Raw genomic sequence first — 57,247 nt, forward strand, 5'->3', positions numbered from 1 at the left:
ATAGTAACCAGGATTCGCGCCAGCACCGTGTCACATTCCCATCAGTTCGTTCGCGCCTCTGCTTTGCGGGTAGGACCCATTCTGCCGGCGTCAGGCAAAAATCTTGCCTGGATTGAAGATGTCGTCCGGATCGAGAGAACGCTTGATCTGTCGCATCAGATCCAGCGCATCGCCGAGCTCGGCCGCGAGAAACGGCATCTTGCCCTGCCCGATCCCGTGTTCCCCCGTGCAGGTGCCGTCCATCGACAGCGCCCGCGCATTCAGCCGCTCGACGAAGGCCTCCGCCCGCGCCACATCGGCCGCATCCTTGTCGTCGAAAAGCAGCCCGACATGAAAATTGCCGTCGCCGGCGTGGCCGACGATCGGTGCGATCAATCCGTGCTGCGCGATGTCCTCGTGCGTTGCCGAGACACAATCGGCAAGCCGCGAGATCGGCACGCAGACATCGGTGGCGAGGATGGCCCGCCCGGGCATCAGGCTCTTCTGTGCCCAATAGGCGTTGTGCCGCGCCTTCCAGAGTTGCGCCCGCTCTTCCGGATTGGTCGTCCAGATGAAACCTGTAGACCCGAATTCCGACGCTATTTCGGCGAACTGGCGCGATTGCAGCTCGACGCTTTCCGCGCTGCCGTGAAACTCGACGAATAGCGTTGGCGTTTCCTCGTAGCTCAAGCCGGAATAGGCGTTACAAGCCTTCATCTGCAGTGCATCGAGCAACTCGATGCGTGCGACCGGAATGCCGGACTGGATCGTCAGGATCACGGCGTTGCACGCATCGGCAATCGTCGGAAACGGGCAGACGCCGCCGGAAATCACCTCCGGGATGCCCTGGAGGCGCAACGTGATCGAAGTGATGATGCCGAGCGTGCCTTCGGCACCGACGAAGAGCCGCGTCAGGTCGTAGCCGGCCGACGACTTGCGTGCCCGATGGGCGGTCTTGATCTCGCGCCCTCCGGCGACGACCGCCGTCACGGCGAGCACGTTTTCCTTCATCGTACCGTAGCGCACCGCATTGGTGCCGGACGCCCGCGTCGAGGTCATGCCGCCAATCGAGGCGTTCGCGCCAGGGTCGATCGGAAAGAAGAGCCCGGTGTCGCGCAGATAGGTGTTGAGCTCCTCCCGTGTCACGCCGGGCTCGACCGTGCAGTCCAGATCCTCCGCATTGACGGCGAGCACGCGGTTCATCCGCATCATGTCGACCGAAATGCCGCCATGAGGCGCGTTGACGTGGCCTTCGAGCGACGATCCCGCCCCGAAGGCGATGAGCGGCACCCGGTGTGTGCTGGCGAGTTCGACGATTTCGCGCACCTCGGCAGCATTTTCCGGGAAGACGACCGCGTCCGGCAGTTGCGCGGGAATGTAGGTTGTCGTGTTGGCGTGCTGGGCGCGGATCGCCGCGCCCGTCTGGAATCGATCTGCGAAGCGCGCCGCCAGAAGCGTCTTGACCGCGGCGATGCCGCTCTCGTTCCTGACGCCCGCCTTGATTGCATTCAACGCCACGAAAAACGCCCCTTCTCAATCTCGCCGCGAGCGTCTTCGTCAACACCCGGAAATCGTCGTAACGTTCTGAACGTCCGCATAATTTATCCCCAATTCGAACCCGAATTAAGGCTGTATCGCAAGCCGGAACGAGCGGCCGAAATCGGACATGGTGGCCGAGCCGGATCGATCCGTCGCCATCGGCAAGCCGCCTCCCCCCGCACGCGTCCAGCAGATGCAAGACAGGAGCACATCTCCCGACCGAGTGGGAAGCGCTTACAATTCAAGGCGCTACTGTGCAAATCGGAATCACTTTGTCCAGAAGTTCAAGTCGTCTGCGATCGCCGCGCCGCGTGAAATCACCGTCGGTGATACCGGCTTGTCACAAGTCGACGGAATCGCCCGGGCGTCACGAACGCCGGAATGCGCAGGAGAATGCAGCTTTTGTTTGCGGGCTTATGGAGTATGATGTCGAGAAACGGGAGAACGTCGCATGTTCGGGCTGCTTGCTTTGATCACGGCGTCAATTTTCTTCGGCGCTGCCATTTACATCAACGTGGCTGAACAGCCGGCGCGGCTTAGCTTGGACGGCGGCGCAGCGCTCCGCGAATGGGGGCCTGCCTACCGGCGCGGCTTTGAAATGCAGGCGCCTCTTGCCATCATTTCCTGCCTCCTCGGTGCGGCGGCCTGGTGGCAGACGGGCAATCCGCTCTGGGGCTTGGGGGCAGCGGTCATCATCTTGAACTGGCCCTATACGCTCTACATCATCATGCCCATCAACGAGCGGCTGGAGACGACACAGCCGGACCAGGCGAACGCGGAGACCCGCGAGTTGATTGCGCGCTGGGGCAAACTCCACGCCGGCCGCAGTGCTCTCGGCGCTGCCGCCACCGCGATCTACCTCATCGCTGCCGCCGATGGGGTTTGAGCACCGGCGCCGTCCCTGCACCCGATCAGACCTAGAGCGCGGCGGCCGCGTCCATTTCCTCGTGTAGCTTACGCTCCTCGTCAGCATGCGGCTTGGTGAAGCGCGCGATGACGAGATAGGCGACCGGCGTCAGGTAGAGTGTGACGATCACCGCAAGGCCGAGCCCGCCGACGAGCACCCAACCGAGCGCGATGCGCGCCTCTGCACCGGCGCCGCTCGCCAGCACCAGAGGCACGGCGCCGACGACGGTCGCGATCATCGTCATCATCACCGGCCGCAGACGGATATTGGCGGCATTCTCGATGGCGCTTCGCACATCCTGGCCGCGGTCGCGCAGCTGATTGGCGAATTCGACGATCAGGATGCCGTTCTTCGCCATGATGCCGACCAGCATGACGAGGCCGATCTGGCTATAGATGTTGAGCGTGTTGCCGGTCATGATCATCGCAAAGACGGCGCAGGCAAGGCCGAGCGGCACCGTCGACATGATGATGAGGCCGCTGATGAAGCTCTCGAACTGCGCCGCAAGCACCAGAAAGATGATGACGATGGCGAAGCCGAAGGTAACGAAGAGGCCGCTGGCATTCTCGTCAAGGGTCGCAGCTTCGGCAAGCGGCATCACCCGCGAACCGGGAGGCAGCAGCGGCTCGGCCATTTCCTCGACCATCGACAGCGCCTCGCCGAGCGCGAGATCGGACTTCAGGCCCGCCGAAAGCGAAACGGCGCGAAGCTGGGATTCGCGCGCGAGCTGCGGCGCGACGGCCTTCTCCTCGATCGAAGCGATCGTCGACATCGGAACGATGCGCCCATCGCCGGCCTTGACGAAGATGTTCTGCAGGTCCGTCGGGTCGTTGAGCGGCATAGTGGAGGAGAGCAGTTTGACCGGGTAGGCCTCGCCTTCCACGAAAATGTCGACAACGCTGCTGCCGTCGAGCATCGCCTGCATCGCCCATGAAAGGGCGCCGATGTCCACGCCGAGATCGGAGGCCCGCTCGCGATCGATCGTCACCGACAACTGCGCCTGGTTGGCCTCGTAGTTGAGCCGGACATTTTCGAAACGACCGGTGTCTTCTATCGCCCGCACGAGCTTCGCCGCCGCATCGCCGAGCTTCGTGTAATCATTGCCGACGAGCGCGACCTGAAGGCCGCTGCCGGCACCACGAATGCCGAGACTGTTCGACTGTATCGTGAAGGCGCGGACGGAGGGGATGGCATTCGTCACCTTGTTGATGTCGGCGACGATCTGCTGTTGCGTCCGGTCGCGCTGTTCCCAGGGCGCAAGCGTCAGCACCATGAAGCCGCTATTGGCCGAGCCGCCCTGGCCGGAGATCGAAAACAGGTTGCTGATCTCGCCGGATTTCACCAGCGGCTGCAGACCCTCCTCGATCCGACGCATCTGGGCCTGGGTATATTCGAGCGAGACGCCCTGCGGCGCGTTGATCCGGAGCATCACCTGCGACCGGTCCTCGCTCGGCGTCAGCTCGGACTTGAGCGTCAGAAAGCCTGCGGCCCCCGCCAGCGTGAAGAAGGCGGCAACGACGAAGACCACGAGCGGCGCGTTGAGGCAAGCGCGAAGCGTAACCCTGTAGAAAGCGGCGGCGCGTTGGCCGAAGCGCTGCATCACGCCCTGATGCGAATGCGCCTCGCTCGTCAGCATGCGCGAGGCGAGCATCGGGCAGAGCGTCAGCGATACGAAGGACGACAACAGGATCGAGAAGGCGAGCACAAAGCCGAACTCACGGAAAAGCCCTCCCGTCTGCCCCGGCAGGAAGGAAAGCGGCACGAAGACCGCCGCGAGCGTCGCCGTCGTGGCGAGCACGGCGAAGAAGACCTCGAGCGTGCCGTGGACGGCGGCGGCCCGGGGCCTGAGCCCCTCCGCCCGGCGGCGCACGATGTTTTCCAGGACCACGATCGCGTCATCGACGACGAGGCCGGTCGCGAGCACGATCGCAAGCAGCGTCAGAATGTTGATCGAGAAGCCGGCGAGATAGATCGCCGCCAAGGTTCCGATGAGCGCGATCGGCATGGAGATTGCCGGAATGAGCGTCGCGCGCCAGTCGAGCAGGAAGAGATAGATGACGAGCGTGACGATGAAGACGGCGACTGCGAGCGCGATCTCCACTTCGTGGATCGCTCCGTTGATGAAGACCGCATCGTCACTGGTGATCTTGAGCTCGGTTCCGGGCGGCAGGATATCCGAGGAGATCGTGTCGACGACCTTGCGCACGCCCTCGGAAATATCGACCGTGTTCGACTGGGCTTGGCGGATGATGCCGAGGCCTATGCCCTGGCGGCCGTTGGAGCGGAGCGCCGAGGTGCCGGTGTCCGGGCCGAGCGTCACGGTTGCGACGTCGCGAAGCCTGACATTGTTGCCGAGGATCAGATTTTCGAACTGCTCGGGTGTTTGCAGGTCCGCCGTCGCCCGCACGGAGATGTCCTGACTGGCACTCGTCAGCGAGCCCGCCGGCACGTCGTAGGCGGCATTGGAGAGCGCTTCGCGCAAATCGGCGACGGTGACGCCGCGCCCCGCGAGTTTCGCCTGGTTGACATCGATGCGGAAGATCTTCTCCTGATCGCCGTAGACGGTGACGTCGGCGACGCCCTCGACGGCCGCCAGCCGGTCGCTGATCTCGTCCTCGACGAGCAGCGTCATGTCTTCCATGCTCATCGTGTCGGAGGTAAGCGCGAGCCGCATGATCGGCTGGCTGTCGGAATCCGCCTTCACGATCCGCGGCTCGTCGGCATCGTCCGGCAACTGACCGGCAACGCGGCCAAGCGCGTCGCGGATGTCGTTCGCGGCCTGGCCGATATCGGTCGTGTCGGAGAATTCCAGTGTCACTCGACTGCGGCCGAAGGAGGAAGACGACGAAATTCCCTTGATGCCCTGGACGCGCGAGACGGCCCCCTCGATTACCGAGGTCACCTCACGGTCGATCGTTTCCGGCGAGGCGCCTTCGAATACAGTGGTCACCGAAACGACGGGCTGGTCGATCTGCGGCAGTTCGCGGATTTCGATGCCGTTCCAGGCGGCAAGCCCGGCAACGACGATCAGCGCGTTGACCACCAGGGCGAAGATCGGCCGGCGGATGAAGAGCGCCGTGAACCCGGTCTTTCCCCCCTGATTGCCGCTCGGGTGGTAGCCCCCCATGCCGATATTCATTGCGCTTCCCCCGCGACCTTCTGCTCGGGCTCGGAGCGCGTCTCGCCGGCAATGCGCACTGCGCCGCCATCGCGAAGGCGCTGCACGCCTTCGGTCACGACACGGTCACCCTCCGTGATTTCCGCGTCGACGAGAACCTTGTCGGGATTGCGCTGAATGATCTTGACCGGCACGCGTTCGCTCTTGTCGCCATTGACCCGCCAGATGTAGGACCCTTCGGCGCTCCACTGGATCGCGAGCGGATCGACGGTCGGATAGCGGTCGCCGTCGAAGGCCATGGTGACCGAAAAAGACATGCCGGCGCGGAGCATGTCGTCGGGATTCTGGAGCCGCGCCCGCACCCGGAGCGTACGGCTCGCCTGGTCGAGGCGGTTGTCTATCGCGTGGATGACGCCTTCGAGCCCCCGGCCCGGAAGCGCCATCGCGCTCGCCGTCACCGGTTGGCCGACGAAGATCTTGCCGGCGAAGCGTTCCGGCACCCAGAAGTCGACGAGGATTTCGGAACGGTCGTCAACGACGGCGATCGGCGTGGAGGTCGTGACGTAGTCGCCGACATTAACGGTGATGATGCCGACGACGCCCTTCGAGGGAGCGACGATATTGCGGCGCTTGAGGTCGAGCTCCGCCGTTCTCAGCGCCAATTCTGCCGCCTGCAGCGCGATTTCGGCGTCTCGCACTTCGACCGCCGTTACAGCGCGCGCGGTGCTGAGATTGCGGTAGCGGTCGACCTTTTCCTGGGCACTGTCGCGCGTGAGGCGAGCCTGCTCAGCCGCAATCACCTGGTCGTCGCTGTCGAGCCTGGCGATCACCTGTCCCTCCGCGATCCTGTCGCCGGACTTTACGAGGATTTCCGTGAGGTTGCCGGTTGCGGTCGGCGTCACCGTGACGGAATGGATCGCCTCGCCGTTGCCGATGGCGTTGAGCCTGTTGTTGACGACCGCAGTCGCTGCAGGCCTGACGACCACGAGCGGCGCATCCGCGAAGCCGCGCCCGCCCTGCCCGCCTCCGCCGTTGCGCGACCCGCCGCCCTTTCCCTCGCCGCCCTGCGGCTGCGACAGGGCATCGATCAGGGGATGAGAAACACCGATCGCTGCCAGTGTCTCGCCCGCCCCCGGCGCAAAACGCAACCATGCGACGCCCCCCACCGCGAGAACGACGACGCTGACCGCGAGTTGCTTCCATATGCGCATTCATGTCTCCAAAAGAAAACGCGCCCGAACGCGGCGCGCACCGACGGAACGTTCCGATTTGCTCCTGAGTATCTTTATTTGCGGGCCTTCGGGCAATGTCGGAGTGCCATCATTACGCAATTGTAATAAAAGCGAATTTGTTGGCGGCACGATGGCCGGCGCGGCCGCCACGAAACCAAGGGACTTTGGTGGATAGTAGCATATTTACAGCCTTCGCGGCTCGGCTATTCTGCTTCTCGCCAGTGGCAGTCTCGATCGGCTTCCGACTTTCGCCATGGGGAGAAAAGCAATGTGCGATGCATGCGTCATCGAGCAGGTAAAGCAGCGGATGTTGTCACGGCGCGGCTTTTTCCGTGCGGCCGCGGCCGGTACGGCGGGCATTGCCGCAGCCGGCATGGGACTCGCTCCGCCGGCACTGGCCGCCGGTCATAGCAGCGTCACCGATCTCACCCATGAACTCCACGAAGAGTTTCCGACCTATTTCGGTCAGCAGCAATTCTTCCGCGAGCAGAAGTTCAAGTATTCGGAACACAAGCTCAACCTTTTCGAGCTCCGCGTGAACGAGCATACCGGCACCCATGTAGACGCGCCGCTGCATTTCTCCGCCGACGGCCTTTCTGTCGCGGAAATCCCGGTCGAAAAGCTCGTGGTGCCGCTCTGCGTCATAGACATCCGCGAGAAGGCCTCATCCAATGCGGATGCGCAGGTGACACCGGACGACATCAAGGCGTGGATCGCGGCCAACGACGATATCCCGGAAAACGCCTGCGTCGCCATGCTCTCCGGCTGGGCCGCCCATCTCGGCACCGACAAGTTCCGCAACGCCGATGCGGCGGGCAAGCTGCACTTCCCCGGCTTCCACGTGGAGGCCGCGAAGTTCCTGCTCGAGGAGACCAAGGCGGCCGGCATCGCCGTCGATACGCTCTCGCTCGACCACGGCATTTCATCCGACTTCGCCACCCATAACGCCTGGCTGCCGGAGGGTCGCTGGGGGCTTGAGGCCACCGCCAATCTCGACAACCTGCCGCCCAAGGGTGCAACACTCGTTCTCGGCGCGCCGAAGCATCGCGGCGGCACCGGTGGTCCCGCCCGCGTCTTCGCGCTGGTTTGAGTAACATCCGAGGAGAAGCATGAGCACAGTCGCACCGCCGCCCGATCCCGAGGCCGATCCGCGCATCAAGGCGGTCTTCGACGATATCCGCGCCACGCGGAAATCGGACTTCATCAACAATATGTGGCTCTGGCTCGCGTTCGATCCGGACCTGTTGGAGCGCACCTGGGCGGAGGTCAAGGCGGTGATGGCGACGCCGTCGGCGCTCGAGCCGGTGGTCAAGGAAATGCTCTATATTGCCGTGTCCGTGACCAACGGCTGCGGCTATTGCATCCATTCGCACACGGCATCCGCCAAAGCCAAGGGCATGACGGAGGCGGAGCATGCGGATCTCTTGCGCGTCATCTCGCTTGCCGCCAAGACGAACCAGCTGGCGACCGCGTTGCAGGTGCCGGTCGATGCGGCGTTCGACGCCACGGGCGATAACGGCTCAAAATACCGGAGCTGAAAACGCCAGTCTTTCCACAGGCTTGTCCGGCCAGGTAAAGACTCCGGAATAAAAGAAGAACATCCTTTCTGGCCTTTCGGTCCCGAATCACTACATTGGGCCGCATGAGCAACGGTTTCGACGACATTCCCTTCTTCGACGAGGAGCCGGCGCCGCGCAAACCTGCGCCCGCCGCCGGCGGCATCGCGGCGCGCGCAATGGCCGCCCGAGACAAGGCCAAGCATCCCGACTATATCGCCGGTCTCAATCCGGAGCAGCGCGAAGCCGTCGAAACGCTCGAAGGCCCCGTGCTGGTGCTGGCCGGCGCCGGCACTGGCAAGACGCGCGTGCTGACGACGCGCATCGCCCATATCCTTTCGACCCGCCGCGCCTATCCCTCGCAGATCCTCGCGGTGACTTTCACCAACAAGGCCGCGCGCGAAATGAAGGAGCGCATCGGCGTGCTCGTCGGCCATGCGGTCGAAGGCATGCCCTGGCTCGGCACCTTCCATTCGATCGGCGTCAAGCTCCTGCGCCGCCACGCCGAGCTCGTGGGCTTGAGGTCCGACTTCACCATTCTCGACACCGACGACGTCGTGCGCCTCATCAAGCAGCTCATCCAGGCCGAAGGGCTCGACGACAAGCGCTGGCCGGCCAAGCAGTTCGCCGGCATGATCGACACCTGGAAGAATAAGGGGCTCGATCCGTCACAGATCCCGGAGGGCGACGCCCGCGCCTTCGCCAACGGCAAGGGCCGCGAGCTCTATGCCGCCTACCAGAACCGGCTCATCACACTGAATGCCTGCGACTTTGGCGATCTGCTGCTACATCCGATCCGCATGTTCCGCGCCAATCCGGACGTGCTGAAGGACTATCACGACAAGTTCCGCTACATCCTCGTCGACGAGTACCAGGACACCAACACGGCGCAATACATGTGGCTGCGGTTGCTTGCGCAGCGGCCTCGCTCGTCCGAGCGATCTGGCGCAGGAAATCCGGGCGAAGCCCGAGCCGCCGAAGGCCGGCCGGACGCCGTTTCGTCTGCCCCCGCGGAGCGTAGCCGCGCAAGCGGCGACAGCGTGAGCGCGAAGAAACCCACACAACAAATCAATATTTGTTGTGTGGGCGACGACGACCAGTCGATCTACGGCTGGCGCGGCGCCGAGGTCGACAACATCCTTCGCTTCGAGAAGGATTTCCCCGGCGCCAAGGTCATCAAGCTCGAGCGCAACTACCGCTCGACCGAGCATATCCTAGGCGCCGCCGCGCACCTGATCGCCCACAACGAAGGCCGGCTCGGCAAGACGCTCTTCACCGAGCGCACCCATCCGGACGACGAGAAGGTCCATGTGCATGCGGCCTGGGATTCGGAAGAGGAAGCCCGCGCCGTCGGCGAGGAGATCGAGCAGCTCCAGCGTCGCAAGCACAATCTGAACGACATTGCCATTCTGGTGCGCGCCTCGTTCCAGATGCGCGAGTTCGAAGACCGCTTCGTGACCCTCGGTCTCAATTACCGCGTCATCGGCGGCCCGCGCTTCTACGAGCGGCTCGAGATCCGCGACGCCATGGCCTATTTCCGCCTCGTCTGCCAGCCTGCCGACGACCTCGCCTTCGAACGCATCGTCAACACGCCGAAACGAGGCCTGGGCGACACCACCGTGCGCACCCTCCATGACTATGCCCGCGCCCGCGACATTCCGATGCTCGCCGCCGCAACCGAAATCATCGAAACCGACGAGTTGAAACCGAAGGCGCGCAAGGCGCTGTTCGACGTCGTCACCGATTTCCGCCGCTGGCAGACATTGCTCGAGACGACGCCGCACACGGAGCTTGCCGAGCAGATCCTCGACGAGAGCGGTTACACGGCCATGTGGCAGGCCGACAAGTCGGCCGAGGCCCCGGGCCGTCTCGAAAACCTGAAGGAGCTGATCCGCTCGATGGAAGCCTTCGAGTCGATGCGCGGCTTCCTCGAGCATGTCGCGCTCGTCATGGATGCCGAGCAGAACGAGGACATGGACGCCGTCTCCATCATGACGCTGCACTCGGCCAAGGGCCTCGAATTCGACACCGTGTTCCTGCCGGGCTGGGAGGAAGGGCTTTTCCCGCACCAGCGCGCCCTCGACGAAGGCGGCCGCGCCGGACTCGAGGAGGAGCGCCGCCTCGCCTATGTCGGCATCACCCGTGCAAAACGCCGCTGCCACATCTGGTTCGTTTCGAACCGCCGCATCCACGGCCTCTGGCAATCGACCATGCCATCGCGCTTCCTCGACGAACTGCCGATCGATCATGTCGAAGTCGCGGAACAGGACGTTTCCTACGGCGGCTACAACCGCGGCGGCTACGGCCAGTCGCGCTTCGACAAGGCCGACCCGTTCGAAAATACCTACCAGACGCCCGGCTGGAAGCGCGCCCAGCAGCATCGCTCCGACGCCACCCGCGACAACTGGGGCACCCGCTCCGGCCATGCCGTCGAGCGCATCGGCTACGGCGAATCAGGCCCGCGCACGCGCACGATAGAAGGCGAACTCGTCGCCAAGTCGACGACCACCGAGCCCTCCCGCTTCAATGTCGGCGACCGCGTCTTCCACCTGAAATTCGGCAACGGCAACATCGCCGCGATCGAAGGCAACAAGCTGACGATCGACTTCGACCGCGCCGGACAGAAGCGCGTGCTGGATGGGTTCGTGGAGAGGGTGTGATCGGGGCGTGGAGTTCCGGCCCGCAGGCGCTGTCGCTCCCAGGCCTCAAATTACCATGCGGTACATTACGAAACCCGACTTCTCGGCCACCTTGTCATAGAGCCGCATCGCCTTGAGGTTCGACTCGTGGGTGAGCCAGTAGACGCGTGAGGTGCCGGCGCGTCTTGCCGCCTCGAAGACACCGTTGATCAGCGCCTCGCCAACGCCTCGTCCTCGCGCTGCCTCGTTGATGAAGAGATCCTGGAGGTAGCAGTTCGGTTGGATGGAAGTGGTGGTGCGGTGGAAAATATAATGCGTGAGCCCGATCAGCCGCCCCTTGCTGTCGGCGACCAGCGCATGCATCGGCTCATAGGCATCGAAGAAGCGCGACCAGGTCATGCGTGTGATATCCGGAGCGAGCGCGCTTTCGCCCGAGCGTCCGTAAAATGCATTGTAGCCCTCCCAAAGGAGAAGCCACTGGTCGTAATCGCTCCGTACGGCCGGGCGGATGGAGAGGTTGTGTTCGCTCATCTGCAGCCTCACCGAAAGCGCGTTTGCGGGGCGACAGCATAGCCTCTCGGTTTGGCGCGGTCTACGCGCTACAGCGCCGCGCGTCTTATCAGACGCGCAAAGGTCGCTGTAGCACTTTGAATTGCTGCATGTCTTTGTCCTTAAATCGAGGTCGACTTAGGAGACATGCAGTAGCGCGCATCGGCATCGCATCGCCTCACGCCGCTCTGGCGCGCTTCAGAAGCGCGATCACTTCGGCATCCGTCGTCTGCTCGAAATCGTCGTAATAGATGCTGACGGCGTGGAACGGCTCGGGCGTTGCGAGGCAGACGATCCGGTCCACCTTGGAGCGCAGGCTTGCGATCGCGCTCGGCGGCGCAACCGGTACCGCGAGCATCAGCGCGGCGACGCCCGCCTGCCGCAACGCCTGCACCGCCGCTTTGGCCGTGCCGCCGGTGGCAATGCCGTCATCGACGATGATGATATTGCGCCCCTTCGGCGAAATGCGCGGACGGTCGCCAAGATAGAGGGCGCGGCGGCGCCGAAGCTCGGCCCGTTGGCGTTCCGTCTCCTCCGCCACATAAGCCTCGGAGGGCCGCACCATACGCATCGCCTCGGCGTTGAGTACGAGTTCGGGCTCGTCGCCATCGACGAGCGCGCCGAGCCCGAACTCGGCATGGCCGGGTGCGCCGATCTTGCGGACGATCAGGAGTTCGAGCGGCGCGCCAAGGATCGCCGCCACTTCGAAAGCGACCGGCACGCCGCCGCGCGGCAGCGCCATCACCACGGGATCGGCAAACTCCTCCTTCTGAATGGCGTTCGCGAGCTTTCGGCCAGCATCGGCTCTGTCGGCGAAAATTAAGCTCTCATAGAACATGGCATTCGCTCCGGACCACAGCCGTCGGATTCGGCCGATCAAGGTCATAAGGGTGATCACCTCCTGATCGGGACGAAGGCCGCGGCACGCTTCGGTTCGCGCTCGACCCGCGCGTAAACTGCAACCCAGTGGACAACTGGTTTGATGCGAGACAATCGCTAAAATTGCAGCGAAGTTTGCCGGCTTTCGTTAAGGCGCCATGGGTACCAATTGGCCTCGCATATTGGCTTAAACACAAGCCGCATTTTATTTTATCACGACAGGCCGCATCGAAATGAGCTTTCTTCCCGCCATCTCGGTTACAGCACTCTTGGCGATACAGCCGCTCCTGTTGTCTCTGCGCCGCTCGGCCGTTGCCGGCGTGCGGGACTTCTCGAAAGCCTGCGCGCTTTGCGCAGTCGCGGTCGGTGTCATGGCCGTCGCGACGACTTTGCACATGCCGCTCGCCGCCCTGCTCGGCTATGCGATACTGACGCTCGCCTTCTTCTTCATCCTTCGAGGCTTTCGCCGGTTTCTCGCCTTGCGCATTCCGGCCTGGGTTTGTCCCCTGCTGGCGGCCTTTGCCGGCACAACCGGATTCATCATCACGCTTGGTGGTGACGAGAGTCTCGCCGCCCGTGTGATCGTCCTGACCGGTCTAATCGCCGCTCCACTACTCTCTGCAGGCCTGATGGTGGTCGATCGCTCGCAGGAACGAAACCCGGTGATCCAGGCCGCCATCATAGGCTCCGTCCTCGTTGGCTGCGCCGCTCTCGCTCATGTTCTCGGCGCCGCACCGGGGCGTTCGCCAGAGCTCTGGGGTGCGCCCGCAGACACCGTCTTCGAGTTCGCGGTCGCCGCCATGAAAGCGCTCTTCCTGCCGTTTCTCTTTCTCGCCGTCATCCTCGCGGTGCAAAACCGGATGATGGCCGGGCTCAGGGCGGCGATCGCCCGCGACGGGCTGACGGGCGCGCTTTCGCGCGGCGCGCTGATCGAAGCCGGGGAACAGATGATCGCCGACTGCCACGCCCGTCGTCGGGCGCTCGCGTTCCTTCTGCTCGATCTCGACTATTTCAAGCAGATCAACGACCGCCACGGTCATGCCTGCGGCGACATGGCGCTTGCCCATTTCGCGGATGTCGTCTTGAGTTTCCTCGGCGGACGTGGCGTGTTCGGGCGGATCGGCGGCGAGGAGTTCGGCATCGTCCTGCCGCACCACACGGAGGAGCAGGCGACGGCGCTCGCCGAGGAAATCTGCCGCATCGTGCGTGAAACGCCAGCCGGACGCGGCCACCGGCGCATTGGGCTGACGGTCAGCATCGGTATCGCGGCCGCGGCGCCGGGCGACACGATCACGGAGGTGATGATCCGAGCCGATCTGGCCCTCTACGAATCCAAAGCCGACGGCCGCGACCGGTGCTCGGTCGCGAAACGCCGGGAGATCGACGCCAGTACCCGCGCCCTGGCGGCCGCCGCCGCACAGTTGCGGGAAGCCGATGCCTTTCGCCAGGAATACGCCCGCCAGATAGCGTGAATTCCGGAGCTGGATGGGAAGAACGAACCTCTTCGCCCCTGTTCGACCGGTGAGCGGGATGCCTCCGCTTTCGCGCGAGCGCCTTGCATTGCCGTAGCGGCCGCCTATCTGAACGGAGCAGTTCTTTGGAGGACATTCATGTTGCGCCGCTTCCGCACCTTGCTTTTCGCCGGCCTCGCCATCTCGGCCGCCGCTACCCTCGCCGCTCGCGCCGAAACGGTCGGCCAGGTCGGTGTCGACTGGCTCGGCAACGACATCAAGATCGATGCCGTACGCGATCCCAAGGTCAGCGGTGTGACCTGTCACGTCACCTATTTCGACCGGAGCGTCATCGATCGCCTCAAAAACGGCAACTGGTTTGAGGACCCGTCGAACAATTCGATCGCTTGCCGTCAAACGGGACCGATCGCTATCGGCGATATTGACCTGTCGAGGGAAGGCGAGGAAGTGTTCCGCTCCGGCTTGTCGCTGATCTGGAAGGACCTGCTGGTGACCCGCATCTACGACAAGGCAAACGACACGCTGATCTACCTCGCCCACTCCCGTCAACTGACGGATGGATCAGCCAAGATGTCCATCACGACGGTGCCGCTCTTCGGTCAGCAGGTGACCTGGGAGAAAGGCAGGCCGCAATAGTCCCCCGGCTTCAGGGAGCTGGAGCGGAATGGCCTTGCCGCTATCCGCTCCGGCTGAAGGTACCTTTCCGATCTTATCGTGCCGGTGGGATGATACCGCGATAGTAGTCGCCCTCACCAGTTTCATATCTTTCCTGGTAGGTGCCGCTCGGATTAATGGCGCGACGGCCGTCGATACTGCCGGTTGCCGTCGGATCGACAAACGATGGGTTGGGATTCTGTGGCCGCATGCGCACTTGATTCTGGGTTCCGGGAGGATTGTGCGGGTCGAGGCCCTGATAATAGGTGTCCGCAAAGGCCGGTACAGCAACTCCAGCAACCGCGGATGAGAGGACGAATGCGGCGAATGACGTTTTCAGAGAAACTCTCATGGCATTAGCTCCTATCTCCGTTCGGCATCCTGTCCTCGTGACGGATGCCGTGGTGACAGCATACGGCCTCCTACGAATGCTGCTGTTACCAGGATAACACCTTTCAGAGCGGTGGCTCGCGACCAACAATCACTTGTTTCGTCACGTTTGCTCATGCAACCGTGATGCAGATTACGCAACTGTAACTTGACTAGGCACCCCCGGGCCGTGTCTTAGCCGCCGTGAAAGCGGGGTGGTGCAACCCACCGGACGCGGGCCATGCTCGACACTGATCACGAAGCCTGTGGCCAATTTCACCCCGAAAGCGTCGCCCGCATACTACAGCACGCCGCGCGTCTTATCAGACGCGCAACAGTCGCTGTAGCGCTTTGAAACGCTGCATGTTTTCAAAGCATGCGGTAAGCCCGGGCAGCAGACCGCTTAGGGCCTCGGCGCCGGGGGAGTGATACCCTGATAGAAGTCGCCTTGGCCGCCACCCTGGTATTCATTCATGTAGTGCTCGCGTACCCGGCCCGGTGCCACGCTGATGCTGCCGGTGGGCACGGGATCGACGTAGACGCGGCGCATGGGCACGGGGTCAACATAAACGCTGCCAGTGGCCATCGGATCAACGTAGATGCTGCCGGTCGGCGCCGGATCGACGTAGTACGGGCCCTCGGCCATCGGTACCAATACCGGTCCTGTGTTTTGGGTCCCCGGTGGATGATGCGGATCGGCGCCCTCATAAAAGTTCGTGGCCGAGGCCGGCACGGCAGCTCCGGCTAGCGCGGATGAGAGGACGAATGCAGCGAAAGATGTTCTGAGCGAAACTGTCATGTCGTTGCTCCTGTCTGTTTCGGCATCCAGCCTCCAGGCGGATGCCGTGATCATCAGCATAGGGCTCTCCTCACCAATGCTGCTGTTTTGATAACTCGTTTCCCGTGCAGGGGTTCCTGGCACGCGGCTACCGGGTTTTCACGTTTTTGCGTTCGCGCTATGCAAAAGGCCCGCTTCCGCGGGCCTTGCACTCAGCTGCGCGAATTCTCTTGTTTCAGAGGCCCTTAGGCGGCCTGCGCCAATTCCTCGGCGATGACCGTGTCGAGGTTGAGGAAGCAGACCATCGATTTTTCGAGCGCCACGATGCCGCGGCAGAAGGCGCGCTGCGCTTCCGGAATGATCTCCGGCGCGGGTTGCAGGTCTTCGCTGCGGATCGTCATCATGTCGGAGACCTGCTCGACCAAGAGGCCGACGAGCTTGCCGTTGATGTCGGTGACGATGATGGCCGAGCGTTCCGAAGGCTCGGTCATCTTCATGCCGAGGCGGCAGGCCATGTCGATGACCGGGATCACCGCGCCGCGCAGGTTGATGAGACCGAGCACGTAAGGCGGGGTGTGCGGCATCGGCGTCACGGGCGCCCAGCCGCGGATTTCGCGGATCGCCATGATGTCGATGCAAAACTCCTGGTCCCCGAGGTGGAAGGACACGATTTCGAGATAGGCGCCTGACTGCTTGATTGCGTTGCTCATGATCAGAACTCTTCCCAATTTTCGCCGGATGCCGTCGCTGACGGCATTGAGCCGGGCTTGTTGCCGAATGCGCCCGCCAGCTTCCCCATCAGGGCCTTGGCGGGAGATGGAGTTGGCCGAGTAGAGGCCTGCGCGGCCGCGGGCTTGCGAAGCGACACGGTTTTTGCATTGCCGATCGCTCCCGCGCCCGGAGCGCTTGTCTTAACCGAGCCCGCCTTGACAGCAGATTGCAGCGGAGCGGGAGCTGCGGCGCGGATGGCGGTCTCGCGCGCCTGCCCATGGTGGAACTGGCCGACGAGCTCGCTGAGTCGTTCGGCATCCTGCGCAAGTGTGTGGCTCGCAGCATTCGTCTGCTCGACCATGGCCGCATTCTGCTGCGTCATCTGATCGAGCTGGGCGACGGCGGCATTGATCTCGTGAAGCCCGGTCGATTGCTCGCGCGCAGCCATTACGATCGAGCTCATATGTTCGTTGATGCGCGCGACATTGGCGCCGATGCGCCCAAGCGCGCCGCCGGTCTCCTGAACCAGCTTGACGCCGGTCTCGACCTCGTTGCCCGAGCGCATGACCAGCGCCTTGATGTCCTTGGCGGCGCCCGCTGCGCGCTGCGCCAGTTCCCTCACCTCCTGCGCGACCACCGCGAAGCCTTTGCCGGCCTCCCCTGCGCGCGCAGCCTCGACCCCGGCATTGAGCGCCAGGAGGTTGGTCTGGAAGGCGATCTCGTCGATGACATTGATGATCTTGCCGATCTCGCTGGAGGCGCCCTCGATCCGCGCCATGGCGGCGATCGCCTCGCCCACGATACGTCCGGACTCCTCGGCGTTTATACGCGTCTCGTCGACCATGCGGCTCGCCTCTTCGGCACGCTCCGTCGCGGTCTTCACAGTCGCGGTGATTTCCTCGAGCGCAGCCGACGTCTGTTCCAATGACGCCGCCTGTCTTTCCGTCCGCCGCGCCAGATCATCGGCGGCGCTGCGCATCTGGCGCCCGTTCGAGTCGATCGAGGCCGTGTTCTCCTTGACACTCGAAAGAACGTGGCTCAGCCGCTCCACCGTATCGTTGAAATCGCGGCGCAGCGAATCGAGGCCACCTTCGAACGGCTCGCGGATGGCAACCGCCAGATTGCCCTCGGCAAGCTGGTTGAGCGCCCGGCCCAAAGCCTCGACCGCAATCTTGATGCGGGCGACAGCCTGTTCGCGTTCGGCTTCCTGACGGTCGCGTTCCTGTTCCATCTCGTCGCGGCTTGCGGCGGCACTCTGTTCGAGAGCACGCTTTTCGACCGCCGCCGTGCGGAACAGGTCCACCGAGCGAGCCATCTCCCCGATCTCGTCGCCGCGTCCAAGCGCCGGCACGAGAGTCGAGAGGTCTCCCGAAAGGATGCGCTGCATACTGTCACGCAAACCGAGAATGCCGCGGCGAAGGACGTTCCCGTGGAACCAGATCAATGCGAGCATCCCGCCCATGGCGAAAAGGCCGGCTCCCGCCTGCATCAGCAGAGCGTGTTTCGACTCCGCCCGCGCCTCATCCGTGCGCTCCAAAGCCAGATCGGCGGCTGCTTCCGTGAGTTCCGTCAGCACCGCATTCATACGCTCGCCGCCACCGTCGATCGCATCGTCGATGCGGGCGAAATCGTCGGCCGGCGCGCCGGCTTCCACCAGCGCCTTCAAGTCTATCTCGATCGCCTTGCGCAGTTCGGCGAAATCGGCCTTGAAGTTCGGCAGAACGCTCGACTTTCCGAGCAGACGCGCCAGATCTTCAAGAGCGGGTGTCTTCGCGTCAAGCAGTTCCAGTGATGCTTTTATCTGTGCGGCGCGGTCCGGCTGGATCTTCCGTTCTTCGCGATCAATGATCGTGTCCATCGCGATCAGAACCAGTTCCATGCCGGCAAAGCGCATCTCCTCGGCCGTTCTCATGCCGCGCTCCGCCACGATCGCCTTCTCAAGCGCTGCTTCAGAACGGTTGTTCTGATACCAGCCGAGGCCAAGCACCGAGCCAAAACCGAGAAAAGCGGCGCCCGCAAGCGTCGCCAGTCGCTGGCTGACCGAAAGGTTGCTCTTGGCGGATGGAGACTTGTTCATCTGATTGGCAGTCCATGGCAATGGACCCGCCGGCGGCAGGCGGGGTCCTCCGTTACGATCGATGCGGAAGGCCGGGCTCGATCAAACCGGATGACCTCATGTCATATCGAAGTGGTGCACTTCTCCGCGTTGGTCGACACTGGCAAAGAGACCTTAAACAATCGCTAAAACACGAGCGGGAACTGCGGGACGATCGCGCAATTCGTTATCTTACCTGCCCTTTCCCTCTCGATTCCTGGTGCTATGATTGAGCCATGCGCTCGGACACGAAAAAATCGCTCTCGCCGCTAATCCTTGCCCTGGTTACGGGCGCCCTCGCGCTCGTCTTCCTCCTCACCTTCCAGGGATGGATCGCGCACGGCGCCGACATCTTCCTGTCGCTCGCTCAAACCGGGCTGTCCTGGTGCTTCTAGCGCGGGATGAGGAAAAGTGTGCGCGGTTTTCCGCCGGCATCCCGCGCTAACTTACGTTCATGATTTTAGGTCGATCCAACCTAAAATCATCGTGATCTAAGGTGTATCTCAACGATCCGTCCGGTGCCTGCGGCAATTGTCGCTTTGCGCCCGCGGTTGTGAAGCGGTATCAAGGCTCTGCATTCAACAGACGGTAGCAACGATGAAATCCATTCGCATCGCCCTTTGGGTAGCCATCCTCATCACGGTGGCCGTTCTGGGCTGGCTTACTTTCGACATGACACAGCCGAAGCAGCAGGCATCGTCCGGGCCCTTCGGCGTTCCCTTCACACTGGTCGCCCAGAACGGGCAACCGATCACCGAGAGGGCTTTCACTGGCAAGCCGACCGCCCTCTTCTTCGGCTTCACCCATTGTCCGGAAGTTTGCCCGACCACGCTCTTCGAGCTGAACGGCTGGCTCGAAAAGGTCGATCCCGACGGCAACAAACTGCAGGCCTATTTCATCACCGTCGACCCTGAACGCGATACGCCTGAAGTGCTCGGGCAATACGTCTCGAATGTTTCAAAGCGCATCACCGGCATTTCCGGACCCCCGGACAAGGTGCGGGAAATGGTCAAGGGCTACCGCGTCTATTACAAGAAGGTTCCGGTCGACGAGGCGAAACCGGACGGCGATTACACGATGGATCATACGGCCTCGGTCTTCCTGCTTGACGCCGACGGTCAGTTCAGCGGAACGATCGCCTATGGCGAAAATCCGGAAACGGCGATCAAGAAGCTGGAAAACCTCGCAAAGCGCTGAGCGACCTGCGCTTTCATCTCTCACCTGCGCCGGCAAATGCCGGCGCTTTGCGTTTGCCCTCCAATCATGCTAGCGGCGGACCCGCCGCAGCGCCTTGAATGCCGATAGCCAAAGGAAAGAACCTTGAGCGAGATACGCCTTTTCGTCACCACCACGGAAAAGCAAGCGGAAGCCGTGCTCGATGCCATGAGCATGATCTTCGGAGACGAGGATTACGCCATTGCGACCATGGAGATCGACGAGAAGCGCGATCTCTGGGAAGCGTCGATCTACATGATGGCAGACGAGGAGAAAGACGTGCAGGCGCGCCTTGAGCCGGCGCTTGCGGCCGAATTCTCGCATCTCGCCATCAAACGGGAAGTCCTGCCGGATGTCGACTGGATCGCCAAATCGCTGGAGGGGCTCGCGCCGGTGCGCGCCGGCGGGTTTGTCATCCACGGCTCGCACGATCGCGACAAGGTGAAGGCGGGTGAGATCGCCATCGAAATCGACGCCGGCCAGGCTTTCGGCACGGGCCACCACGGAACGACCGCCGGCTGTCTCGAAATGCTGGCGGCGGTCGCTCGCACGCGGCCCTTCTGCAACGTCCTCGACCTCGGCACCGGAAGCGGCGTGCTGGCGATCGCTGCCCGCAAGCTCCTGCACGTGCCGGTGCTCGCAACCGACATCGACCCGGTCGCAACCCGCGTCGCGACAGAGAACGCCCGTCGCAACGGCGTGGTCACGGGCCTGACCTTCGCGACCGCCCCCGGCTTCCACTCCACGGCCTTCCGCTTAAACGGACCCTTTGACCTCATCATCGCCAATATCCTGGCGCGGCCGCTGATGAAGATGGCGCCGCAGCTCGTCGCCAATCTGGCACCCGGCGGGTCGGTCATCCTCTCCGGCATCCTCGCCGAACAGCGCTGGAAAGTGCTTGCCGCCTACAACGGCCAAAACCTCAAGCATGCGCGCACCATCTGGCGCAATGGCTGGGTGACCATTCATCTGATCAGATAGAAGCCCTTTGCGCGGGATGAGGAAGAGTGTGCGCAGTTTTCCGCCCGCATCCGGGATTTTCCCGTCGCGAAACGAAAAGGCCGCCCAGTCCATCATGACGGGCGGCCTTCTCGAAACAAAGGCGATGCCGAAGCATCGCCTGCTGGCCGGCTTGAGACCGGCCATGCCCGCGAGCCTGAGGAGGAGGAGCGCTCGAGCGGGCTCTACAATTCCGAAGCTGGCCACCCTTGAGGGAGGAGGAGAACGGATGACCAACCATTCTCGGAACCGCAGTTCTTTGAACCGGACGTTCGTCCGTGTTCGTTGGCTGCGCTTATAAACCATCATTTTGATAGAGAAAGCTGTATTTCAGCATGGGAGCCATGCGCCTGGCGCATAAGTATGATAAATGCGCGAACGCGCTTCCGGTTCGACTGATGCGTTCGACCGCACCAGCAGCTGTTTACGGCAGGATGTCGCCTCTTTCCCCCGAAGCGGCCTTTCCGCTAACATGCGATCGATCTCGCCCTGCGGTTCTCCGCCAATTTACCGGAACTTTCCATGTTTCAGTCCTTCGAAGTCACGTCCACGCCCCAATTCGGCAAGGAGCGCACCGCCGCCCTCCGTTCCGCTTTCGCGGCCCTCGGCATCAACGGTTTCCTCGTCCCGCGCGCCGACGAGTTTCAGGGCGAGTATGTGCCTGCTTGCTCCGAGCGGCTCTCGTGGCTGACGGGCTTCACCGGGTCCGCCGGCGTCGCGCTCATCACCCAACGTGAAGCGATCGTCTTCGTCGATGGCCGTTACGTCACTCAACTCAAGGAGCAGGTGGACGGCAGCGTCTTCACCGGTGGCGATCTCATCGGAGAGCCGCCGCATGTCTGGCTGGAGGGGCACGCTCCCAAGGGCTTCCGTCTCGGCATCGATCCCTGGCTGCACACCGCGGCGGAGGTGCGCCGGCTTGAAAAGGCACTCGCCGCCATAGGCGGTTCGCTCGTTTTTCTCAATCACAATCCGCTCGACCGGCTCTGGACCGACCGGCCGGCAGCCCCCCTTGGCCGTGTGACGATCCAGCCGATCGAGCATGCGGGACAATTGGCCAAGGACAAGATCGCGACGATTGCGGCAGGCGTCGACAAGGCAAAGGCCGCGGCCGTCGTGCTCACCGATCCCTCCTCCGTCGCCTGGACCTTCAACATTCGCGGCAGCGACGTGCCGCACACGCCGCACCCGCTCGCGCGCGCCATCATCCACGCGAACGGTCGAGCCGAGATTTTCCTCGACAAGCGCAAGACCGGCATCGAGGAGGAGGCCTATCTGACGCAACTCGCCGACATCGCAGCTCCGGCGAGTTTCGACGACCGGCTTTCCGCCCTCGCCTCCACCGGCGCGGCGATCCTGATCGATCCGGATCTGGCACCCTTCGCGATCGGCGAGCTGATCCGCCCGAGAGGCGGCTCGGTGATCGAGGCCGTCGATCCGGCGCGTCTCCCCCGCGCCCGCAAGAATCCAGCCGAGATCGCCGGTTCCGTCCGGGCGCATCTGCAGGACGGCGCGGCAATGGTCGAGTTCCTCGCCTGGCTTGACGGGACGCAGCCCGGCAGCGTGACGGAAATGGGCGCGGCCAAGCGGCTGGAGGCGGCGCGTGCCTCTGTCGGCGAGCGCATGCAGAACCCCCTGAAGGATATCTCCTTCGACACGATCGCCGGCGCCGGCTCGCATGCGGCGATCATGCATTACCGCGTTACGACCGATACCGACCGGCCGATTGAAGCAGGAACCATGTTCCTGATCGATTCCGGCGCGCAATACATCAACGGTACGACCGACATAACCCGCACCGTGGCGATCGGCGCAGTGCCGGAGGAGCAGAAGCGCTTCTTCACCCTGGTGCTGAAAGGTATGATCGCCATCAGCACGGCGCGCTTCCCCAAGGGCTCTCGCGGCGTCGACCTCGATCCCCTAGCCCGCATCGCGCTCTGGAAGGCGGGCGCCGACTATGCGCACGGCACCGGCCACGGTGTCGGCTCCTATCTCTCGGTACATGAAGGACCGCAGCGGATCGCCCGTCTCGCGACCCAGGAGCTACTGCCCGGCATGATTCTGTCCAACGAGCCCGGCTACTATCGTCCCGGCGCCTTCGGCGTCCGCATCGAGAACCTGATCGTCGTCAAGGAGGCATCGGAGATCGAGGGCGGCGATCAGCCGATGCTCGGCTTCGACACGCTGACCTACTGCCCGATCGACCGCCGGCTCGTTCTCCCGGCCCTCCTGACGGATGAGGAGCTTCACTGGCTGAATGCATATCACGCCGAGACGCGCGACAAGCTGACGCCGCTCCTCGCGGACGACAACACGCGTGATTGGCTGAAGGCCGCTACCGAGGCGGTCCCGCGCTGAGTGAGGCGGGCGAAGCGACGGCCTCGGCCCGCGAGAACGGGATGTGGGCGGAAAACCGCCCACGCTTTCCCGCGCTGGTCAGATACCCAACATCTTCTTCGCCTCGCCGAGCGCCGCCTCCGAGCCGGCGTGATCGCCAGCCTGGTGCCTTTGCTCGCCCTGTTGGCGCAACTGTTTGACCTTGGCCATATCGGCCTCGGAAAGGGAAGCGTTCGGCAGCGCCGCGTCGATCGCCGCCATCATGCCGGGGCACTGATTGGCAAAGGCGGTCACAGGCGTGAGCGCGAGCAAAAGGGCAATGGATATCCTGATCATCATGGTCGCTCCTCCGCAGCCGGAGGGCGTTGCCTCTCCGGCAATGAAGGATGATAGTCCAGACCCGCCACCGTGTCCAAAACGTCAGCGTGACGGGAATGACCTGTTCGACGAAACGCGGAATCTAAAAGATCAGATGACGGATCACCATCACCGCCAGCCATCCGACAAGCAGCATCCGCAGCGTCGAAAAGCGGAGCCCGACGACGAAGGCGACGAGCATCGCGGCCGCGACATCCAGACCGCCATAGACGAAGGCGGGCGCCACGAGTGTTGTCAGCACCGCCGCCGGAACGGCATTCAATGCCGCTTCGAGCCGCGGTGGAATGTTCTTCAACTGCGTGATCAGCACATAGCCGCCGAAGCGGGTCGCATAGGTTGCGACCGCCGCCGCGATGATCAGATAGATGAGATCGAGATGCTGCGCGTCCAAGACTCAAGCCTCCCGTTCCACGACCGGGACTTCCCTCGCCGGCCGCTCCGACGGCAGGCAAGCGGCGAGCAGGATGCCGGCGAGCGCACCGATGCTGACATGCCAGGGCGAGCCCACGAAATGCATCGCCGCGACGGAAGCGATCGCGCTTGTCGCCACGATCGGCAGGAAGCGATCGCGTTTGCGGAAGCTCATGACGAGACCCAGGAAATAAACCGGCAGGAGCACGTCGAGACCGATCGCCTTGGGGTCGCCGATCAACTGACCGAAGACGGCGCCTATCAGCGTGTTGATGATCCAGGGGACGTAGATCACCAGCGCGAAGCCGAGATACCACGCAAAGGTGATCGGTACCCCGCGCTCGCCGCGCTGTTCCGTCTCGGCATATTGGGGATCGACGAGCAAGAAGAAGGCGAGAAGCTTCTGTACGAAGCTGAAATGACGGATGTGCTTGGCAATGGAGGCGGAATAGAGCACGTGCCGGAAGTTGACCGCGAAGACGGAAAGCACGACCAACCAAGGCTGAACCTGATTGCCGAAGAGTTCGATGCCGACCATCTGGCTGGCACCGGCATAGACCGTTGCGCTCATGAACACGGCGTCGGCGATGGTGAAGCCGTTCTCGACCGCCAGCGCCCCGAACAGCGCACCGAAAGGCGACGCCGCCAACATGATGGGAAAGCCGCCGCGCAACCCCTCGCGGAAATCGCTTCTGTTCATGAATCTCCTCCCGCAGGGAGCGCCGTGCGCGAAGGGGCGCGGCCGTAAACTCTTGCCGGAGACATAGGTGGTGCCGCAGCTTGCGACAATTCAATTGCACTGATGCAGTGATTGATTTTTCTGATGGGTTCAACCGGCGACCGCTCCGGACAGACGCCATGTGTACCGAAGAGAGGCGGTGGTTCGACACACGCCCTCATGCCTGTGACAAGCACAGAGATGAGGGTCGCGGGCGGAATCGGCTAGGCGTAGGGCGGACGCGAATCAAACGCGCCGCGCCTTGTCAGCGCTTCATCTGAAACGTGTGCTCTATGCCGGGGAAGGTGCGCGCCTTCACCTCATTGGCGTAGTCCTCGGCCGCCTTCGAGATCGCCGGCGCGAGCTCGGCGAAATGCTTGACGAAGCGCGGCTTGAAATCGTTGAAAAGCCCGAGCATGTCATCCGACACAAGGATCTGGCCGTCGCAGGCCGGCGAGGCGCCGATACCGATGGTTGGCGCGCGCAGGGTCGCCGTGATCTCGCGGGCAACCGGCTCGACCGTGCCCTCGACCACGATCGCGAAGGCGCCGGCATCGTCGATCGCCTTGGCGTCGCGACGGATCTTCGCCACTTCCTTCTCGTTGCGCCCGACCGAGCGATAGCCGCCGGTCGTGTTGACGAGCTGAGGCATCAGCCCGACATGGCCCAGCACCGGGATGCCGCGGCTGACAAGGAAATCGACCGTCTCGGCCATTTCCGCCCCACCCTCGAGCTTCACCGCACTGCAGCCGGTTTCCTTTAAGACGCGCGCAGCACTTCGGAAGGCCTGCTCCTTCGATTCCTGATAGGACCCGAAAGGAAGGTCGACGACAACGCAGCAGCGCTCCGAACCGCGCATCACCGCCTGGCCATGCGCGATCATCATGTCGAGTGTGACGCCGACGGTCGTGTCGAGGCCGTAAAGCACCATGCCGAGCGAGTCGCCTACGAGCAGGAAATCGACGTGCGGGTCTAGCAGGCGCGCGATCGGCGTCGTGTAGGCCGTGAGGCTGACGATCGGGCGCTCGCCCTTCAGGGCTTCGATACTGGCGGGACTCAGCCGCCGCCTTGCGGTCTGGACGCTCATTCTCAGGCAACCTTTGCTAAACGGGTCGATTTCGGGGCGATGACACGATTGTCGAGCAGCTTCGTCGTGCCGAAGCGAACGAAAAGCAAGAGCAGCACCGCCTTCTCACCAACTTCACTCACCGGCTCCAGCGTCTCGGGATCGCGCAGCGCCACTACCTCGGGTCGCGCCAGCGGCTCGCTGCGGAGGAAGTCGGTAACGCCTTTTTCGACCGCCGCCGGATCGGTTTCACCGGCTGCGATCAGGCGCTCGGCCTCGTCCAGCGCCTTCGGCACGACCGCCGCGGCACGGCGCTCTTCTGTCGTCAAATAGACATTGCGTGAAGAGCAGGCGAGCCCATCGGCTTCGCGCACCGTCGGCACGCCGATGACCTCGACCGGTTGTGCGAGATCCTCGACCATGCGGCGGATGATCTGGAGCTGCTGGAAATCCTTTTCCCCGAAATAGGCACGGTCCGGCTGGACGATGTTGAAGAGCTTGGTGACGACGGTGGCGACGCCTGCGAAATGTCCGGGCCGGACCGCCCCTTCGAGCTCGGAGCCGAGCTTCGGCAGGTCGACCACGGTTTCAATCGGCCGCGGATACATGTCGGCAACGCCGGGCGCGAAGAGGAAATCGATACCGCCCTCGGTCAGCATCCTCTCATCGCGCGCGAGATCGCGCGGATATTTGGCGAGATCCTCGTTCGGTCCGAACTGCAGCGGATTGACGAAAATGCTGGCGACGACCACGTCGTTCTCGCTGCGGGCGCGGCGGACGAGTTCCATATGGCCGACATGAAGATAGCCCATGGTAGGGACAAGACCGATCGACTTGCCAGCGCGCCGGTGCTCAGCAAGGGCAGTGCGCAGTTCGGCGACGGTGGTGACGGTTTTCATCTTCGGACCCTCCAATCCGCCGGGACGGGAAAGAACGTCCCGTTTCGCTGATATGGCGAGCAGCCAGCCCCGCGAAAAGGCAATTGCACAAATTTTGGCTGCAAGATCTATCTTGTGCAGCGCAAAAACACAAATGGAAATGGGGACTCGGACGGTTCGGCGGCCTGAAAGACAGGCCGAATCGCTCACGGCCTGCCTTGAATCTGCGGCTGACTTTAGCCGAACTTGACGAGATTCAGCGCCGGCAGCGGGCCGCCGGGGAATTGGACGAGCTTGCCTCCTATCGACAATGGGCCGAGATCGACGCCGAAGAAGCCGAGCCGCTCGATTAGGCCGGCAATCTCCGCCTTCGCGGTAGCATCATCACCCGAGAAGAAGAGCACTCGGCCCCCGCCCTCCGCCATTGGATCGCTGGCGACGAGATCCGGCGGCAGATGGTTGAATGCCTTGACGACGCGCGCGCCGGGCACGAGGTCGGCGAAGACTTCACTTGAGAGCCGGCCGTGAAGTTCGGCGGGCCTGAACAGCGGTGCCTCGATCGGGTTGTTGGCATCGATGACGATGCGGCCGTTCCAGGCCGGCAGGCCAGCAAGCGCCTGGGGCAGCTTAGACCAATTGACGGCGACGAGAACAACGTCGGCGCTTGCCGCCTCCTCCCGCGTACCCGCCGTAATTTTCGGACCGAGTTCGTCTGTAAGCGGTCTCAGGCTCTCGGGACCGCGGCTATTGGCGATAGTTGCAGGAATACCGGCTGTCGCGAGCGCCCGGGCAAAAGCCGCGCCTATATGGCCGGAACCAATGATGCCGATGGACATGGCTTGATCCTTTCTTGATTCAGGCCGTGAAGCCGCCGTCGGCGACGATATCGGCGCCGGTGACGAAACCCGCTTCGGGGCTGGCGAGGTAGGCGACGACACTGGCGATCTCATGCGGCTTGCCGTAGCGGCCGATCGCCATGCCGGGGCCGACGATCTTCGAGACCGGTCCGCCATCGGGGTTCATGTCGGTGTCGGTCGGGCCCGGGTGAACCGTGTTGACGGTGATGCCGCGGGGGCCGAGATCACGCACAAGGCTGCGATTGAAGCCGGCAACGGCGCCTTTCGTCAACGTGTAGAGCGAGGCGGTCGGGAAGGCCGCATAGCGCACCATCGAACTGCCGATGTGAATGATCCGTCCGCCCGCCTTCATATTGCGCACCGCCTCCTGCGTGGCGACGAAGACGCCGGTCACGTTGACGGCGATCATCCGGTTGTAGTCCTCGGTCGTGATTTCATCGATGGGACCGCCGAGCGCGATGCCGGCATTATTGACAAGAATATCGATGCCGCCGAGCGCGTCGACGGTCTCCTTCACCGCGGCTCGCACCGCACTCGCATCACCCGCATCGGCCTTGACTGCGATCGCACGGCCGCCGGCCGCCTCAATGTCCCTGACGACCGCTTCCGCCTTCTCCGGCGAGCCGTAATAGGTGATGGCGACAGCGGCGCCGTCCTCGGCGAGACGTTTGGCGACAGCAGCGCCGATCGAGCGCGAGCCGCCGGTGACGAGGGCGACTTTTCCCTGAAGATTTTGATTTGTCATTGTCTTCACTCCATTTCGGTTTCGATGGAGTAGATGTTGCCATCTCATTCAATTAAGATAAGGCAGTAATCACTTTCATTATTTTCAATGATTGCTTGAAAGAAACATGGAAACGCTCGCCAATCTCGAGTCCTTCGTCCGCAGCGCCGAGCATGCCGGCTTTTCCGTTGCGGCGCGGCGGCTCGGCCTGACGCCTGCTGCAGTCAGCCGCAATGTTGCGATGCTCGAAAGAAATCTGGGTGTACGACTTTTCCATCGTTCGACTCGAAAGCTAACGCTGACGGAAGAAGGCGAGCGCTTCCTGGCGGCGATCCGCGACAATCTGGAGGGCATACAGAGCGCGATTGCGGGCGTTGCAGGCGAACGCGGCGAGCCGGCGGGCGCATTGAAAGTCAGCCTCAGTCCAAGTTTCGGCACCGAACATATCCTGCCGCTGCTGCCGGGATTTCTTCAGAAATATCCGGCTATCCGCATCGACTGGCAGTTCGACAATCGCCAGGTCGATCTTGTGGCGGAAGGCTTCGACGCGGCGATCGGCGGCGGGTTCGACCTTTCGCCCGGGATCGTCTCACGCGTCCTCGCGCCGGCTCATATCATCGCGGTGGCGTCGCCGGCTTACATGGCGAGCCGCACTTTGCCCATTGATCCGGCCGGGCTCTCCGCGTTCGACGGCATCGTCATGCGGTCGGCGCGCACCGGGCGCGTACGGCATTGGACAATGCGCAATGCCGCCGGCGAGGAAATGGCGGCGGCACCCAAAGAGACCATCGTGGTGAACGACCCCGCCGCCATGCGTGAGGCCGCCGTGCTCGGCCTGGGCGTGACGCTGCTCGCCGTGCCCGATGCGCGGCGACATCTCGATTCCGGCGCCCTCGTCCGCCTAGCGCCGAAATGGTATGCGGAAGCCGGACCGATCTCGATTTACTTCGCGAACCGCATCCTGCTGCCGGCACGAACCCGCGTCTTCGTGGATTTCATCGCCGACCATTTCAAGCGTAACCGGTTGGCCGAGCGCTTCGCCGGCAGTCGTGGCTGAGCCACGCACTTGAAAGCCTTGGCATCGATGCCAGATAAAATTCCGCACGGGCTGTCGGCAGACGGCAACTGCCTTCGTCCTTGGTCCGTGAAATCATTTCCACGAGGAGCACCCAATGCGCATGATTTTCGTCAACCTGCCGGTCAAGGATCTGAAAGCCTCTCGGACCTTCTTCTCCGCCCTCGGCTTCACATTCAACGAGCAGTTCTCGGACGAGACGGCCGCCTGCATGGTCATAGACGACAATATCTTCGCCATGCTTTTGACGGAGCCGAAATTCCGCAGCTTCATCACCGGCGAGATCAGCGACACCTCGAAGGGCACGGAGGTGATCACGGCGCTTTCTGCCGCAAGCCGGGCCGAATGCGACGACATGCTCGCCAAGGCGCTTGCCGCGGGCGGCAAGCCCTGGAAACCGGCGCTCGACTACGGATTCATGTACGGCATCAGCTTCCAGGACCTGGACGGCCACGTATGGGAATTCATGTGGATGGATATGACGGCGCAGCAACAAGCCTGAACGCCCAGGCGGAAGGTAATATCCGCCGGTCACCCCGGCGGATAGTCCACCGCCGCAGCTACGGCATCCTGGATGCCCAACAGTCTCTCACGACTCAGACGCGCCGTGAGAGACTAAAGCGCCCTCCGAGTCCTTCGAAGTCGCCCTCTACCCGCCAATCAGCGCCAGCCACTCGTCCTCGTCCATCGTCGTGATTCCGAGTTCGCGGGCCTTGTCGAGCTTCGAGCCGGCGCCGGGGCCCGCAACGACGATGTCGGTCTTCTTCGAAACGGACCCGGCAACTTTGGCCCCGAGTGCCTCTGCCTTCGCCTTCGCCTCGTCGCGTGTCATCTTTTCGAGCGAGCCGGTAAAGACCACTGTCTTGTCCGCGACGGGGCTGTCGGTCGCAACCTGCATTTCCGCACTTTCCGGCTTTACCTCTTTCAGGAGCCGAGTGATGACCTCGACATTGCGCGGCTCCTTGTAGAACTCGACGATCGCGCGGGCGACGACCTCGCCGATGCCGTCGATGCTGTTGAGTTCTTGCCAGGCGTCGCCCGAAAAGCTCCCCGCCTCCCTCATCGCCGCATCGAAATGCTCGTAGCGGCCATAGGAGCGCGCGAGCAGCTTCGCCGTGGTCTCGCCGACATGGCGGATGCCGAGGGCATAGATCAAGCGATGGAGCGCGATCGAGCGGCGGGCGTCGATCGCGTCGTAGAGCTTGCGAACGCTGACCTTGCCGAAGCCTTCGATGTTTTCGAGTTTGGTAAGAGACGTTTCCTGGCGGCGCTCCAGCGTGAAGATGTCGGGCGCGGTTCGGATCCTGAGATTGTCGTCTTCGCTTTCGAAGAAGAACTCGATCTGCTTGGAGCCGAGCCCCTCGATGTCAAAGGCGTTGCGCGAGACGAAATGTTTCAGATGCTCGATCGCCTGCGCCCGACAAACGAAGCCGCCGGTGCAGCGCCGCACGGCATCGACCTTGCCGGTCTTTTCGTTGATGTCGCGCACCGCGTGGCTGCCGCAGATCGGGCAAGTCGTCGGGAATCGGTAGGGCTCCGCGCCCTCCGGCCGCTCGTCCATCACCACGTCGACGATCTGCGGAATGACGTCCCCCGCCCGCTGGACGATGACCATGTCGCCGATGCGGATGTCGCGCCCTTCGCGGATCAGTTCGCCACTGTTGCCGACGCCGCGGATGTAATCCTCGTTGTGCAGGGTCGCATTGGTGACGACGACACCACCGACGGTGATCGGCTCCAGCCGCGCAACCGGCGTCAGCGCCCCGGTGCGACCGACCTGAATGTCGATGCCCTTGAGACGCGTGAAAGCCTGTTCGGCCGGGAACTTGTGCGCCGTCGCCCATCTCGGCGAGCGAGAGCGGAAGCCTAGCCGCGCCTGCAGGTCAAGACGGTCGACCTTATAGACGACGCCGTCGATATCGTAGTCGAGATCCGGACGCTCGCGCTCGATGTGGTGATAGTGTGCGAGCAATTCGTCGGCGGAGAAGAAGCGCTGCATCAGCGGATTGACCGGGAAGCCCCAGGCCTTGAAGGTCTCGACCATGCCGAGCTGCGTATCCGCCGGCATCGCCGACATCTCGCCCCAGGCGTAGGCGAAGAAGCGGAGCTTGCGGCTGGCGGTCACCTTCGGGTCGAGCTGACGCAGCGAGCCGGATGCCGTGTTGCGCGGGTTGACGTAGAGCGGCCGGCCCTGCGCCGCCATTTCGGCGTTAAGGGCGGCGAAATCGGACTTCGCCATATAGATCTCACCGCGAACCTCGACGATATCCGGCGCGTCGGCCGGAAGCTTCTGCGGGATCATTCCGATCGTGCGAACATTGGCGGTGACGTTTTCCCCTGTTGTGCCGTCGCCGCGCGTCGCCGCCGTCACCAGCCGCCGGTTTTCGTAACGCAGCGACATGGAAAGGCCATCGATCTTCGGTTCGGCGGTAAAAGCGACCGAATGATCGGGAAGCAGGCCCAGGAAGCGGAAGATGCCGGCGACGAAGTCGCGCGCGTCCTCGTCCGAAAAGGTGTTGTCGAGCGAGAGCATCGGCCGCGCATGCACGATTGGCGCGAATGTCGGCAATGGCGCCGCGCCCACCTTGCGTGACGGGCTGTCCTCGCGGATGAGCGCCGGAAAGCGCGCTTCGATCATGTCGTTGCGCCGCTTCAACGCGTCGTAGTCCGCATCCGAAATCTCTGGCGCGTCCTTGCCGTGATAAAGCACGTCGTGGCGGGCAATCTCCTCCGCCAGGAAGGCGAGTTCCTCCGCCGCTTCCGCTTCGGTCAGTTGCTCGACAGGTTTTCTCTGATTCAGCATGGATCGCGACTCCGGATTCGGAGTCGTTTTTACTGCATGATTCCTCAAATCGGAATCGATTTGAGGACAAAATCATGCAGCGTTTCAAAGTGCTACAGCGGCCTTTGCGAGCCTGGTCAGACGCACGGCGCGGCAGAGCAATCGGCGCGAAAGAAAAGTGGTTGCGATCAGCCGTTGCCGGCCAGCAAGCGCGCGGCCGCCGCTCTCGCCTCTTCGGTGATCGAAGCGCCGGCAAGCATGCGGGCGATTTCCTCGGTGCGCGCCGCGTCGTCCATGCGGGCGACGCGCGTCGCGATCATCTCCGCCTTTTCCGCCGAAGGGCCCTTCGAGATCAGGAGATGCGTCGCAGCACGCGCGGCGACCTGCGGCGCGTGTGTGACGGAAAGCACCTGGACGGTCTTCGATAGCCGCTTCAAGCGCTGGCCGATCGCGTCGGCAACCGCGCCGCCGACGCCCGTGTCGATCTCGTCGAAGACGAGGGTCGGCGCCGAGCCGCGATCGGCAAGCGCCACCTTGAGCGCGAGCAGGAAGCGCGAAAGCTCGCCGCCCGAAGCAACCTTCATGATCGGTCCCGGCCGCGTGCCGGGGTTGGTCTGAACATGGAATTCCACGGCATCGATGCCGTCGGCCGTCGGCGAGGCCGGATCGCTCGTCACCTCGACCATGAAGCGCGCGCGTTCGAGCTTCAGCGCCGGCAATTCGTCCATAACGGCGGCCGAAAGCGCGCTCGCCGTGTTGTGACGCTTTTCGGAAAGCGCCCGGGCAGTCGCGTCGAAGGCCGCCTTCGCTTCGCCGACCTGTATTTCAAGCTGTCTCAGCTTCTCCTCGCCGGCGTCGAGATCGGCGAGATCGGCAATCATCCTGACGGCGAGCGCCGGCAGTTCGACGACAGGAACCGAATATTTGCGGCTCGCGGCACGCAGCGCGAAGAGACGCTCCTCGACGCGCTCGAGTTCCTTGGGGTCGAATTCGGTGTTGCGCAGCGCCCGCTCCGCCGCCATCTGCGCGTCGGAAAGCTGGTTCAGCGCGCCGTCCAGGAGCTCGACCGTCTCTTCGAGCAGACCCGGCGCTTCGTGGCTCTTGCGCTCGAGCCGCCGGACGAGCGAGGCGATGAGCGGCACCGGCGACGCACTGCCGTTCAGGAATTCGGAAGCCTCGCTGATATCGCCGGCGATGCGCTCGGCTTTCATCATCCGCGCGCGGGCTTCCGCGAGCTCCTCTTCCTCGCCATCCCGCGGAGAAAGCGCTTCGAGCTCCTCCACCGAAGAACGCAGATAATCCGCCTCGCGCGCCGCCGCCTCCACCTTCTCGCGGTGCTTCTTGAGCCCGCGCTCGGCATCCTTCCACGCGCGGTAGAGCGTCGCGACTTCCTCCGCGGCTTCGGTCGTTCCGCCGAATGCATCGAGCAGCGTGCGATGGGCGTCTGTGTCGACAAGCGCGCGATCGTCGTGCTGGCCGTGAATCTCGACAAGCGCTTGGCCGACCTGCCGCATCAGTTGCACGCTCACCGGCTGGTCGTTGATGAAGGCCTTGGTGCGACCGTCGCTCGATTGCACCCGCCGGAAGATCAGATCGCCATCGTCGTCGATGCCGTTCTCGCGCAAGAGAAGGCGTGCTGCATGACCGGTCGCCACATCGAAGACGGCGGTCACCTGCCCCTTGTCCTCGCCGTGGCGGACGAGCGAACCGTCGCCCCGGCCGCCAAGCGCAAGCGACAGACTGTCGAGCAAAATGGATTTGCCGGCACCGGTTTCCCCGGTTAGCACCGAAAGCCCGGCATCGAAACTGAGATCAAGCCGTTCGATCAGGACGATATCGCGGATCGAGAGCTGGGCGAGCATCCGGTTTCATATCTTCCTTGTCGGGTGCGGAGGAATCACGCGCCGATGAGTTTCTTGCCGGCGCGCGCAATCCAGGATGTACCGGTTTCACGCGGCTCCAATCCGCCAGACTGCAGCAGCTTGAAGGAGTCGGCGTACCACTGGCTATCCGGGTAGTTATGTCCGAGAACCGCCGCAGCCGTCTGGGCTTCCGCGGTCACGCCCATGGCGTAGTAGGCCTCGACGAGACGGGCGAGTGCCTCTTCGACCTGGTTGGTATTCGGATACTGCTCGACGACGGTGCGGAAGCGCGAAATGGCTGCAAGATATTCCTTGCGCTCGAGATAGTAACGGCCGACCTGCATCTCCTTGCCGGCGAGCTGGTCGCGGGCAAAGCGAATCTTGGCTTGCGCGTCGTCGACATATTCGGAGTCGGGATACTTGTCGACCACCGCCTGCATCGCCTCGATCGCCCTCGCTGCGGGCCGCTGGTCCTGCGTGACGGACGGGATCTGCTTCGTATAGGCGAGACCCTGGATATATTGCGCATAGGCCGCGTCTTCCGACTGCGGATAGAGGTTCAGGTAGCGATTGGTGGCGTTGATCGCGTCCTGATACTGGCCGTTGCGATAGGCGACGAAGGCATTCATCACCAGTGCCTTGCGCGCATATTCGGAGAAGGGATGCTGCTTGTCGATCGCTTCGAACTTGCGCGCCGCCTCCGTCGTCTTGCCGGCATTGAGGTTGGCCAGGCCCTGATTGTAGAGCACCTCCGGCGGATCGGTCTCTGCGGTAAGCTTGGTGATATCGATGTCGGGATCGTTCTGGCAGGCTGTGATCAGGCTCGAGCCGGCGACAGCCGCAAGAACGACCGCGACGACGCGCACTGATTTCTTCATGTCGACCGAAACTGCAAGAACCATCGGATATTCCCGTTTCACTTAGCGGTTGGCATTCCGCCGGACTTGCGCGTTTTAGAGCAAGTTGCCTCAAGACCGCAACGTCATGATCGGCAATTCATGCAAATTTGTGGCACCTAATTCGGGACGAGGAAGAGAGTGCCCGCTTTTCCACTGCATCCGCACCTTCGGGGCAACGAAAATGCCGGCCTTTCGGCCGGCGACTGGAGAAGAAAGAGCTTGGTTTGTTATGCGGACCAGGGCGCAAAGCCCGGCGCGGCGACCGCGACCATATCGCGCGAGCGGGCGCGCTGGCGCTGCGACGCGGTTTCCACGACTTCGTAGGCACTGGGATCGCTCAGCAGCGCCTTCAGCGCATTGGCATTCATCCGATGGCCGCCGCGATACGAGCGATAGCAACCGAGGAACGGTGCACCCGCGAGCGAAAGATCTCCCACGGCATCCAGCGTCTTGTGACGGACGAACTCATCCGCATAGCGCAGACCTTCCACGTTAATGACCGTGTCGTCATCCGAGATCACCACGGAGTTTTCCAGCGACGAGCCGAGCGCGAAGCCGCCGGCCCACAGCCGCTCCACGTCGCGCATGAAGCCGAAGGTGCGCGCGCGCGACAGTTCCCGCTTGAACACAGACGGCGTCATGTCGCCCTTCCAGGACTGGCGGCCGATCAAGGGGCAGTCGAAATCGATCTCGACCTCGAAGCGCATGCCGTCATAGGGCGTGAATTCCGACCAGGAAGCGCCCGATTCGATGCGGACGGGCTTTAGGATACGGATGTAGCGGCGCTTCTCCGCGAGCGAGCGGATACCAGCCTGTTCGATCGCTTCGATGAAGGGAGCGGAACTGCCATCCATGATCGGCATCTCGGCGCCGTGCACCTCGATCAACAGGTTGTCGAGACCGAGCGCGTAAATCGCCGCCATTACATGCTCGATCGTCGCGATCGATGTCGCCGGCGACAGGCCGAGAACGGTGCAAAGGTCGGTATTGCCCACCTGCGACGAGACGGCCCTGTACTCGCTGACCCGTCCGCCGGGGAGAACCCGCTGGAAGACAATGCCGGCGTCGGCATCAGCCGGATGGAACGTGATCTCCACCTCCGCACCGGAGTGAACACCAATTCCCTTTAGGGTTATCGGGTTTGCGATCGTCGTCTGAAACCCGAGCAGTTCGATTCCCATTCTTGTCTTCACTTTCAATCAACGCGGCCGGCGGCCAAACTCCACAGGGTGCAACGATGCTCAAGGCACAAGCGCAGGACCCGAGATACCGCGCCTGTTGGCCGAAACCCCGCATTCCGAACTAACAGCGCCCGATCGAATCGTATGCGTCCCCAATTCCGATGCTGAAAATAAGAGTTTGGAGGCACCATTCCAAATCACTGTTCGTTTCGCTTTGTTACGCAATTCATATGCGCGCAACACAAATGGCAAGCCGTTGAAATGAAAGTGAAATCGAAAATGCCCGAGCTGGCGCCCGGGCATCGGCAAGGTGAAGGAACGGGCCTTCGAATCAGCTCGACTGACGGCGCAGGAACGCCGGGATCTCGAGCTGATCATCTTCATGCGAGCGCATCTGCGGCGAGACGCGACCGTGCTCGTCGAGCTGGCCGCGACGCGGCGCGTAGAGGCTAGCCTCCGGCGAGAGCGGGCGGCGCTGCTGCGAAGCGGCGCTCGGTGCTGCAGCGGTCATGTCGGCCGAGACGTTCTGAGTATCCCTTTCACGCAGTCCGAGCGAGCTGGTGATGCGGTTGAGCAGTCCCATCGGCCCGCGCTCTTCCTGATGCGTCGGCGCCGGCTGCGCGCGATGGTCCATCTCCGCCTTCACGACCGGCGGAAAGTCCTCGACCTTCGGCATGCGGACCGGCTCGGCGTGCTGGCGCACGACCGGTGCGGGCTCCTGGCGAACCGGCTGCGGCTGGACCTGCGGCTGAACCGGAGCCTGCATTTCGACCGGCCGCTGTGCCGGTTGAGCCGGGCGCATAACGGGAGCGGGCTCAGCCGGGGCAACGCCGGCGAAGAGCTTGCTCTGCGGACGGAACGTCTCTTCCTGGACCTGCGGGGCGGGTGCGGCAACTTGCGCGCGGGTGGCGATGTCGAGCTCACGCTCCATCTCGGCTTCACGAATCGCAAGCGCGATCTGGTCGACCTGTTGGACGGGCTGTGGAGCGGCCTGCTGCACCGGCTGCGGCTGGGGTGCCGGCTGCTGCACGGCAACAGGCTGCGGCGGAACTGCAGCGGACGGACGGACGATCGGCTTCGGCGCTACCGGACGAAAGTCGGCGGAGCGACCGGCCACCTCCGCGGCCGTGCGATCGATACCCGTTGCCACGACGGAGACGCGGATGAGGCCTTCGAGTTCTTCGTCGAAGGTGGCGCCGAGGATGATGTTGGCGTCCGGATCGACTTCCTCGCGGATGCGCGTCGCCGCCTCGTCGACCTCGAATAGGGTAAGATCGCGGCCGCCGGTGATCGAGATCAGCAGGCCTTGCGCACCCTTCATCGATGTTTCATCGAGCAGCGGATTGGCGATCGCAGCTTCGGCAGCGGCCATGGCGCGGCCCTCGCCGGAGGCTTCGCCCGTGCCCATCATGGCGCGGCCCATTTCGCGCATCACCGAACGGACGTCGGCGAAGTCGAGGTTGATGAGGCCTTCCTTCACCATGAGGTCGGTGATGCAGGCGACACCTGAATAGAGAACCTGGTCGGCCATGGCGAAGGCGTCCGCGAAGGTCGTCTTGTCGTTGGCGATGCGGAAGAGGTTCTGGTTCGGAATGACGATCAGGGTGTCGACCGACTTCTGCAGGTCGGCAATGCCCTGGTCGGCGATGCGCATGCGGCGCCCGCCCTCGAAGTGGAAGGGCTTGGTGACGACGCCGACGGTGAGGATGCCCTTGTTGCGTGCGGCCTGCGCGACGATCGGGGCTGCACCCGTGCCGGTGCCGCCGCCCATGCCGGCGGTGACGAAGCACATATGCGTGCCGTTCAGGTGGTCGATGATCTCATCGATGCACTCTTCGGCGGCCGCACGGCCGACTTCCGGCTGCGAGCCGGCGCCGAGACCTTCGGTAACGGCGACACCCATCTGGATGATGCGCTCTGCCTTGGTCATCGTGAGCGCCTGCGCATCCGTGTTGGCGACGACGAAATCGACGCCTTGGAGCCCGGCGGTGATCATGTTGTTGACGGCGTTGCCGCCGCCGCCGCCGACGCCGAAGACCGTGATGCGGGGCTTCAGCTCGGTAATGTCCGGCTTGTGCAAGTTGATGGCCATAGTCCTGTTCCTTCTCTTTCTCTGGCCGCCTTGCCGAGCCGGCCAAATCCTTCGAAAACTCAAACCCCGTTTCCCCGGGCAATCCGCCGGTGAAACCTAGAAACTCTCTTTCAGCCACTGGCCCATGCGAGCGAAGCGGCTGTTGCCGCCGCCGAGCGCCGAGAACATGCCGCCATGTGCGGCATGCGTTTCGAGGTCGGCGACCTGCGGATAGATCATCAGCCCGACGGCCGTGGAGAATGCCGGGCCCTTGGCGGCGGCCGGAAGCCCGGAAACGCCGAGCGGACGGCCGATGCGGACGTTACGCGCCAGGATGCGTCGCGCCGCTTCCGGCAGACCGGTCAGCTGACTGGCGCCACCCGTCAATACGATCCGCTTGCCGACGATCGGGCTGAAGCCGGAGCGCTGAATGCGGTCGCGGATTAGCTCCAGAGTCTCGTCGATGCGGGCGCGCACGATGCGCGAGACAAGCGCGCGCGGCACATGGGTCGGCTGGTCGCGGTCGTCCTCGCCGATCGGCGGAACGGAGACGATGTCGCGCTCGTCGGCACTGTTCGGGAGGGCTGAACCATGCACGACCTTGAGCCGCTCGGCATCCTCGATACGCGTCGAGAGCCCGCGCGCGAGGTCGGTCGTCACATGATGGCCGCCAAGGCCAACGGCATCCGCATGGACGAGCTTGCCCTCGGCGAAAACCGAGATCGTCGTCGTGCCGCCGCCCATGTCGATCGCCGCGCAGCCGAGTTCGACCTCGTCGTCGACGAGCGCCGCAAGGCCGCTGGCATAGGGGGTCGCCACCATGCCCTCGACCGAGAGATGGGCGCGGTTGACGCAGAGTTCGAGATTCTTGAGCGCGGCCCGCTCCGCCGTCAGCATATGCATGTCGACGCCGAGCACGTCGCCGAACATCGCCAGCGGATCGCGGATGCCGCGTTCGCCGTCGAGCGAGAAACCGGTCGGTAGCGAATGCAGGATCGCCCGGTCAGTACGCAGCGACTGCTGCCCCGCGGCGGCGAGCACTCTCTTGAGATCGTTCGCATCGACCTCCTGTCCGCCAAGATCGATGGTCGCGGTATAGACGTCGCTCTGCAGGCGACCGGCGGAAACATTCACGATCAGGCTATCGATCGTCAGCCCGGCCATCCGCTCCGCGGCGTCGACCGCAAGCCGGACGACGCTTTCGGCCGCATCGAGATCGGCGATGACGCCGTTCTTCACGCCGCGCGACTTCTGGTGGCCGATACCGATGATCTCGATATTGTGCGTGCGCCCCGGCAGAATCTGGCTCTCGGCGCGCGGCGTCAGCCGGCCGATCATGCAGACAACCTTGGTCGACCCGATGTCGAGCACGGAGACGACATGCGACCGTTTTGAGGAAAGCGGCTTTAGACGCGGAAGGCCGAAATTCGCGGAACCGAACAGACTCATATCCGCTTCTCCTGGGCTTTCAGCATCTTCTCCCTCGCCTTGAGCGCGATTTCCCGGCGCGCGACCGCTTCCGGGGTCAATTGTATGGTCGTACGGTCCTCGAGCCTGAGATCGACGGCGGCGATATCGCGCTCGAGAAGCCGGTGCGCCTCTTCCATCTCGGCGAGAACCTTCATCGCCCGGGCCACATCCCTCTCCGGAAGCCGGACGATGATGCCGTTGTCGAGGCGCAGATCCCAGCGGCGGCCGGCCACGCGCACGAAGGCTTTCACGCGCGAGCGAAATTCCGGCCAGCGGGAAAACTCGTCGTAGAAGCCTGCCGCCGCCGTCTCGGCGTCGCGTCCGACGAAAAGCGGCAGGTTCGCGAACTTATTGTCGCGCAGCGGGGCGATGACGCTGCCGCTGCGCTCGATGAGGGAGAGGTCCGATCCATGCTGCCAGATGCCGAACGCCTTGCGCTCGGTGAGGTTCACCTCAATCGTGCCCGGATAGACCTTGCGCACGGTGACGCTCTCGACCCAGGGCAGTTCGCCGATCAGTCGGCGCGCCTCGGCGATGTCGAGCGCCACCAGCGATGTGGCGCCGTCGAGGCCGAGCTGCTGCAGGATGTCGATCTCCGAAGTCTGCTCATTTCCGGAAACCCGCACATCCTCGATCGCGAAACCGGCCGCCGTCGTCGACGCCTGCGCGAAATTCTGCGTGTGACCCCCGATCGACATGCCATAGAGCCCCGTCGCCAGAAGGAAGGCGGCGGCGGAGAATGTTCCCGTGTGGTTGGGGAAGCGGATGCGGCCGGTGCCGAGGCTGACCAGCAGACGGACGCCCCTGCGCAGCGGACGTGGCAGGACGAACGCATCGTCCGGCTCGGCAGCGACGCCGAGCGGGTGACGAACCCTTTTGCCCCTTCTGCCCCTCAACGCAAACACGATGCGTCCTCCACCATCCACCTTAGAAACTCGCCGAACTGAAGGCCTGCATGCTGCGCCATTTCGGGCACGAGCGAGGTCGGGGTCATGCCGGGCTGAGTGTTGATCTCCAGCCAGATCAGCTCGCCTTCGCCCTCGCCGCGATCATCGAAACGGAAGTCGGATCGGCTGACGCCGCGGCAACCGATCGCCTGATGCGCCTTCAATGCGAGTGTTTGTATTTTTTGGTAAATATTTGGTGAAATCTGCGCCGGAATGACGTGCCTCGAGCCACCTTTTACGTATTTCGAATCATAGTCGTAGAAGGCGTGCCCCTGCGGAATGATCTCCGTGACGCCGAGCGCGACATCGCCCATGACGCCGCAGGTGAGTTCGCGGCCGGCGATGTAGCGTTCGACCATGACGCGGTCGCCGTAGCGCCACTCGCTGGAGGTAATGACCTGAGGCGGATGCAATTGATCTTCCTTGACGATCACGACGCCGAAGCTCGAGCCTTCGCGGACCGGCTTCACCACATAGGGCGGCTTCATCGGATGGACGTTGCCGAACTCACGGCGATCCATGATCAGCGCCTCGGCGACCGGAATGCCAGCGGCCTTGGCGACATGCTTGGCCTGCGCCTTGTCCATGGCCAGCGCCGAAGCGAGAACGCCGGAATGGGTGTAGGGAATCTCTAGGTATTCGAGAATGCCCTGGATCGTCCCGTCTTCGCCGAAGGGCCCGTGAAGGGCGTTGAAGGCGACGTCCGGACGCAGTTCGGCAAGCACCGCCGCGACATCGCGACCGACATCGACGCGCGTGACGCGATAGCCTTCGGCCTCGAGAGCATCCGCGCAAGCCGCCCCGGAAGACAGGCTCACCGGCCTTTCCGAAGAAAATCCGCCCATCAGGACAGCAACATGCTTGCCGCTCATTCAAACCCCCAAACAATACGCCACTATCGCGAAGCTTGCTTGCGTCTGGCTGATTGCGACAGCCTGAGTCGCGAGATCGCCGCGTAGGGCCACTACAACGACATTATGGTTAATGAACCGTTTACTTTGGTTAACTCTTGTCGCGAAACGCTCTGGATTCCGGCAGACAGAATCAACCTAAGCCAAGGCTTTCATGGCTGAATCAGAGCTTTCTATGGCCGGCAAGGGGAAATGTGGGCGAGCGCTAAACGAAGGCCCCGCCTTCGATCGGACGGGGCCAACAACAACTAACCAGAATATGGGGAGGTATGAGGACGACGCCTCGGTCAGTCCTCCTCGCCGACGATCTTCCAGACGACGCCGGCAATCACCGCGCCGATGAGAGGCGCCACCCAGAAGAGCCAGAGTTGAGAGAGCGCCCAGTCGCCGACAAACAACGCCTGCCCTGTCGAGCGTGCCGGGTTGACGGAGGTATTGGTGACCGGGATGGACACGAGGTGGATCAGCGTAAGAGCAAGACCGATCGCAATCGGTGCGAAGCCCGCCGGCACCCGGCCGTGCGTAGATCCGAGAATGATGAAGAGGAAGAAGAAGGTCATCACGATCTCGGTGACGAGCGCTGCCATCAGCGAATAGCCGCCAGGCGAATGCTCGCCGTAACCATTGGCCGCAAAACCTCCAAGCTGGACATCCGCCTTGCCCGTGGCGATCACGTAAAGCACGGCGGCAGCAACGATCGCGCCCGCCACCTGCGCGACGATATAGCCGATGAGCCTGGAGGTCGGGAATTTGCCCGCGACGGCAAGACCCACGGAAACCGCGGGATTGAAGTGGCCCCCGGAGATTCCGCCAACCGCATAGGCCATTGTCAGGACCGTAAGACCGAAGGCAAAGGAGACCCCGAGTAGGCCGATGCCGACCTGCGGAAATGCGGCCGCGAGAACCGCGCTGCCGCACCCACCGAGAACGAGCCAGAACGTGCCGAGAAATTCCGTAGAGAGCTTCCTGAACATGAGTTCTCTCCCAGAGCCGAAGCCGATCGCTTCGGCTGGCGAGAGTTCGTTACCATTCGATTCCCGTCAAGGTGGAATTGTGCGACGGCAAAACACTCCCGCAGAGCGGGAACATCACCAAAGCTTCGTTGGTGCGGTTCGGCCTCTGAGTACATTCGTTTCGGAACATGGTTGAGCTGATGATCTCGAGAAAAGGGCCGCGGCGGTTCCCCGCCGCAGCCCTTTCAACTGCGTCCTTGATTCCGATCAGGCCGTCGCACAGCCGAGGAATTCCTTGATCTCGTAGCCGGGCATGAATTTGCCGACGCGTTTGATCTCCCACTCCAGCTTGACGCCCGAATGCTCCATCACCCGCTGGCGCACGGTCTCGCCGAGATATTCGAGCTCGTAGCCGGTCGCCTGGCCGGTATTGATCATGAAGTTGCAATGGAGCGGCGACATTTGGGCGCTGCCGATCATCATGCCGCGGCAGCCGGCCTCGTCGATCAGCTTCCAGGCGGAATGGCCTTCCGGGTTCTTGAAGGTGGAGCCGCCGGTCTTCTCGCGAATCGGCTGCACCGTCTCGCGGTGCTGGCGCACGCCGTCCATGTCGCTGCGGATTTTGGCTTTGTGTTCCGCATAGCCCTCGAAGATCGCGTGCGTGAAGATCAGTTCCTTGGCCGCGTCGGAGTGGCGGTAGGCATAGCCCATGTCGGCATTGCTCAAGACATGCTTGTTGCCCTTGCGGTCGACCGCATGGACCTCGACGACGCGCTCGCTCGTCTCGCTGCCATTGGCGCCGGCGTTCATTCTCAGCGCGCCGCCGATCGAACCCGGAATGCCGTAGTAAAAATAGAAGCCGCCGATACCGTGGTCGAGCGCCATGGCGGCGATGTTCTTGTCCGGGCAGATCGCGCCGGCCTTGATGCGATTGTCGCCGACGAGTTCGAGATCGCCGAAGCCCTTGGCCGAAAGCCGGATGACGACGCCCGGAATGCCGCCATCGCGCACGAGCAGGTTCGAGCCGACACCGACCACCATCACCGGAACATCCTTGGGCACGAGCTTCAGGAAGGCGACGAGATCATCCGTGTCGTGCGGCTGGAACATGAGCTCGGCGAGACCGCCGGCGCGAAACCAGGTGACGCGATCCATCGGGGCATCGGGCGTGATGCGTCCGCGGATTGCGTCGACGCCGCTTCCGAGCGCATCGAGGAGTTTCTGACCATTGACCTGTTTCATGCTCAATTTCCTGAAATGTCCGCAAGCTCCTTGGGCAAGGCCGCGGCCCAGTAGGTGATGCTACCAGCCCCCAAGAGAACCACAAAATCGCCCGGCTGCGCAATCTTGGCGACAATAGGCGCAATAGCCTCCTGGCCGGTGACGTAGCGCGCGTCGCGGTGTCCGGCGGCCTTGATGCTGTTGACGAGCGCTTGCGAATTGACGCCGTCGATCGCCTCCTCGCCTGCGGCATAGACCGGGGTGATCAGGATCGTGTCGGCATCGTTGAAGCAGGACGTGAAGTCCTCGAACAGGCTTGACAGACGCGTGTAGCGATGCGGCTGGTGGATTGCGATGATGCGCCCCTGGCAAGCCTCGCGCGCTGCCCTGAGGACCGCCTTGATCTCGACCGGATGATGACCGTAATCGTCGAAGATGCGCGCGCCGTTCCATTCGCCCGTCAGCGTGAAGCGGCGCTTGACGCCGCCGAAGGAGGCGAGCCCCTTGGCAATGTCCTCCGGCTTGATCCCGAGGCGCTGCGCGACTGCAATGGCGGCAGTGGCATTGGAAATGTTGTGGCGGCCCGGCATGGGCAGCTTGAGGTCCTTGAGCTCGATCACCTGACCGGTTCGGCGGCGGCGGATCTCGATATCGAAGATCGAGGTCGCGCCGTCCATGCGGACATTGTGGAAGCGTACATCGGCTTGCGGGTTCTCGCCGTAAGTGACGATCTTTCGGTCTTCGATCTTGCCGACCATGGTCTGCACCTCGGGGTGATCGAGGCAAAGCACACCGAAGCCGTAAAAGGGCACGTTCTCGACGAACTGCCGGAAGGCGGCGCGCACGGCGTCGAAATTGCCGTAGTGGTCGAGATGCTCCGGATCTATATTGGTGACGACGGCGATGTCGGCCGGCAGCTTCAGAAAGGTGCCGTCGGACTCGTCCGCCTCGACGACCATCCACTCGCCGGCGCCCATGCGCGCATTGGTGCCGTAGGCATTGATGATGCCGCCGTTGATGACCGTCGGATCCAGCCCGCCCGCATCGAGCAGGGCGGCGATCATCGAGGTCGTCGTCGTCTTGCCGTGGGTGCCGCCGATCGCGATCGCGTTGCGGAAGCGCATGAGTTCGGCGAGCATCTCCGCGCGGCGCACGACGGGAAGGAATTTTTCGCGCGCGGCGATGAGTTCCGGATTGTCCTTCTTGATCGCGGTCGAGACGACCACAACTTCGGCGTCGCCGAGATTTTCGGCCTTGTGCCCGATCGAGACCTTGATGCCCTTGTCTCTGAGCCGCTGGACATTGGCGCTGTCGGATTGATCCGAGCCCTGGACGCGATGCCCGAGATTGTGGAGCACCTCTGCGATCCCGCTCATGCCGATGCCGCCGATACCGATGAAATGTACGAGCCCGATCGTCTTCGGCATTTTCATGAGCGTGTTTCCTTGAATTTCGCGACTGTCGAGCCGCTGGCAATAGCCTCTACCAGGGATGCAAGCAAGCGCGCTGCATCCGGCTTGCCGGTTTCGCGGGCACTGGCAGCCATCCGCGCCAGCGCCTCCGGATTGTTCATCGCGTCGGAGAGAATGCCGGCGAGCCGTTCGGCGGTAAGCTCCACCTGCGCGATCACTCGTGCTCCTCCCTTGTCGGCAAGGGCCGCGGCATTGGCTGCCTGATCGTGGTCAAGCGCGTAGGGATAGGGCACAAGGATGGCCGGCCGGCCGATCACCGAGATTTCCGAAACGGTCGAAGCGCCGGAGCGGCAGATGACGAGCTGTGCCGAGGCGATGCGCGCGGCCATGTCGGTGAAGAAATGTGAGACTTCGGCGGCGACCCCGAGTTTCTCATAGGCGGCGATGACGCCTTCCCTGTCCTCGGGCCGCGCCTGCTGCGTCACCTTGAGCCGTTGACGCAAAGCGTCATCCAGACGGCAGACCGCCTGCGGCACCGCCTTCGAAAAATATTGCGCGCCCTGGCTGCCGCCGAAGACGACGAGATGAAAGGGCGTCTCACCGGAGGACGTCGCGTAGGATGCGCCAGCGGCCTCGATGACGGCAGGGCGTACGGGGTTCCCGGTCGTCACGGTCTTTGCCGCGAACGCTCCGCCTCCTTCCGGGAGGAAGCCGCCGGCAATCGCTTGTACGCGCGATGCAAGCATCTTGTTCGCCCGGCCCATCACGGCATTCTGTTCGTGGATGAGCGACGGCACACCCATGCCGGTCGCGGCAAGCAGCGGCGGCACCGTCGGATAGCCACCGAAGCCGACGACCGCCCGGGGCTTGATACGGCCAATCAGCCGCCGCGCCGCCCTCAGACCCGTCCATAGCTTCCACACCGATTGGGCGAGCTTCACGGGATTTCTCGAACCGATCGTCGCCGACGGCACAACGTGGATTTCGTCGGCCGGGAACTTGCCGGCGAAGCGCTCTGCGCGGCTGTCCGTCACGAGGTGCACGGAATAGCCCGACACCCTCAGCTCATGGGCCAGCGCTTCGGCGGGAAAAAGGTGGCCGCCGGTACCGCCGGCGGCAAGGAGGATGATGCCCTTGTCCATGTCTTACTCCGCCGGCACTCCGACGCCGGATCGAAAGAGGCTGCGTTCGACCGCGCGTTTTTCTGGCCGGTGACGGGTGAGCGCCAGAATGAAGCCCGCCGTCACGCAGATCGCCACCATCGACGAGCCGCCATAGGAAATCAAAGGCAGGGTCATGCCTTTCGCCGGAAGCAATTCGAGGTTCACGCCGATATTGATCATCGACTGGATACCGATCTGCAGGACGAGGCCGGCAACGGCAAAACGATTGAAATCGTTGCGCTCGCGGAAGGCATGATTGAGGCCGCGCATGACCAGGAAGGCGAAGATCACCACGATGACCATGCAGAAGACGATGCCGAACTCCTCCGCAGCTACAGAGAAGATGAAGTCGGTATGGCTATCCGGAATGATGCGCTTGACGACACCTTCGCCGGGCCCGCGACCGAACCAGTCGCCGCGGATGATCGCCTCGCGGGCGGTATCTACCTGGAATGTATCGCCCTCGCCGGTCAAGAACCGGTCGATGCGGCCGGCGACGTGCGGCAGGACGGTGTAGGCTGCGAAGAAACCGCCCGCCGCCACCCCTGCAAGGATGATGATCCACAGCCACGGCATGCCGGCCATGAAGAACATGCCACCCCAGACCACGGTGGTCAGGATCGTCTGACCGAGGTCGGGCTGGGCGACGAGCAGCGCCCCTACGATGCCGAAGAGCAGGATCGAGAGCAAGTTGCCCGGGATTTCCGGCTGCCGCGCATGCTCAGCAAAAAGCCACGCACAGACGACCACGAAGGCCGGCTTCATGAATTCCGAAGGTTGGACCGAGATGCCGGCGAGCGATATCCATCGCCGCGAACCCTTGACCTCCTGTCCGAAGAAGAGCGCCAGCACCATCATCGCGAGCGAGACGACGAGCAGGATTATCGCCGCGCGCCTCACTTGCCGCGGCGAGAGGAAGGAAATGCCCACCATCACGGCGAGAGACGGGAGCAGGAAAAGCGCGTGACGCTTGACGAAGTGGAAGCTGTCGAGGCCGAGCCGCTCGGCGACCGGGGGGCTCGCCGCAAACGAGAGCATAAAACCGACGCCCATCAGGAGGATGAAGGTCGCCAGGAAAAACCTGTCTATCGTCCAGAACCAGTCGGCCACAGGGCCACGTTCGGCTCGGCTTACCATCTGTCTGTCCCCTTTCCAGTCCGGCCTGAGCCGTCAGATGAGCATGGTCACGCCTTCGAGCGTCGCGACGTGACCGACAAAGGCATCACCGCGCACCTCGAAGTTCTTGTACTGGTCGAAGCTTGCGCAGGCCGGGGAAAGCATCACCGCCGCCGGGCCTTCCATATCCCGCGCCGCATCCGCCGCCGCATGCGCGACCGCCTTTTCCAACGTACCGGAAATCTCGTAGGGCACCGCCTCGCCGAGCGTCGCCGCAAAGGCAGGCGCCGCCTCGCCGATGAGATAGGCCTTGACAATCTTCGGGAAGAACGGCGTTAGCGACGTGATACCGCCCTCCTTCGGCAGCCCGCCGGCGATCCAATAGATGCGATCGTAGCTCGAAAGCGCTGGCGCCGCCGCATCCGCATTGGTCGCCTTACTGTCGTTCACGAAGACGATCTCGCCCTTTCGCGCGACCGGCTGCATCCGGTGCTTGAGACCGGGGAAGGTCCTGAGACCGTTCACGATGTCCTTTTCGGAGACGCCGACCGCAAGACAGGCGGCAATCGCAGCGGCCGCATTCTGCGCATTGTGTCCGCCGCGCAGCGTCTGGATATCGGCGAGATCGGCAAAGGGCGACGATGTGCCCCCTTTCGCGCGCATCAGCACCGAGCCCTCCGCATATATTCCGTCGGCAAGCGGTTGACGCCGCGAAATGCGCACGACCTTTGTTCCGGCCCGCTCCACCCGGTCGGCGATCAGGCTGGAATAGCTGTCGTCGACGCCGACCACCGCGGTTCGGCTGCCGGCCACCAGCCGTTCCTTGATATCGGCATAGTGCTGCATCGTGCCGTGCCGGTCCAAGTGATCCGGCGTCAGGTTGAGCAGGATGCCGGCCGTCGGATCAAGCGTCGGCGCGAGATCGATCTGATAGGAAGAACACTCCACCACGTAGAAGCGGTCCGCCTTCGGCGGGTCGAGCGTCAGCACGGCCGTGCCGATATTGCCGCCGAGTTGCGTGTCGCGCCCGCTTGTCTTCAGGATATGGGCGATCAGCGCCGTGGTCGTCGACTTGCCGTTGGTGCCGGTGATCGCGATGAAAGGACAATCGGGCGCATGCGCGCGCCGCTCGCGCACGAAAAGCTCGACGTCGCCGATGATCTCGACGCTCGCTTGACGGGCAAGATCAACGCTCCAGTGCGGCTTCGGATGTGTCAGCGGGACGCCGGGCGAAAGCACGAAAGCGGCGAAGCCACCCCAGTCGACGTGGTGCAGATCGGCCGTCGCGATGCCTGCAGCGGTTGCCTTGGCGACGCTGTCGGGATTGTCGTCCCAAGCCGTGACGTTCGCTCCGCCCGCAACGAGCGCCTGGGCCGTCGCCAATCCCGACCCCCCCAGTCCGAAAAGTCCGACTTTCTTCCCCTTGAATGTGGTGACCGGGATCATCTTTCGCTCACCGCAGCTTCAGAGTGGAAAGACCGATCATCGCAAGGATGACGGCGATGATCCAGAAGCGGATCACCACTTGGCTCTCCGTCCAGCCCTTCTTTTCGAAGTGATGATGGATCGGCGCCATGAGGAACACGCGGCGGCCCGTACGCTTGAACCAGAAGACCTGGATGATGACCGACAGGGTCTCGATGACGAAGAGGCCGCCGATGATAATCATGACGATCTCGTGCTTGGTGGCGACCGCGACGGTCCCGATCAAGCCGCCGAGCGCAAGCGAACCGGTATCGCCCATGAAGATCGCGGCCGGCGGCGCGTTGAACCAGAGGAAGCCCAATCCCGCGCCGATCACGGCACCCAGGATCACTGCGAGCTCGCCGGTGCCGGGCACGAAATGGATCTGCAGATAGTTTGCGAAGACGGCATTACCGGCGAGATAGGCGATCAGGCCGAAGGCTGCGGAGGCGATCATCACCGGCACGATCGCAAGTCCGTCGAGACCATCCGTCAGGTTCACGGCATTGCCCGCGCCGACGATGACGAAACCGCCGAAGAGCACGAAGAAATAGCCGAGATTGAGCATCAGGTCTTTGAAGAAGGGAAAGGTCAGCGATGAGCCGAAAGTGGAGCCTCCCGATCCCGCCGAAAGCGCCGCCTTCATCATGAAGAAAACGGCGATGGCGGCGATCGCGAATTCGATGCCGAGGCGCGCCTTGCCGGAAAAGCCCTTGTCCGACTGCTTGGTCACCTTGAGATAGTCGTCGTAGAAGCCGATCGCACCGAAGCCGAGCGTCACCAATAGCGTCGAGACGACATAGATGCTCGAAAGATCGGCCCAGAGCAGCGACGAGACCACGATGCCGGTCAGAATCATCAGCCCGCCCATTGTGGGCGTGCCGGCTTTCTTGAAGTGGGTCTGGGGTCCATCGGCGCGGATGGGCTGGCCCTTGCCTTGGCGGATGCGCAACGAGGCGATCATTGCCGGTCCGAACAGGAACACGACCAAGGCGGAGGTGAAGAGAGCCGCACCCGTGCGGAAGGTGATGTAGCGGAAGAGATTGAAGAATTGAAAGTGGTCCGCCAGTTCCACAAGCCAGATGAGCATTAGGGACCTTCCCCCAGAAGTTTAGAATCGGACAGCGTCCAACAGAATCATCTGATAGACGATACCCACTTGCGTTCGACTATGTTAGGGCCATTTCCCCTGGCCGCGCGCTGTATCCACCAGCAATGGTGGCAGCGCCCGTTATACTTCCCCCGCTACGGTCGGCACTTCGGGGTATGCTTCTAGGAGCGCCTGGACGATCTTTGCGCAGCCCGTACCTTTCGAAGATTTGACCATCACCACGTCGCCGGCCGTAAGCGCCCCGAGTACATAAGTCCTCAGGTCGTCGACCGACTCCCGGTAAATTGTGGAAACCTCCGGCGGCAGCGCGTCGCGCAAATGCACCATCTCGGGTCCGGCCAACCAAACGTCCGCGATGCCCGCATCAACGATCGGTTCCGCGAGTCCGGCATGCACCGCTGCCGCGTGCTCGCCCATCTCCAGCATGTCGCCGAGGATCGCGACGCGGCGCCCGCCCGGCGGCGGCTCCGCATCACGAAGGAGCGAGATCGCCGCCCGCATTGAAGCCGGGTTGGCATTATAGCTTTCGTCAATCAGCGTGAGGTAGCCGGCCCCGACCGCGAGACGATGCCGCAAGCCCCTGCCCTTTTCCGGCTGCATGGTGGCAAACGAAGCAACGACGTGGTTCATATCCGCCCCGGCCAACGCCGCCGCCGCGATCACCGCCAGCGCATTTTCGGCGATATGGCGTCCCGGCGCGCCAATCGCGATTTCCAGGGTCCTGCCGCCGATCGCGGCCCAGAGCACGGATCCCTCCGCCCCACCGGCGAACTCGGCCAGGCGAAATTCCGACTTCGGATTGGCGCCGAAGGAATGGATGTGGCTGACGCCCGCCGCTGCAGCCGCCCTCTCCAGGAGATCGTATTGCGCGCTGTCGCGATTGATGACCGCGTGGCCGCCACTGACGACCCCCTCGAAGATCTCAGCCTTCGCCGCCGCGATCTCATCGAGGCTCGAGAAATTGCCGAGATGAGCGGCGGCAATGCTGGTGACGACCGCCACATGCGGACGGACCATCCCCGTCAACGGACGGATCTCGCCGGGGTGATTCATGCCGATCTCGAAGATGCCGAAATCGGTCGCTTCCGGCATGCGCGCAAGCGTCAGCGGCACGCCCCAATGATTGTTGAAAGAAGCGACGGAGGCATGGACACGGCCGAGCGGGGAAAGCACGTGCCGCAACATCTCCTTCGTCGTCGTCTTTCCGACCGAACCGGTTACGGCGATGATCTTGGCGGCGCTGCGGTCGCGTGCCGCGCAGCCGAGCCGGATCATCGCCTCCAGGACATCATCGACGACGATCATCGGTGCGATCAGCCGTCCGAGCGCCGGCAGCTTCGCCTCGCTGACGACAAGCACCGAGGCTCCGTTCGCAAGGGCGATGCCGGCATAGTCGTGGCCGTCGACGCGATCGCCCTTGATGGCGAAGAAGGCCTCTCCCTTGCTGATCGTGCGGCTGTCGATCGAAACACCGGTGATCCCTTCCGGCAGATTGCCGACCGGGCGGCCGTTCATCGCGGCCATAAGATCGCTGATTGTCCAGAGCCAGTTCAAATCAAAGACCTCCCAGTGCCTTGCGCACCTCCGCATGGTCGGAGAACGGCAGTGTCACAGAGCCGATCGTTTGCCCCTCTTCATGCCCCTTGCCGGCAACGATCAGCGTGTCGCCGGTCTTGAGCATGCCGACGGCGGTGCGGATCGCTTCGGCGCGATCGGCGATCTCGGTCGCGCCGTTGGCGCCGGCCATGATCTCGGCACGGATCACCTCGGGCACCTCCGAGCGCGGATTGTCGTCGGTGACGATGACGACATCGGCGAGCCGGCTGGCGATCTCGCCCATGATCGGGCGCTTGCCCTTGTCCCGGTCGCCGCCGCAGCCGAAGACGATGATCACGCGGCCGGTCGTAAACGGACGCACGGACTCCAGCACGTTCGCGAGCGCGTCGGGCTTGTGCGCGTAATCCACATAGGCGAGCGCGCCGTCCCTCGTCTGGCCGACGAGCTCCAGCCGGCCTGAAGCACCCTGCAATTTCTCAAGCGCCGAGAAGGCCGCCTTGGCGGTGATGCCCGTCGACATTGCGAGGCCGGCGGCAACAAGCGCGTTGGCGACCTGGAAGTCGCCGGCGAGCGGCACGTGGATTTCGAAGATGTCGTCGCCGACATGCACCTCTGCCGACTGCTTGTGGCGGAAATGTTCGACGCGCTTCAGCGAGATGAAATCGCCGTTGCGGCCGACGGTGCGGACATCCTGCCCGGCCTTTCGCGCCGCAGCGATCGCCTCGGCCGACCATTGGTCGTCGGCGAAGATCACCGCCGGCGAACCCTTCGGCAGGAGCGCGCCGAAGAGGCGCATCTTTGAGGCCATGTAGTGCTCGACCGTGGGATGGTAGTCCATGTGGTCGCGGCCGAGATTGGTGAAGGCGGCAGCGGCAAGCCGGACGCCATCGAGCCTGTTCTGATCGAGGCCGTGGCTGGAGGCCTCCATCGCCGCATGGGTGACGCCTTCGCCGGCAAGTTCGGCGAGCAGCTTGTGCAGCGAGACCGGATCCGGGGTGGTGAGAGACCCGTATTCGTTGCGACCCGGCGCCACCACGCCGGTCGTGCCGATCATCGCCGCCGAGAGGCCCGAATGCGCCCATATCTGCCGCGTGAAGGAGGCGACCGACGTCTTGCCCGCCGTTCCCGTCACCGCCACCATGGTTTCGGGCTGGCGCCCGTAGAAGGCGGCAGCGGCTTTCGCGAGAAAGCGGCGCGGCTCTGAAAGAGAGAAGACCGGCGTGCCCGCATCCACATGTGCGTCGGCGGCGACGACAGCCGCAGCACCGCGTGCGATGGCATCGGCGATATAGGCGGCGCCATTCGCCTTCGTCCCGGCGACGGCGACGAAGAGATCGCCCGGCTTGACCTCTCGGCTATCGGCCGTGATGCCTCCAATCTCGATGTCCGAGGCATCGCCCGTCAGTTGTGCCGAAAGTTCCGGGAAACTTGTTCCCGCCAGGTCCTTGATCTTCATGAACTGCATGTCTCACGTCGATGTGATCCGCCGTAACCGCGAATCGTCCGCATTCTCATTTCATGGTCAATAAGACACAAGCAAGGCAGAACCGTCTTCACCGAATTTCGGTTCGACACCAAGAAGCGGCGCGGAGCGGCTGATGATGTCGCGCACCATGGGAGCGGCATTCGAGCCTGCGGTGCGGCCTCCGCCCTCGCCGGTTTTCGGCGCATCGATGAAGGTCAGCACGATATATTTCGGATCGTCGATCGGAAAGGCGGCGAGGAAGGCGTTGAAGTTCAGGTCGTTGGCATAGCGGCCATTGACGACCTTGTCGGCGGTGCCGGTCTTGCCGCCGACATTGAAGCCCGGAACGAGCGCCCGCTTACCCGAGCCGGCTATACCGTTCCAGCGAAGCAGGTAGCGCATGTCGTTGCTTGTGCTTTCCTTGACGACGGCAGCGGCGAGCTCGCTCGCCTGTTCCTCGCTGCGTGGCAGGAAGGTTGGAGGGATGAGCTTGCCGCCATTGACCAGAGCGGCGCCGGCAACCGCCGTCTGCAGCGGCGTCGTCGAGACGCCGTGGCCGAAGGAGATCGTAATGGAGTTGATCTTCTTCCACTCGCGCGGCTGGCTCGGCGCTTTGACTTCCGGAAGCTCAGTCGGCAGCTTCGTGAGCAGGCCAAGCCTGGTGAGGAACTCCTTGTGTCCGGGAATTCCTACCAGATCGGCGATCTTGGCCGTGCCGATGTTCGAGGAATACTGGAATATTTCCGGCACGGTGAGCACGCGGCGCTTGCCATGGAAGTCCTTGATGGTGAACCCGCCGATGCGGATGGGAGCGGTCGCATCGAAGCTGTCGTTGAGCGTCACCTTGCCGGAATCGAGACCCATGGCAATGGTGAAGGTCTTGAAGGTGGAGCCCATCTCGAACGTGCCGTTCGACATGCGATTCATCCAGCCCTCTTCAGCCCCTTCCGCAGGCTTGTTGGGGTCATAGTCCGGAACAGAGGCCATCGCTAGTACTTCGCCGGTGTGTACGTCCATCACGACGGCACCGGCGGCGATCGCCTGATAGTTCTTCATGCCGGAATCGATGACGTCGCGCACGATGTTCTGGACACGCACATCTATCGAGAGCCTGACCGGCTCGAGCTTGGCGTCGCTGGTCATGCCGATCGCCGCGAGATCGGCGAGCCCCTGGCTGTCGATGTAGCGCTCCATGCCGGCGACGCCGCGGTTGTCGATATTGACGTGGCCGAGAATATGCGCGGCGGTTGGCCCGCCGGGATAGAAACGTCGCTTCTCCGGACGGAAGCCGATGCCCGGGATGCCAAGCGCAAGTATCTCGCCCTGCTGCTTTGGAGTCAGTTGACGGCGCAGCCATTGGAAACGCGAGTTGGACTTGAGCTTGTTGTAGATCTCGCGTGCATTGAGGTCGGGCAGGACCGTGGCAAGCCGTTCCACCGCCTCATCCGCATCGACGATCTTGTGCGGCTCGGCATAGAGCGAGACGGTGCGGATATCGGTCGCGAGGATTTCGCCGTTGCGGTCGAGGATATCGGGCCGGGAGGCCATCAGGCTGTCGGCGCGGCCGATCGAGGAAACCGTCTCCGGTTGCGCGAGACCGTATTGCACCAGTCGTCCGCCGATCACCGCGTAGACGATGCCGAAGCTGGCGATGATGATCGCTACCCGGCTCTTCGCCTGGCTGGCGGTCTTCTTGCGCGTTCCCTGGAAAGTGACATTGAGCCCGCCATCAGCCGGGCGATTATTGCCGCCCGCCGAAAAATGCGCCTTGCTTTTCAGCACCATGATACGGGAGAGAAACGACATCAGCGCGCCACCGAACCTGTTGCGATATTATCGGCATTGATCACCGCGGCGACGCCGTCCTCGGCCGCCTCCTCGTGGCCGGCTTCGTCATCGGCCGCCTTACTTGCGGCCATCTTGTCTTTGCTTGCCCCATCTTTGACTGCCTTCTCTTTGCCCTCTTCCGGCGGCGGCAACTCGGCCTTGAGCATCGGCAGTTCCTGTGGCCGCGCAAGCTGTGTCGACGGCGTCGGCGCCAGCTGCAGGTCGACGGCGAAGGCGTCGACCAGTCTTTCCAGCCGGTTCGGCTGCGTCAGAAGCGCCCAGTCGGCCCTGAGCAGATCGATCGTGTCTTCCTCAAGCTTGATCGCAGCATCGAGCCTGCGGACCTCCTCGAGCTTGTTCTCGGCCTGGTGCTTGATCGTGTAGGTGACCGTGGCGGCCGCCGTCATGATGACGATCAGGACAATATCGAGCGTTCTGAGCATCGTCTCCTAGCCTCCCAGCCTTGCAAGGCTCGCCAGTTCCGGCAGATTGAAAATGGACAGATCGTCTCCAGGCGACGGGGCTTCCGTGCGGATGCCGGCTCTGAGTTTGGCCGACCGGGCGCGCGGGTTGCGGGACGCTTCTTCCTCGCTCGCCGCAATCATAGGCTTGCCGACTGGTGTGAAGGTTGCGGCGCGCTCGGCCACCATCGGCAGATGGCGCGAACCACTCGCCTTGCCGGATCGATCCTGGAAGAACGTCTTGACGACCCTGTCTTCGAGCGAATGAAAGGTGACGACGACGAGCCGTCCCCCGGGCTTCAGCACCCGTTCGGCGGCAAAGAGCGCATTGGCGAGCTCGCCGAGCTCGTCGTTGACGAAGATGCGCAGCGCCTGGAAGACCCGTGTCGCCGGATGAATCTTGTCCTTGGCCTTACGCGGCGTCACCAATTCGATGAGACCGGCGAGGTCGCGCGTCGTTTCGAAAGGCTGCTCGGCCCGACGCTTCTCGATCGCGCGGGCGATGCGCCCCGCCTGCTTCTCCTCGCCGAGAAAGCCGAAGATGCGAATAAGATCGGAAACCTTGGCGCGATTGACGACGTCGGCGGCGGAAACGCCCGCTCCCGACATGCGCATGTCGAGCGGCCCCTGCTTCTGGAAGGAAAAGCCGCGCTCCGCCTCATCGATCTGCATCGAAGAGACGCCGATATCGAGCACGACGCCGTCGAGTCCGCCTTCGGGCGCATGATCGCCAAGTTCGGAGAAACGGGCATGGACGAGCTTGAGCCGGCCTTCGGCGGCGGCGACGAGCGACTGGCCGGCGGCGATCGCCGTCGGATCGCGGTCGAGCGCGATCACGTCTGCGCCGGCCTTGAGGATCGCGGACGTATAGCCGCCAGCACCGAAGGTGCCGTCGAGAATGACCTTTCCGGGAGCCGGTTCAAGCGCTGCGAGCACTTCGGCAAGCATGACGGGAATGTGACGAACCGGTCCGCCGTCGGCTTCAGAAGCTCCGCCGCCTTGATCCGTCACCATTCCGCCTCTCCACTCTATTCCGGACGCAGCCCCCGTTGCTTGCGCCCTTCCCGGGCCTCCGCCTGCGCCCTCGCAAACGCCTGCGGCTCCCAGAGCTGAAAATGATCGCCCCGCCCGACAAAGGTCACGTCGGTCGAGATGCCGGTGAAGTCGCGGATGAAATCCGTCACCATCAACCGGCCCTCCGGGTCGAGCTTCACGAAGACGCCGCCCCCGTGAACGAGGAGCGACATCTGGTTGGCCGCATCCGAAAACGGATCCTCGGACGCCATCTGTCTCTCGAACCGGTCCAGAAGCTCCGGCCCGCCGACGCTGATCGCCGGAAAGACGAAGTCCTGGAAACAGTATAGCTCCCGCACACCCGCTTCCGAAAGCGCGGCGCGAAACGCCGAAGGCACGGAGACCCGCCCCTTGGCATCGATCCGGTTCGTAGCATGTGACAAGAAGCGGTTCATGACGCGAAACGGCCGCCTCCGACTGACGGGCCATAATCATCGACCCGCGCGAACACTCGCCTACGCGCGCAAAAGACCCCCGCCGGGCACGAGCGCGCCCGCCTGAACCCTCCGAAGAAGGAACCCTGGAATTTTGCGATGATGGGCCACGACGCGGCCCTTGCGCAGTACCATTATGGGATAACATGGGACCATATGGGCGTCAATGGGAGAAGCTTGTAAACAGCCTCGCGGATGATCAAATATTGATAGGTTGTTAAGTTTAACAAAGGGTTACGATCCGGCCCCTAATGCCTTGGAATCCCGTTCGAAAGCGGGCCGAGCCGGCGCCCGGTAAACCGGCCTTGGCGGGCTGATTCGTCAAAGGCCAAAAGCTTGAGACGCACCGCGTCGGGCGGGCGCCTGATCGAAGGGGAAAGAAGGCGCTGCGTCGAAAACGCCAGCGCGAAGGAACGGAAGAAAAATCGCCAGTTGGCCTGTAAGCCGGGTTCTGTATGGCCCCGCCTCCCGAAGGAAACGGAACGTGGCAGCCATTCATCTGGGACTGCGCTCGCGCGCAGCCTCGTGCAACCCACCCGGATGACGCGCCTGGAAACCGGCTGGGCGCTCGCGCGCCCGTGTCATCCCTATTCGGTCTTGCTCCCGGTGGGGTTTACCGTGCCGTCCATGTTGCCATGTCCGCGGTGGGCTCTTACCCCACCCTTTCACCCTTACTCCGCGAGCGGAGCGGTTTGCTTTCTGTGGCACTTTCCCTGGGGTCACCCCCGCCG

General features: G+C 63.2%; 50 protein-coding genes and 1 other RNA gene (2 of these 51 cut by a window edge). 12 read left to right on the forward strand and 39 right to left on the reverse strand.

What is annotated here, in order from left to right; genetic code table 11:
- Both AYK65_RS10435 and AYK65_RS10440 read right to left on the reverse strand, forming a co-directional pair.
- Nucleotides 1–26, reverse strand: the beginning of a protein-coding gene (locus AYK65_RS10435) for an AsmA family protein (RefSeq protein ID WP_139793165.1). The gene continues 3,733 nt to the left of window position 1, outside the view; only the first 26 of its 3,759 coding nucleotides appear in the window; the start codon lies at nt 24–26; its stop codon lies beyond the left edge, outside the window.
- Between the two features lie 64 nt (nt 27–90).
- Nucleotides 91–1,497, reverse strand: coding sequence for an FAD-binding oxidoreductase (locus AYK65_RS10440; protein WP_046118885.1), 1,407 nt, complete (start codon nt 1,495–1,497; stop codon nt 91–93).
- A gap of 472 nt (nt 1,498–1,969) precedes the next feature.
- Between AYK65_RS10440 and AYK65_RS10445 the strand changes: the two genes are divergently transcribed.
- Nucleotides 1,970–2,404, forward strand: a complete 435-nt coding sequence (locus AYK65_RS10445; RefSeq protein ID WP_026617741.1) for an anthrone oxygenase family protein — start codon at nt 1,970–1,972, stop codon at nt 2,402–2,404.
- A gap of 31 nt (nt 2,405–2,435) precedes the next feature.
- On the opposite strand, the gene AYK65_RS10450 is transcribed toward AYK65_RS10445, so the two are convergent.
- On the reverse strand, nt 2,436–5,564 hold the full coding sequence (locus AYK65_RS10450) for an efflux RND transporter permease subunit (protein ID WP_081158312.1): 3,129 nt from the start codon (nt 5,562–5,564) through the stop codon (nt 2,436–2,438).
- The gene (locus AYK65_RS10455; RefSeq protein ID WP_046118884.1) at nt 5,561–6,754 is read right to left on the reverse strand and encodes an efflux RND transporter periplasmic adaptor subunit; all 1,194 of its coding nucleotides are present in this window, start codon (nt 6,752–6,754) and stop codon (nt 5,561–5,563) included. The genes AYK65_RS10450 and AYK65_RS10455 overlap by 4 nt, the downstream gene beginning before the upstream one ends.
- A gap of 289 nt (nt 6,755–7,043) precedes the next feature.
- Here AYK65_RS10455 and AYK65_RS10460 point away from each other — a divergent pair, with 289 nt between their 5' ends.
- From AYK65_RS10460 to AYK65_RS10470, 3 genes are all read left to right on the forward strand, one after another.
- The gene (locus AYK65_RS10460) at nt 7,044–7,865 is read left to right on the forward strand and encodes a cyclase family protein (RefSeq protein WP_081158313.1); all 822 of its coding nucleotides are present in this window, start codon (nt 7,044–7,046) and stop codon (nt 7,863–7,865) included.
- A 19-nt stretch (nt 7,866–7,884) separates the two neighbouring features.
- The gene (locus AYK65_RS10465) at nt 7,885–8,313 is read left to right on the forward strand and encodes a carboxymuconolactone decarboxylase family protein (protein ID WP_026617745.1); all 429 of its coding nucleotides are present in this window, start codon (nt 7,885–7,887) and stop codon (nt 8,311–8,313) included.
- Nucleotides 8,314–8,417: 104 nt separating this feature from the next.
- A complete protein-coding gene (locus tag AYK65_RS10470; protein WP_081158314.1) occupies nt 8,418–10,991 on the forward strand; it encodes an ATP-dependent helicase in 2,574 nt (857 codons plus the stop codon).
- Between the two features lie 45 nt (nt 10,992–11,036).
- Here the strand turns inward: AYK65_RS10470 and AYK65_RS10475 are convergent, their stop codons facing one another.
- Both AYK65_RS10475 and AYK65_RS10480 read right to left on the reverse strand, forming a co-directional pair.
- Nucleotides 11,037–11,501 (reverse strand): GNAT family N-acetyltransferase, encoded by a 465-nt coding sequence (locus AYK65_RS10475; RefSeq protein ID WP_026617747.1) that lies wholly within the window; start codon nt 11,499–11,501, stop codon nt 11,037–11,039.
- A gap of 196 nt (nt 11,502–11,697) precedes the next feature.
- The gene (locus tag AYK65_RS10480) at nt 11,698–12,357 is read right to left on the reverse strand and encodes a phosphoribosyltransferase (protein WP_081158571.1); all 660 of its coding nucleotides are present in this window, start codon (nt 12,355–12,357) and stop codon (nt 11,698–11,700) included.
- 274 nt (nt 12,358–12,631) lie between these two features.
- On the opposite strand from AYK65_RS10480, the gene AYK65_RS10485 reads away from it, so the two are divergent.
- The gene (locus AYK65_RS10485) at nt 12,632–13,870 is read left to right on the forward strand and encodes a GGDEF domain-containing protein (protein ID WP_081158315.1); all 1,239 of its coding nucleotides are present in this window, start codon (nt 12,632–12,634) and stop codon (nt 13,868–13,870) included.
- A gap of 138 nt (nt 13,871–14,008) precedes the next feature.
- Nucleotides 14,009–14,506, forward strand: a complete 498-nt coding sequence (locus AYK65_RS10490) for a CreA family protein (protein WP_046118881.1) — start codon at nt 14,009–14,011, stop codon at nt 14,504–14,506.
- A gap of 73 nt (nt 14,507–14,579) precedes the next feature.
- On the opposite strand, the gene AYK65_RS10495 is transcribed toward AYK65_RS10490, so the two are convergent.
- The 4 genes from AYK65_RS10495 to AYK65_RS10510 form a co-directional block, all read right to left on the reverse strand.
- A complete protein-coding gene (locus AYK65_RS10495) occupies nt 14,580–14,876 on the reverse strand; it encodes a hypothetical protein (protein WP_081158316.1) in 297 nt (98 codons plus the stop codon).
- A 420-nt stretch (nt 14,877–15,296) separates the two neighbouring features.
- Nucleotides 15,297–15,692 carry a hypothetical protein gene (locus AYK65_RS10500; RefSeq protein ID WP_046118930.1) on the reverse strand — a complete coding sequence of 132 codons (396 nt, stop codon included), beginning with the start codon at nt 15,690–15,692 and terminating at the stop codon, nt 15,297–15,299.
- Nucleotides 15,693–15,916: 224 nt separating this feature from the next.
- Nucleotides 15,917–16,381, reverse strand: coding sequence for a chemotaxis protein CheW (locus AYK65_RS10505; protein ID WP_026617752.1), 465 nt, complete (start codon nt 16,379–16,381; stop codon nt 15,917–15,919).
- A 2-nt stretch (nt 16,382–16,383) separates the two neighbouring features.
- Complete coding sequence (locus AYK65_RS10510) at nt 16,384–18,459, reverse strand: methyl-accepting chemotaxis protein (protein WP_046118879.1); 2,076 nt, start codon at nt 18,457–18,459, stop codon at nt 16,384–16,386.
- Between the two features lie 254 nt (nt 18,460–18,713).
- Here AYK65_RS10510 and AYK65_RS31625 point away from each other — a divergent pair, with 254 nt between their 5' ends.
- From AYK65_RS31625 to AYK65_RS10530, 4 genes are all read left to right on the forward strand, one after another.
- Nucleotides 18,714–18,872 (forward strand): hypothetical protein, encoded by a 159-nt coding sequence (locus AYK65_RS31625; protein WP_026617754.1) that lies wholly within the window; start codon nt 18,714–18,716, stop codon nt 18,870–18,872.
- A 202-nt stretch (nt 18,873–19,074) separates the two neighbouring features.
- Entirely contained in the window at nt 19,075–19,674 is a 600-nt protein-coding gene (locus tag AYK65_RS10515) for an SCO family protein (protein WP_046118878.1), read from the forward strand.
- A gap of 123 nt (nt 19,675–19,797) precedes the next feature.
- Nucleotides 19,798–20,673 (forward strand): 50S ribosomal protein L11 methyltransferase, encoded by an 876-nt coding sequence (locus AYK65_RS10520; protein ID WP_046118877.1) that lies wholly within the window; start codon nt 19,798–19,800, stop codon nt 20,671–20,673.
- 540 nt (nt 20,674–21,213) lie between these two features.
- Complete coding sequence (locus AYK65_RS10530; protein WP_081158318.1) at nt 21,214–23,049, forward strand: aminopeptidase P family protein; 1,836 nt, start codon at nt 21,214–21,216, stop codon at nt 23,047–23,049.
- Nucleotides 23,050–23,127: 78 nt separating this feature from the next.
- Here AYK65_RS10530 and AYK65_RS10535 read toward each other — a convergent pair whose 3' ends face one another.
- The 7 genes from AYK65_RS10535 to AYK65_RS10565 all read right to left on the reverse strand — a co-directional run bounded on the left by AYK65_RS10535 (nt 23,128) and on the right by AYK65_RS10565 (nt 28,081).
- Nucleotides 23,128–23,367: a hypothetical protein gene (locus AYK65_RS10535; RefSeq protein ID WP_026617758.1), complete on the reverse strand. Its 240-nt coding sequence runs from the start codon at nt 23,365–23,367 to the stop codon at nt 23,128–23,130.
- Nucleotides 23,368–23,488: 121 nt separating this feature from the next.
- Nucleotides 23,489–23,797 (reverse strand): AzlD family protein, encoded by a 309-nt coding sequence (locus tag AYK65_RS10540; protein ID WP_026617759.1) that lies wholly within the window; start codon nt 23,795–23,797, stop codon nt 23,489–23,491.
- 3 nt (nt 23,798–23,800) lie between these two features.
- Nucleotides 23,801–24,517, reverse strand: coding sequence for an AzlC family ABC transporter permease (locus AYK65_RS10545; protein ID WP_026617760.1), 717 nt, complete (start codon nt 24,515–24,517; stop codon nt 23,801–23,803).
- A 283-nt stretch (nt 24,518–24,800) separates the two neighbouring features.
- On the reverse strand, nt 24,801–25,622 hold the full coding sequence (gene panB, locus AYK65_RS10550; RefSeq protein ID WP_026617761.1) for a 3-methyl-2-oxobutanoate hydroxymethyltransferase: 822 nt from the start codon (nt 25,620–25,622) through the stop codon (nt 24,801–24,803).
- Between the two features lie 2 nt (nt 25,623–25,624).
- Complete coding sequence (gene panC / locus AYK65_RS10555) at nt 25,625–26,500, reverse strand: pantoate--beta-alanine ligase (protein ID WP_026617762.1); 876 nt, start codon at nt 26,498–26,500, stop codon at nt 25,625–25,627.
- 215 nt (nt 26,501–26,715) lie between these two features.
- Nucleotides 26,716–27,315 (reverse strand): NADPH-dependent F420 reductase, encoded by a 600-nt coding sequence (locus AYK65_RS10560; RefSeq protein ID WP_081158319.1) that lies wholly within the window; start codon nt 27,313–27,315, stop codon nt 26,716–26,718.
- Nucleotides 27,316–27,334: 19 nt separating this feature from the next.
- Nucleotides 27,335–28,081, reverse strand: a complete 747-nt coding sequence (locus AYK65_RS10565) for a 3-oxoacyl-ACP reductase family protein (RefSeq protein ID WP_081158320.1) — start codon at nt 28,079–28,081, stop codon at nt 27,335–27,337.
- A 106-nt stretch (nt 28,082–28,187) separates the two neighbouring features.
- On the opposite strand from AYK65_RS10565, the gene AYK65_RS10570 reads away from it, so the two are divergent.
- Nucleotides 28,188–29,117 carry a LysR family transcriptional regulator gene (locus AYK65_RS10570; protein WP_046118874.1) on the forward strand — a complete coding sequence of 310 codons (930 nt, stop codon included), beginning with the start codon at nt 28,188–28,190 and terminating at the stop codon, nt 29,115–29,117.
- A gap of 115 nt (nt 29,118–29,232) precedes the next feature.
- On the forward strand, nt 29,233–29,637 hold the full coding sequence (locus AYK65_RS10575) for a VOC family protein (protein ID WP_026617766.1): 405 nt from the start codon (nt 29,233–29,235) through the stop codon (nt 29,635–29,637).
- A 147-nt stretch (nt 29,638–29,784) separates the two neighbouring features.
- On the opposite strand, the gene ligA is transcribed toward AYK65_RS10575, so the two are convergent.
- The 22 genes from ligA to rnpB form a co-directional block, all read right to left on the reverse strand.
- Complete coding sequence (gene ligA / locus AYK65_RS10580) at nt 29,785–31,938, reverse strand: NAD-dependent DNA ligase LigA (protein ID WP_081158321.1); 2,154 nt, start codon at nt 31,936–31,938, stop codon at nt 29,785–29,787.
- Nucleotides 31,939–32,105: 167 nt separating this feature from the next.
- Nucleotides 32,106–33,779, reverse strand: coding sequence for a DNA repair protein RecN (gene recN, locus AYK65_RS10585; RefSeq protein ID WP_046118872.1), 1,674 nt, complete (start codon nt 33,777–33,779; stop codon nt 32,106–32,108).
- Between the two features lie 35 nt (nt 33,780–33,814).
- On the reverse strand, nt 33,815–34,681 hold the full coding sequence (locus tag AYK65_RS10590) for an outer membrane protein assembly factor BamD (protein ID WP_026617769.1): 867 nt from the start codon (nt 34,679–34,681) through the stop codon (nt 33,815–33,817).
- 224 nt (nt 34,682–34,905) lie between these two features.
- Nucleotides 34,906–35,859 carry a UDP-3-O-acyl-N-acetylglucosamine deacetylase gene (lpxC, locus tag AYK65_RS10595; protein WP_046118871.1) on the reverse strand — a complete coding sequence of 318 codons (954 nt, stop codon included), beginning with the start codon at nt 35,857–35,859 and terminating at the stop codon, nt 34,906–34,908.
- 331 nt (nt 35,860–36,190) lie between these two features.
- On the reverse strand, nt 36,191–37,951 hold the full coding sequence (gene ftsZ / locus AYK65_RS10600) for a cell division protein FtsZ (RefSeq protein ID WP_081158322.1): 1,761 nt from the start codon (nt 37,949–37,951) through the stop codon (nt 36,191–36,193).
- A gap of 96 nt (nt 37,952–38,047) precedes the next feature.
- Nucleotides 38,048–39,379 (reverse strand): cell division protein FtsA, encoded by a 1,332-nt coding sequence (gene ftsA, locus AYK65_RS10605; RefSeq protein WP_026617772.1) that lies wholly within the window; start codon nt 39,377–39,379, stop codon nt 38,048–38,050.
- Nucleotides 39,376–40,305, reverse strand: a complete 930-nt coding sequence (gene ftsQ, locus AYK65_RS10610) for a cell division protein FtsQ (RefSeq protein WP_026617773.1) — start codon at nt 40,303–40,305, stop codon at nt 39,376–39,378. The genes ftsA and ftsQ overlap by 4 nt, the downstream gene beginning before the upstream one ends.
- Nucleotides 40,293–41,219, reverse strand: a complete 927-nt coding sequence (locus AYK65_RS10615; protein WP_046118869.1) for a D-alanine--D-alanine ligase — start codon at nt 41,217–41,219, stop codon at nt 40,293–40,295. Before AYK65_RS10615 ends, ftsQ begins: the two co-directional genes overlap by 13 nt.
- Nucleotides 41,220–41,545: 326 nt before the next feature.
- Nucleotides 41,546–42,232 (reverse strand): aquaporin Z, encoded by a 687-nt coding sequence (gene aqpZ / locus AYK65_RS10620; RefSeq protein WP_026617775.1) that lies wholly within the window; start codon nt 42,230–42,232, stop codon nt 41,546–41,548.
- 246 nt (nt 42,233–42,478) lie between these two features.
- Nucleotides 42,479–43,453, reverse strand: a complete 975-nt coding sequence (murB, locus tag AYK65_RS10625) for a UDP-N-acetylmuramate dehydrogenase (protein ID WP_046118868.1) — start codon at nt 43,451–43,453, stop codon at nt 42,479–42,481.
- A gap of 2 nt (nt 43,454–43,455) precedes the next feature.
- Nucleotides 43,456–44,865, reverse strand: a complete 1,410-nt coding sequence (gene murC, locus AYK65_RS10630; protein ID WP_046118867.1) for a UDP-N-acetylmuramate--L-alanine ligase — start codon at nt 44,863–44,865, stop codon at nt 43,456–43,458.
- Nucleotides 44,862–45,986 carry an undecaprenyldiphospho-muramoylpentapeptide beta-N-acetylglucosaminyltransferase gene (murG, locus tag AYK65_RS10635; protein WP_046118866.1) on the reverse strand — a complete coding sequence of 375 codons (1,125 nt, stop codon included), beginning with the start codon at nt 45,984–45,986 and terminating at the stop codon, nt 44,862–44,864. The genes murC and murG overlap by 4 nt, the downstream gene beginning before the upstream one ends.
- Before the next feature lie 3 nt (nt 45,987–45,989).
- Nucleotides 45,990–47,144, reverse strand: a complete 1,155-nt coding sequence (ftsW, locus tag AYK65_RS10640; RefSeq protein ID WP_026617779.1) for a putative lipid II flippase FtsW — start codon at nt 47,142–47,144, stop codon at nt 45,990–45,992.
- Nucleotides 47,145–47,177: 33 nt separating this feature from the next.
- Entirely contained in the window at nt 47,178–48,569 is a 1,392-nt protein-coding gene (gene murD / locus AYK65_RS10645; RefSeq protein ID WP_081158323.1) for a UDP-N-acetylmuramoyl-L-alanine--D-glutamate ligase, read from the reverse strand.
- Nucleotides 48,570–48,576: 7 nt separating this feature from the next.
- The gene (gene mraY, locus AYK65_RS10650) at nt 48,577–49,677 is read right to left on the reverse strand and encodes a phospho-N-acetylmuramoyl-pentapeptide-transferase (RefSeq protein WP_026617781.1); all 1,101 of its coding nucleotides are present in this window, start codon (nt 49,675–49,677) and stop codon (nt 48,577–48,579) included.
- 141 nt (nt 49,678–49,818) lie between these two features.
- Nucleotides 49,819–51,252 carry a UDP-N-acetylmuramoylalanyl-D-glutamyl-2,6-diaminopimelate--D-alanyl-D-alanine ligase gene (locus tag AYK65_RS10655; protein WP_046118864.1) on the reverse strand — a complete coding sequence of 478 codons (1,434 nt, stop codon included), beginning with the start codon at nt 51,250–51,252 and terminating at the stop codon, nt 49,819–49,821.
- A gap of 1 nt (nt 51,253) precedes the next feature.
- Entirely contained in the window at nt 51,254–52,711 is a 1,458-nt protein-coding gene (locus AYK65_RS10660) for a UDP-N-acetylmuramoyl-L-alanyl-D-glutamate--2,6-diaminopimelate ligase (protein ID WP_026617783.1), read from the reverse strand.
- 66 nt (nt 52,712–52,777) lie between these two features.
- Nucleotides 52,778–54,526, reverse strand: a complete 1,749-nt coding sequence (locus AYK65_RS10665; RefSeq protein ID WP_026617784.1) for a peptidoglycan D,D-transpeptidase FtsI family protein — start codon at nt 54,524–54,526, stop codon at nt 52,778–52,780.
- Nucleotides 54,526–54,990, reverse strand: a complete 465-nt coding sequence (gene ftsL / locus AYK65_RS10670) for a cell division protein FtsL (RefSeq protein WP_026617785.1) — start codon at nt 54,988–54,990, stop codon at nt 54,526–54,528. The genes AYK65_RS10665 and ftsL overlap by 1 nt, the downstream gene beginning before the upstream one ends.
- A gap of 6 nt (nt 54,991–54,996) precedes the next feature.
- Entirely contained in the window at nt 54,997–56,022 is a 1,026-nt protein-coding gene (gene rsmH, locus AYK65_RS10675; protein WP_026617786.1) for a 16S rRNA (cytosine(1402)-N(4))-methyltransferase RsmH, read from the reverse strand.
- 14 nt (nt 56,023–56,036) lie between these two features.
- Nucleotides 56,037–56,477, reverse strand: a complete 441-nt coding sequence (mraZ, locus tag AYK65_RS10680) for a division/cell wall cluster transcriptional repressor MraZ (RefSeq protein ID WP_026617787.1) — start codon at nt 56,475–56,477, stop codon at nt 56,037–56,039.
- A 463-nt stretch (nt 56,478–56,940) separates the two neighbouring features.
- Nucleotides 56,941–57,247: RNase P RNA component class A (rnpB, locus tag AYK65_RS10685), an RNA gene on the reverse strand (it continues 93 nt past the right edge of the window).

Origin of the sequence: Ensifer aridi (assembly GCF_002078505.1) — a bacterium.
Taxonomy (GTDB): Bacteria; Pseudomonadota; Alphaproteobacteria; order Rhizobiales; family Rhizobiaceae; genus Sinorhizobium; species Sinorhizobium aridi.

Excerpts from the sequence above, each read along its gene's own strand:
- AYK65_RS10445 (WP_026617741.1), top strand. The coding sequence starts at position 1,970 with ATGTTCGGGCTGCTTGCTTTGATCACGGCGTCAATTTTCTTCGGCGCT.
- murB (WP_046118868.1), bottom strand. The coding sequence starts at position 43,453 with ATGAAACAGGTCAATGGTCAGAAACTCCTCGATGCGCTCGGAAGCGGC.
- ligA (WP_081158321.1), bottom strand. The coding sequence starts at position 31,938 with ATGCTGAATCAGAGAAAACCTGTCGAGCAACTGACCGAAGCGGAAGCG.
- AYK65_RS10530 (WP_081158318.1), top strand. The coding sequence starts at position 21,214 with ATGTTTCAGTCCTTCGAAGTCACGTCCACGCCCCAATTCGGCAAGGAG.
- murD (WP_081158323.1), bottom strand. The coding sequence starts at position 48,569 with ATGATCCCGGTCACCACATTCAAGGGGAAGAAAGTCGGACTTTTCGGA.
- ftsZ (WP_081158322.1), bottom strand. The coding sequence starts at position 37,951 with ATGGCCATCAACTTGCACAAGCCGGACATTACCGAGCTGAAGCCCCGC.
- AYK65_RS10565 (WP_081158320.1), bottom strand. The coding sequence starts at position 28,081 with ATGACAAATCAAAATCTTCAGGGAAAAGTCGCCCTCGTCACCGGCGGC.
- AYK65_RS10475 (WP_026617747.1), bottom strand. The coding sequence starts at position 11,501 with ATGAGCGAACACAACCTCTCCATCCGCCCGGCCGTACGGAGCGATTAC.
- recN (WP_046118872.1), bottom strand. The coding sequence starts at position 33,779 with ATGCTCGCCCAGCTCTCGATCCGCGATATCGTCCTGATCGAACGGCTT.
- aqpZ (WP_026617775.1), bottom strand. The coding sequence starts at position 42,232 with ATGTTCAGGAAGCTCTCTACGGAATTTCTCGGCACGTTCTGGCTCGTT.
- ftsA (WP_026617772.1), bottom strand. The coding sequence starts at position 39,379 with ATGAGTCTGTTCGGTTCCGCGAATTTCGGCCTTCCGCGTCTAAAGCCG.
- AYK65_RS10505 (WP_026617752.1), bottom strand. The coding sequence starts at position 16,381 with ATGAGCAACGCAATCAAGCAGTCAGGCGCCTATCTCGAAATCGTGTCC.
- AYK65_RS10535 (WP_026617758.1), bottom strand. The coding sequence starts at position 23,367 with ATGATGATCAGGATATCCATTGCCCTTTTGCTCGCGCTCACGCCTGTG.
- AYK65_RS10615 (WP_046118869.1), bottom strand. The coding sequence starts at position 41,219 with ATGAGCGGCAAGCATGTTGCTGTCCTGATGGGCGGATTTTCTTCGGAA.
- AYK65_RS10590 (WP_026617769.1), bottom strand. The coding sequence starts at position 34,681 with ATGGTTCTTGCAGTTTCGGTCGACATGAAGAAATCAGTGCGCGTCGTC.
- lpxC (WP_046118871.1), bottom strand. The coding sequence starts at position 35,859 with ATGGGAATCGAACTGCTCGGGTTTCAGACGACGATCGCAAACCCGATA.
- ftsW (WP_026617779.1), bottom strand. The coding sequence starts at position 47,144 with ATGGTAAGCCGAGCCGAACGTGGCCCTGTGGCCGACTGGTTCTGGACG.
- ftsL (WP_026617785.1), bottom strand. The coding sequence starts at position 54,990 with ATGCTCAGAACGCTCGATATTGTCCTGATCGTCATCATGACGGCGGCC.
- AYK65_RS10570 (WP_046118874.1), top strand. The coding sequence starts at position 28,188 with ATGGAAACGCTCGCCAATCTCGAGTCCTTCGTCCGCAGCGCCGAGCAT.
- AYK65_RS10665 (WP_026617784.1), bottom strand. The coding sequence starts at position 54,526 with ATGTCGTTTCTCTCCCGTATCATGGTGCTGAAAAGCAAGGCGCATTTT.
- AYK65_RS10470 (WP_081158314.1), top strand. The coding sequence starts at position 8,418 with ATGAGCAACGGTTTCGACGACATTCCCTTCTTCGACGAGGAGCCGGCG.
- AYK65_RS10660 (WP_026617783.1), bottom strand. The coding sequence starts at position 52,711 with ATGAAGATCAAGGACCTGGCGGGAACAAGTTTCCCGGAACTTTCGGCA.
- AYK65_RS10460 (WP_081158313.1), top strand. The coding sequence starts at position 7,044 with ATGTGCGATGCATGCGTCATCGAGCAGGTAAAGCAGCGGATGTTGTCA.
- murC (WP_046118867.1), bottom strand. The coding sequence starts at position 44,865 with ATGAAAATGCCGAAGACGATCGGGCTCGTACATTTCATCGGTATCGGC.
- AYK65_RS10465 (WP_026617745.1), top strand. The coding sequence starts at position 7,885 with ATGAGCACAGTCGCACCGCCGCCCGATCCCGAGGCCGATCCGCGCATC.
- mraZ (WP_026617787.1), bottom strand. The coding sequence starts at position 56,477 with ATGAACCGCTTCTTGTCACATGCTACGAACCGGATCGATGCCAAGGGG.
- panB (WP_026617761.1), bottom strand. The coding sequence starts at position 25,622 with ATGAGCGTCCAGACCGCAAGGCGGCGGCTGAGTCCCGCCAGTATCGAA.
- AYK65_RS10480 (WP_081158571.1), bottom strand. The coding sequence starts at position 12,357 with ATGTTCTATGAGAGCTTAATTTTCGCCGACAGAGCCGATGCTGGCCGA.
- AYK65_RS10500 (WP_046118930.1), bottom strand. The coding sequence starts at position 15,692 with ATGACAGTTTCGCTCAGAACATCTTTCGCTGCATTCGTCCTCTCATCC.
- AYK65_RS31625 (WP_026617754.1), top strand. The coding sequence starts at position 18,714 with ATGCGCTCGGACACGAAAAAATCGCTCTCGCCGCTAATCCTTGCCCTG.
- AYK65_RS10515 (WP_046118878.1), top strand. The coding sequence starts at position 19,075 with ATGAAATCCATTCGCATCGCCCTTTGGGTAGCCATCCTCATCACGGTG.
- AYK65_RS10560 (WP_081158319.1), bottom strand. The coding sequence starts at position 27,315 with ATGTCCATCGGCATCATTGGTTCCGGCCATATAGGCGCGGCTTTTGCC.
- AYK65_RS10545 (WP_026617760.1), bottom strand. The coding sequence starts at position 24,517 with ATGAACAGAAGCGATTTCCGCGAGGGGTTGCGCGGCGGCTTTCCCATC.
- AYK65_RS10495 (WP_081158316.1), bottom strand. The coding sequence starts at position 14,876 with ATGAGAGTTTCTCTGAAAACGTCATTCGCCGCATTCGTCCTCTCATCC.
- AYK65_RS10455 (WP_046118884.1), bottom strand. The coding sequence starts at position 6,754 with ATGCGCATATGGAAGCAACTCGCGGTCAGCGTCGTCGTTCTCGCGGTG.
- AYK65_RS10450 (WP_081158312.1), bottom strand. The coding sequence starts at position 5,564 with ATGAATATCGGCATGGGGGGCTACCACCCGAGCGGCAATCAGGGGGGA.
- AYK65_RS10490 (WP_046118881.1), top strand. The coding sequence starts at position 14,009 with ATGTTGCGCCGCTTCCGCACCTTGCTTTTCGCCGGCCTCGCCATCTCG.
- rsmH (WP_026617786.1), bottom strand. The coding sequence starts at position 56,022 with ATGGTGACGGATCAAGGCGGCGGAGCTTCTGAAGCCGACGGCGGACCG.
- AYK65_RS10485 (WP_081158315.1), top strand. The coding sequence starts at position 12,632 with ATGAGCTTTCTTCCCGCCATCTCGGTTACAGCACTCTTGGCGATACAG.
- AYK65_RS10510 (WP_046118879.1), bottom strand. The coding sequence starts at position 18,459 with ATGAACAAGTCTCCATCCGCCAAGAGCAACCTTTCGGTCAGCCAGCGA.
- mraY (WP_026617781.1), bottom strand. The coding sequence starts at position 49,677 with ATGCTCATCTGGCTTGTGGAACTGGCGGACCACTTTCAATTCTTCAAT.
- murG (WP_046118866.1), bottom strand. The coding sequence starts at position 45,986 with ATGGACAAGGGCATCATCCTCCTTGCCGCCGGCGGTACCGGCGGCCAC.
- AYK65_RS10575 (WP_026617766.1), top strand. The coding sequence starts at position 29,233 with ATGCGCATGATTTTCGTCAACCTGCCGGTCAAGGATCTGAAAGCCTCT.
- panC (WP_026617762.1), bottom strand. The coding sequence starts at position 26,500 with ATGAAAACCGTCACCACCGTCGCCGAACTGCGCACTGCCCTTGCTGAG.